This is a genomic window from Saccharopolyspora halophila, from assembly GCF_039531955.1.
In the GTDB taxonomy this organism is placed as follows: Bacteria; Actinomycetota; Actinomycetes; order Mycobacteriales; family Pseudonocardiaceae; genus Saccharopolyspora; species Saccharopolyspora halophila.
This window is the reverse complement of the sequence record NZ_BAAARA010000003.1, coordinates 1-57,671: the sequence shown is the minus strand read 5'-3', so window position 1 is coordinate 57,671 and position 57,671 is coordinate 1. Positions and strand designations below refer to the sequence as shown.

The window sequence follows — 57,671 nt, the reverse complement described above, 5'->3', positions numbered from 1 at the left end:
TTCCGGGTCAGCTGTGGGCGGCCGAGGTGAGCAGGCCGGACCCGGCCGGAGCGCGGCCCGGGTCGGTACCCAGCTCGACCGCCTTGTTGTCGGCGTCCACGAAGATCACGTTCGGCCGGTAGGTGCGGGCCTCGGCGTCGTCCATCACGCCATAGGCGATCAGGATGACGATGTCACCGGGCTCGATCAGGTGCGCGGCGGCACCGTTGATCCCGATCACGCCGGAGCCGCGCTCGCCGGTGATCACGTAGGTCTCCAGCCGGGCGCCGTTGGTGACGTCGACGATCGCCACCTGCTCACCCTCGAGCAGGTCGGCGGCCTCCATCAGGTCGGCGTCGACGGTCACCGAACCCACGTAGTGCAGGTCGGCCTGGGTGACCGTGGCCCGGTGGATCTTGGACTTGAGCATGGTGCGGAACATGGCGGTCCTCCCTTGCGGGCGAGCGGTTCACTCGCCCAACAGCACCTTGGCGTTGTCGATCAGCCGGGTGGTGCCGACCTTGGCCGCCACCAGCAGGCGTGCCTCGCCCTCCTCGGGGGCGGGGCCCAACTCGGGGTCGCGCAGCTCGAGGTAGTCGAGCTCCACCGCGGGTTCGGTGGCCAGCACCTCGCGCGCCGCGTCGAGCACGGCCCGCGGCCCGTGCTTGCCCGCGTGCGCGCCCGCGGTCAGCGCGGCGGACAGGGCCAGCGCGCTGCCGCGCTGCTCCTCGGACAGGTAGGCGTTGCGCGAGGACAGCGCCAGGCCGTCGGCCTCCCGGATCGTCGGGATCCCCTGGATGTCGGCGTCCAGGTTGAACTCGCGCGCCATCTTCCGGATCAGGGTGAGCTGCTGGTAGTCCTTCTCGCCGAAGAACGCCAGGTTCGGGCGCACGATGTTGAGCAGCTTGAGCACCACGGTGAGCATCCCGTCGAAGTGCCCCTTGCGGCTGGCTCCCTCCAGCTCCTCACCGAGCGGGCCCGCCTGCACCGACAGCTGCCGCCCCGGCGGGTACATGTCCTCCACCCCGGGCGCGAAGACGATGCTCACGCCCGCTTCCCGGCAGGCCTCGACGTCGGCCTCGAAGGCGCGCGGGTAGCGGTCGTAGTCCTCGTTCGGCCCGAACTGCAGCGGGTTGACGAAGATCGACACCACGATCACGGCGTTGACGTCGCGGGCGCGGCGGATCATCTCCAGGTGACCGCGGTGCAGCGCACCCATGGTGGGAACCAGGTGGACCGTGCGGCCGGTGGCCTGCAGCGCGCGGGTGACCCTGGCCAGCTCGGCCGGGTCGTTGTGGACGGTCAGCTCGCCACGCCGGAAACCCGGGTTGTCGGCTGCGCTCATGGTGGCTCCATCGTCTCGGTTCATGACGGCTCCTCGTCGAGAGCCGCTGCTACGTCCTCGGCGCCATCGGCGCGCAGCAGACCGCTGCGGGTGGCGCGGTCGGCGGTGCGGCGCGCCAGCTCGCGGTAGCCGTCGACCACGGCCGGATCGGTTTCGGCCAGCACCCGCAGGTGGGTGCGCACGGTATCCGCGTCGCCGCGCATCACGGGCCCGGTGATGGCCCGGTCGCCGAACCGCAGCGCGTTGTCCAGGGAAGCCGACAGCAGCGGCGCCATCACCCGGTCCGGCACCTCCACACCGGCCTCGCGCAACAGCGCGGAGCACTCGTTGACCAGCGTGATCAGGTGATTGGCGCCGTGCGTCAGCGCGGCGTGGTACAGCTGCCGGGACTCCTCCGGAACCTGCACGGGCTCCATGCCCAGCTCGAGGGCCAGCGCCTCACCGACGTGCCAGCCCGCCTCGTTCGCGCCCGCGGTGACCGCCATGCAGGCGTTGGTCAGGCGCTCGACGTCCTCCGCGCGACCGGTGAAGGTCATCGCGGGGTGCATGGCAACCGTGAGCACGCCGAGCTCGGCGGCGGGCGCCAGCACGGCAGAACCGTGCGCACCCGAGGTGTGCAGCAGCATCTGCCCCGCGCGCAGCGATTCGGTGTTGACCAGCCCGCGGACCAGGCCCGCGAGGGCGTCGTCGGGGACCGCCAGCAGCACCAGGTCGGCCTGCCTGGCGACCTCGTCGGGCGGCATCACGGCCGCGTCCGGGAGCAGTTCCTCGGCTCGCCGCTGCGAGGCCTCCGACACCGCGGATGCCGCGATGACCTCGTGCCCCGCGCGTCGCAGAGCCGCGCCCAGCACGGCGCCGACCCGGCCGGCGGAGATCACTCCGACGCGCAACCGAGGGCCCGTGCGACCAGCAGGCATCGCCACGTCGTCCTCCCATACCGTTCCAGTCCCGAATTCCCGGGTACCGGACAGCAGCCGCGAGAGTAGCCCGCCACCACCGCCCCGCGGCATCCCAGGTGGCGAGAACCACGCTCGGCGAGCGCGGTGTCACACTTCCGCGCAAGTCAGTCCCGCGATCGCGGCTGCTGCGGGCGTTGCTGCGGCGGCCGCGACGACTCCGAGGGCTGCCCGCCGCGCTTCGGCTTCGGGACGGCTTGCGTCAGCTCGCCCACCTTGATCTTGGCGGTCTGGATCGCCTCCTGCCTGCCCGCGGCGGAGCGGCGAGCATGCTTGAGGTCCTCGATCAGCTTCTCCCGCCGCGCCCGCCGGGCTGCGCTGGTCGTGCGCCCCTCCTCGGCCCGGTGCTGCAGGAACGCGAGCTCGGTGACCGCGATCTGGTAGTCGCGCACCGACTTCGCGGCCTGGCTGCCGGACTTGTTCCGGACCTTGCGTCGCCAGCCCTGCCGACCGGCGAGACTGGCCAGCATCTGCATCTCGCTGCGCGCGACCAGCCCGGCCCGCTCCAGCTTGGGCAGCTGCTCGACGACGATGCGCTGCTCGCGCTTGCGCTGCCAGTAGATGAGCGCGAACGTCCCGAGGAACACCGGCACCATGATCAGGAAGTACATGTTGATGAACTCGGTGCCGCCGAGGAAGGTGGCGCTGTTCCACACCGCGTGCAGCAGCACCGCGCCGAGGTAGCCGCCGAGCAGGTAGCCGGCCTGGATCGCGCGAGTGCGCGCGCGGGAGGCGGCCAGCCCGACCGCGAGACCGAACATCGCGGTGAACAGCGGGTGCGAGAACGGCGCGAGGACCCCGCGCAGCACGAACACCATCAGCCACGGACCGCCGAGACCACCGTCGGCGAACGCCTTTCCGAAGTACAGGATGTTCTCGGTGAACGCGAAGCCAGCCGCGGTCAGCGCGGCGTAGACGACGCCGTCGACCAGGCCGTTGAACTCCGTGCGCCGACGCCACCAGAGCGCGAACACGAACAGCGCCTTGGCCGCCTCCTCCACGATCGGCCCCATGACCACGGCGAGGAAGAACGTGTTGTCGGCGCCGAACAGCGCGTTGGACACCGAGATCGAGGTGTTGTTCAGCAGCAGCGAGCACGCCGTGGCCCCGCCCGCGCCCCACAGGAACGCGCCGAGCATCAGCATCGGCGGTTCGGGTTCCCAGCGGTCCATCCACACGATCGCGGCCACCACGATGCCGACCGGCAGCAGCGCGATGATCGCACCGAACAGCCCCGCGTTGGTGCCCACTCGGGAGGTGGCGACGCCGAACATCACCAGCCCGACCATGGCCAGCAGGATCAGACCGGCGATCGGCCAACCGACGGCGTGGTGCTTGCGGCTCTGCAACCGCCGCGCGCGGGAGACGTCCCCACCCGGCTCCGGAAGATCATGAAGCGACACGCCCCAGAGCCTATTGGTCGTCCTCCGGGCACGCCCCAAGCGCCACGTCTTCGATCGAGCGGAAGCGGTGTCGCCGCGGCTCCCGGAAACCGGGGTTCAGCCGCGCTCCCCGCACGTGGCGGGGATCAGGAGTGACGGCGGCGCTTGCGCTGCGTCGCGTTGCCGCTGGTGCCGTAAGCGGCGAGCAGATCGTTGACCGAGGTCCCCGCAGCATGAGCCCCGGAGTCCTCCTCGACCGGCTCCGGCTTGGGCGGCTCGGCCCTGCGCGCTGGGCGTTCCGGGCGGGCCGGTGTCGGGCGGGTCGGTGACGCCTGCTGCTTCACCCGCGGCCGCTGACGGGTGGGGGGATCCTCCAGCGGGACCTGGCCGGAGATCTGCGAGATCACCTCGGTCTGCTGGGTCGCGTCCGTCTTCGCCGCGCGCGCCGCCTGAGCTACCGGCTCCGCCTCGGGCGCCGTCGGCTGGGCGGCGGGGGAATTCGGTTTCGCCGGGCGCACATCGGGTTTCACCGGGGACGGCTTCGGCTTCGCGGTGATCGGGCGGCCCGGCGGCTGCGGCGCGGGGGTCTGCTGCGTGCCGGCCTGCTGCTCGACGCCCTGGGGAGGCGCAGCCTGCTGCTGGGTCGGCTGCGGCGCGGAGGTCCGCTGCGTCGCTTGCTGCACCGATACCTGCTGCGTCGATTGCTGCGCGCCCGGTGGCTGCGCGGAGGACTGCCGATTCTGGAGCTGCTGCGCGATGTTCGGCCTCGCGGCCGACTGCAGGTTCGGGGCCTGCTGGACGATCGATCCCTCGCCCTGCTCGCCCAGCGAGCGCACCCGGGTGGACTCGGCGCGCAGCGCGACCCGCTCGAACAGCACGTCACCGCCGACCACCTGCTCCAGCGTCGAGCGCAACCTGGCCAACTCGTCCTGCAGCGAGCGGATTTCGGCGGCCGATTCCTCGCGGGCCTGCCGACGGGCCTCCGCCTGGGCCTGCGCCTCGAACTCGCGCCGAGCGGCGACCTCTCGCTGCAGCTCGAGCTCGTAGATGCGCTGCCGGTCGGCCGCAGCCCGCTCGCCCTCGTTGACCCGGTCGCGCAGCCGGGACACCGCGAACGCACCGATCAGCGCGGACCACAGCGCCGCGACCAGACCGAGGCGCAGCAGCCTCGCGTCATCGCTGAGGACCAGAACCACGGTCGCTGCGGCTGCGAGCACGAGCGCACCGCCCCACAGGGCGGTCGATCGCCCCCAGGTGGATTCGGTTTCGGCGTTGCCCGGGTCCGACATGCCGCCACAGTACCGGTCGGTTATCGGTTCGAGACCTCAAGGTAGCCCGAACCGCATCCACATTGGTCGCGGCGATGGATGCTTCAGGACTCCGAACGGAGCAGTGCCGGCGAAATCACTCCGCGTCGTCCGGCTCGTCCGGGTCATCCGGGTTGCGCAGCACGTACTCCAGCCACAATCCCGCACCGACCAGCGCGGCGGCGCTGACCAGGCCGATGATCGCGGTGACGGTGTCCTGGCGGGCGGCTGCGACCACCTCGAGCATCGGCACCAGGTAGCCGAGCAGGCCCAGCCAGCAGCCGGCCATGATCGCGCCCGCCAGCGAGGACGCCTTCGCCAGCGCCACGGCCCGCGCGGCGGTCAGCGACTCGACGGGCTCGGTACCGGGCTTGCGCAACACGCGAGGGCGCAGCACGAGTGCCAGGACGACTTCGACCACCGCGATGAGGAGCAGCGTCGCCCCGGCGAAGACGGGAAGCGTCGGAAGCTCGCTGTAGCCGACACGGGCCAGCAGGTAGACCACGACGACGCCGACCAATCCGGCGGCGACCAGTTGTCCCGGCTGGGTGAAGCTCATCTGCTCAGTACGTCGCGGTGCCACAGCACAAGCATCCCACGCGGGCGTTCAGCGCAGGTCGAGGTCACCGCGAAAGCGCACGCCCGCGAGATCCGCAGCGGGCAGCGCGCCGAGCAGCTCGGCGATCCTGCCGTGCCCGGGCAGTTCGGCGGCGGGGTCGACGGCCAGCCACGGGATCAGCACCGTCGCCCGCGACGGCGTGCCCGGGTGCGGCAGCAACAGCTCCGGATCGTCGCTGGTCACGCTGTCCACGGCGACCACGTCGACGTCGAGGGTGCGCGGGCCCCAGCGCTGCTCCCGGAGACGTTCGGCCTCCTGCTCCAGCTGCTGCCCGCGGCGAAGCCAGCCCCAGGCGTCCACGCCGTCGTCCTCGGCGATCAGCACGGCGTTCAGGAAATCGGGCTGATCGGTGACTCCCCAGGGCGTCGTCTCGTACACGGGCGACACGGCCACCACAGCATCCCCGAGCCCCTCCGCGGCGAGCCGCAGGTATCCGAGCCGATCCCCCAGATTCGACCCGACGGAAAGAACGGCCCTACTCACAACGCCCTCCCGAGTGGTTCGCAGTTTTGCCTAAAACTGTCCGGACATTTCGGACGCCGAGGCCTGACAGTTCTAGGCAAAACTGTCACCGGCTACGCCGGGACGACCTGGCCGCGACCGCCTCTTCTGGAGCGGCGGATGGTGACCGCCACGTCCGCGAACTCGTGCGAGATCGGGGCGTCCGGCTTGTGGATGGTGACTTCCGCGGCGCTCACCGGTTGCTCGTTCATGATCGCGTCGGCGATCTCGGCGGCCACCGCCTCGATGAGGTCGCGCGACGGGCCCGCGACGATGTCGGCGGCCTGCTGGGCCAGCTCGCCGTAGTGCACGGTCTTGGTGAGGTCATCGCCCGCCGCCGCCTCGCCCAGATCGAGCCAGAGGGTGATGTCGACGAGGAAGTCCTGACCTTCCCGCTTCTCGTACTCGTAGACGCCGTGGTTGCCCCGGACACGGAGCCCGCTCAGCGCGATCCGGTCAGCCAATCGATGCTCCTCCGTCGCGCCAAGCCGCGGTGACCGCCACCGCGTCCAGCGAACCCCGCACGTCGTGCACCCGCACGCCCCACGCGCCGCGGTCGGCCGACAGCGCCGAGACCACCGCGGTCGCGGTCTCCCGGCCATCCGCCGGGCGCGGCGTGCCGCCCTCGGCGAGCAACCCGCCGAGGAACCGCTTGCGGGACGCGCCGACCAGAACCGGGAAGCCCAGGTCGACGAACACGTCCAGGCGGTGCAGCAGCTGCCAATCGTGCTGCGCCGTCTTGGCGAAGCCCAGGCCCGGGTCGAGCACGATCGCGTCCTCGGAGACCCCGGCCTTGACCGCCTGATCGATCTGGCGCAGCAGCTCCTCGCGCACCTCGCCGACCACGTCGTCGTAGACGGCGAGGCTGTTCATCTCGCGGCTGTGCCCGCGCCAGTGCATCAGCACCCACGGCAGTCCGGCCTCGGCCAGCACCGGAGCCATCTCGGGATCGGCCAGGCCGCCGGAGACGTCGTTGATCAGCGAGGCCCCCGCGGCCGCGGTCACCGAGGCGACCTCGGCCCGCGTGGTGTCCACGCTGACCGGCACGCCCTCGGCCACCAGCTCCCGAACCACCGGCAGCACCCGGTCGAGCTCGGTCGCCGAGTCGACCCGCTCCGAACCGGGCCGGGTCGACTCGCCACCGACGTCGATGATGTCGGCGCCCATCCGGCGCATCTCGACACCGTGCTCGATCGCGGCCGCCTGGTCGAGGTACCGCCCGCCATCGGAGAACGAGTTCGGCGTCACGTTGAGGATGCCCATGACCGCGCAGCGCGCGGGTGCGGGCAGTGCTGCGTGCATCAACGACCCCTGATCAAGGACAACGCTTCCGACCGCGACGACGCCGAGCTGCGGAAGATCCCCCGCACGGCCGAGGTAGTGGTCGTCGAACCGGCCTTGCGCACCCCGCGCATGCCCATGCACAGGTGCTCGGCGTCGACCACCACGATCACCCCGCGCGGCTCCAGCCTGCGCACCAGGGCGTCGGCGACCTGCGAGGTCAGCCGCTCCTGGACCTGCGGCCGCTTGGCGTAGAGGTCGACCAGCCGGGCCAGCTTGGACAGCCCGGTCACCCGGCCCTGCTCGTTCGGGATGTAGCCGATGTGGGCGTACCCGTGGAACGGCAGCAGGTGGTGCTCGCACTGCGAGTACACCGGAATATCGCGGACCAGGACGAGTTCCTCGTGCGCCTCGTCGAAGGTCTTGGACAGCACCTCGTCCGGGTCGGTGTACAGGCCCGCGAACAACTCGCGGTAGGCCCTGGCCACCCGCGACGGCGTGTCCTTCAGGCCGTCGCGCTCGGGGTCCTCACCGGCCGCGAGCAGCAGCTCGCGGATGGCGGCCTCGGCGCGGGCCTGGTCGAAATTCGGTGCTTGGAAAGAACCGTCGGGACGGGAGCCATCTCCCGCCCCGATCGGCTCGTCGACCGCGTTGGTCACTCTTGGTCCTCCACTGGCTTTCAGCGCCCGAACGGGCGCCGTGCCCGCCAGCTGTCAGCGGCCGCTGCCGCTGTTGTTGTCCTGGGAGTCGCCGCCCTCGGGCCGCGACTGCTCAGGCTGGGATTCACCCTGCTCCGGTTGCTGCCGCTCCCAAGAAGGCGTCCAGTTGTACTGCTGCTGGCTGCCTGCCTGGTAGTTCGAACCGGACGGATTGGTCGCCGGGGTCCACCCGGGCGGCGCACCGTAGTTCGGAGGCACCGCCGAGGGGGCCTGCTGGCCGGACTGCGGCTGCTGGATCTGCACGGTGCCCTGGTTGACCCCGGCTCCAGCGGGCTGCTGGTCCTGCTGCTGCGGCTCCTGCTGCGCGTCCTCCTGCGGCTGGGTGCCGTTCTGCACCGGTGCCGGAGCCGGCGTCGGGTCCTCCTTGACCGGAGGCCACGGCTCGCCGCGCTCCTTGGCCAGTTCACCAGGCGTCTTCACCGGCGGCTTGTCCGACGGGACGCGGTCGCCGAAGTCGTTGAACGCGGTGATCCGCGGCCGCTTCTCCACCCGGTCGAAGATCCGCTCCAGGTCCTTGCGGTTGAGCGTCTCCTTCTCGATGACCTCGAGCACCAGCTCGTCGAGGACGTCGCGGTAGGTGTTGAGCACCTCCCACGCCTCGGTGTGCGCGGCCTCGATGAGGCGCCGCACCTCCTCGTCGATCTCGTGCGCGACCTCGAGCGAGTAGTTCGCCTGCTGGCCGGCGGTGCGGCCCAGGAAGGGGTCGCCCTCCTCCTTGCCGTACTTCACCGCGCCGAGCCGGGCCGTCATGCCGTACTCGGTGACCATCGCGCGGGCGATCTTGGTCGCCTGCTCGATGTCGCTGGAGGCGCCCGTGGTCGGCTCGTGGAAGACCAGCTCCTCGGCGGAGCGGCCACCCAGCGCGAACACCAGCCGGCCGATCATCTCCGAGCGGGTCATCATGTCCTTGTCGTCCTCGGGGACGACGAGCGCGTGACCACCGGTGCGGCCGCGCGGCAAGATCGTGAGCTTGTAGACCGGCTCCAGGTCGGGCATGGCCCACGCCGCCAGCGCGTGCCCGCCCTCGTGATAAGCGGTGATCTTCTTGTCCCGCTCCGAGACGATCTTGCTCTTGCGGCGCGGACCACCGACCACGCGGTCGACCGCTTCCTCCAGCGCGGCACCGGTGATCAGCTGACCACCCTCGCGCGCCGTGAGCAGCGCGGCCTCGTTGACCACGTTCTCCAGGTCCGCACCCGACATGCCGACCGTGCGCTTGGCCAGGCCCTCCATGTCGACGTCCTGACCGACGGGCTTGCCCTTGGAGTGCACGCCCAGGATCGCGCGGCGACCGCGCAGGTCCGGCGCGGACACGGGGATCTGCCGGTCGAAGCGACCCGGGCGAAGCAGCGCCGGGTCCAGGATGTCCGGGCGGTTGGTGGCCGCGATCAGGATGATGCCACCGCGCGAGTCGAAGCCGTCCATCTCGACCAGCAGCTGGTTGAGGGTCTGCTCGCGCTCGTCGTGACCACCGCCGAGGCCCGCGCCCCGCTGGCGGCCGACCGCGTCGATCTCGTCGACGAAGACGATGCACGGCGCGTTCTGCTTGGCCTGCTCGAACAGGTCGCGAACGCGGGAGGCGCCGACACCGACGAACATCTCGACAAAGTCCGAACCGGAGATCGAGTAGAACGGCACGCCCGCCTCGCCCGCGACCGCGCGGGCCAGCAGCGTCTTACCGGTGCCGGGCGGGCCGTAGAGCAGCACGCCCTTCGGGATCTTGGCGCCGAGGGCCTGGTACCGGCCCGGGCCCTCCAGGAAGTCCTTGATCTCGTGCAGTTCCTCGACGGCCTCGTCGGCACCCGCGACGTCGCCGAACAACGTCTTGGGCATGTCCTTGGTCAACTGCTTGGCCTTGGACTTGCCGAAGTTGAGTACCTTGTTGCCGCCGCCCTGGACGTTGTTCATCATCCACATCAGCAGCAGCACGAGCAGGCCGATGGGGATCAGGTAGAACAGCATCTGCACCCAGACGGAGTCCTGGGTGACCTTGGTGTTCCAGTTCGAGATCTGCGCGTCCCGGATCTCGTTGACCAGCTGATCGGTGGCCCCGGCCGGGTACTGCGCGATGAGTTGGTTGCTGCCCTGGAAGCTCTGTCCGTCGTCGAGGGTCAGCCGGACCCGCTGCTCCTTGTCCTCGATGGTCGCTTCCTTGACCTTGCCCTGGGCGATCTGTTCCAGGGCCTGCGAGGTGGAGACGTCGTGGTAGGCACGAGTCTCGTCGAAGAGCACGCTGAACGCGTAGATCAACAGAAACGCTGTCAGGATCCACAGCAGCGGGTTGCGGAGCAGGCGCTTTCGGTCCATTCACTTGCGGCCGACGGGCGGCCTCGACCCTCCCTGACTGTCACTTTGGGTGACGGTTCTTGCGGGTGGATACCCACCGTCAACCCCTTCAGACCAGCGTACCGGCCGACGCGCGGGCACGACCATGCCGCGCCCGGCACAGGCGTCCAGCCTACTCGGACCATCCCACCCCGAGTGGGCGGGACGCCCGAACCGGACATCTCATCCGCCTCAGCAGCGACCGCCCGCACCGTCGGTGATGGTGTCGAGCTTCATGCCCCGGAGGTGTACACCTTCGGATCCAGGCTTCCGATGTACGGCAGATCACGGTAACGCTCCGCGTAGTCGAGACCGTAACCGACCACGAACTCGTTCGGGATGTCGAAGCCCACGTAGCGCACCGGCACGTCCACCTGCACGGCGTCCGGCTTGCGCAGCAACGTGCACACCTCCAGCGACGCGGGATTGCGGGCCTGCAGGTTCTTCAACAACCAGGACAGCGTCAGACCGGAGTCGATGATGTCCTCGAGGATCAGCACGTGCTTGCCCGCGATATCGCGATCCAGGTCCTTGAGAATGCGCACGACACCCGACGACGAGGTCGAGGAGCCGTAGGAGCTGACCGCCATGAACTCCAGCTGCGCGGGCTGCGGCAGGGCCCGCGCGAAGTCGGTCATGAACATCACCGCGCCCTTGAGCACGCCCACCAGCAGCAGATCGCCGCTGTTCGGGTAGTCCTCCTCGACCTGCTTTGCCAGCTCGGTGACCTTGTCCTTGATCTGCTGCTCGCTGATGAGCACAGAAGCGATATCGCCGTCGTACACGGCCCGGCTTCCCCTCTTGTCGGATCGACTTCTTCCCCAAGCTGGAGACCCGCCCCGGACGCGATGGTTCGGTGCCCCGTCAGCCGTTCGGCGGCTTGCGGCCCGCCGTCTCCACGTGAAGCCTGCCATGCGCCCGGCGGAGCACAAAGTCACCGGGCAGGGCGGGACCTCCCTGCCCGCGCCAGTTCGCCACAAGCGCATCGGCCTCCCGCAGATGCGCGTCGGTGAGCTCGCCGACGCCTTCCGACCGCAGCCAATCGCGCAGCACGCGACGCCGCACCGCGGCCGGAACTTCCTGCAATGCCACGGGATCCAGGCCTTCCGGGGCCCGGACGCGACGCAGCACCTCGGCCCCGATCACGTCCAGCGCGTCGGTGTCGTCCTGGAGCTGCCGGGCGGTCCGAGCGAGGGCTTCGGCGACCCCGTCCTGGAGCACTTCCTCCAGGAGCGGCAGAACTTCTGTGCGCAACCGCACACGGGTGAACTTCGGGTCAACGTTGTGCGGATCGCTCCACGGGACGAGTCCTTGCGCCCGGCAAGCCGCTTCGGTGGTCTCGCGTTGCACGCTCAGCAACGGCCGCACCCACGGCGGGTCGACCGGTCGCATCCCGGCGAGGGAGCGCGCGCCCGATCCCCTGCCGAGGCCGAGCAGCACCGTCTCGGCCTGATCGTCGAGGGTGTGCCCGAGCAGGACCGGCGAGCCCGCGGGCCGCTCCGCGCGCAGCGCCGCGTAGCGCGCCCGGCGCGCGGCGGCCTCCAGCCCGCCGGGTCCGTCGACCTCGACGGTCAGCACCTGGGCCGGGCAGCCGATCTCCGCGAGCTGCTCGACAGCCCGCGCGGCGACCTCGTTCGAGCCCACCTGCAAGCCGTGATCGACCACGAGCGCCTGCACCGCGACGTCGGAGCCCCGCCCCACGTGCACGGCGGCCGCCGCGAGCGCCAGCGAGTCGGCCCCGCCGGAGCAGGCGACCACCAGCGGCTCGCCCCGGTACTGCCGCGCCTCCCCGGACTCCAGAACCCGGCGCAACGCGGTCCGGGTGGCACTCACTGCGGGATCGGGCGGCATCCTCCCATTGTCGCCCGTCCGCCTCCTGCGCCTGCCAGGGCACAGTTCTGCCTAAAACTGTGACCCTCCGGAGCCCGAAATGTCCGGACAGTTTCAGAATGCGGCGGAGCCGCATGCGGTGCGGGACTCAGCTCGCGCCGCGGCGGGTTCTCAGACGCCGTCGGGCGAGGACAGCCGCGACGCCGCGTAGGCCGCTACTCAAGGAGCGGATCCCGCAGCCCGGCGGCGTCTGAGGTTCCGCTCCCGGCACCGCCACGCAAACCCCAAACTGAAATGTCTCCTTAGGCAGAACTGTCAATCAGCCGTGGACCCGGGTGATCCAGGTTTCCGGGTCGGTGATCTCCGGCCTGGTCGGGAGGTTCTCCGGGCGGGCCCAGACCGCGTTGAAGTCCGCCATTCCGACGCGGTCGATGACGTGGCGGGTGAAAGCGGCGCCCTGGGCGTACTGCTGGATCTTGGCGTCCACGCCGAGCAGGCTGCGCAGGATCCGATCCAGCAGGCCACCGCCGTTGCGGCGGTCGGTGAACCGCGAGCGGATGGTCGCCACGTTGGGCACGACCTGCGGCCCGACCGCGTCCATCACGTGGTCGGCGTGGCCCTCCAGCAGCGTGGAGATCGCGATCAGGTGATCGAACGCCGCCCGCTGCTCCGGCGTCTGCAGCAGCTCCAGCACGCCGAGCACACCCGGGCTGGAGTCCGCGCTGTTCGAGCGCGACCGGGCCTCGCGCAGCACGTGCGGCAGCTTGGTGAGCAGTTCTCCGGTACCGCCCTCCAGCTGCGTGAAGAGGCGCCCGAGGCTCTCGGCGAAGTGCTCGCGCAGCCAGGGGACGGCGTTGAACTGCAGCCGGTGGGTCGACTCGTGCAGGCAAACCCACATCAGGAAGTCGTCGACGGGCACGCCCAGCGCGCGCTGAGCGGCCACGATGTTCGGCGCGACCAGCAGCAACCGGCCGCGCTGGCCGGGCGTGCGGGACTGCCCGTAGGGATCGAACTGGCCGAGCACCTTGCCACCGAGGTAGGCCAGCACCACGCCGGCCTGCACGCCCCCGCTGCGGGCGCTGAGCTGTCCCAACAGGTCGTCGCCGTGCAGCCCCTCCGAGTCGGCCGCGGACATCGCCGCGCCGGTGAGCTCGGAAAGGCCGAACGCGGCGCCGCGCACCCAGGCCGGGCGATCCACCACATCGCCCTCGGCGATGGGCAGGTCACGGCCGAGACCGGTGGTCTCCCGGACGTGCGATTCGGCCTCGACGCTGAACCGCCGCAGCGACCGGACGGCGTGCTCGGCTTCCTCCCGCGGCACCTCCGGCCCCGGGCGCATCAGTCGCACGGCCGTCCCGACGGCGACGTTCCAGTCCAGCGCTCGCGGCCCGGCCTCCCCCGCAGGGGACGGCGAAAGGGTGGGTGTCCCGGCGTTCACGCCACCGACGGTACCCGCGACGGATCGTTATCGGCAGCCGCAAGAACGGAGGGTGTCGGCGATTTCGTCGAGGGCCGGACGAGCCTGGCTCGCCGAAGTTCCGTTGGAGATCATGGCGAAGACCAGTTGGCGCCCGTCCCGGGTGACGACCGTGCCGGCCAGGCTGTTGGCGCCGTCGAGCGTGCCGGTCTTGGCTCGCACCCAGCCCTGCCCGTCCGACCCCTGATAGCGGTCCTCCAGGCTGCCGCTGCCGCCCGCGATGGGCAGTGTGGGCAGCAGCGCGCGCAGCTTCGACGCCTGTTCGGAGACCTCGCCGTCGGCGTTCGCGGGCCGGGCGACCTCGTGCATCAGCTCGCCGAGCAGCTTCGGGGTCACCCGGTCCTGCACGGACAGGCCGCTGCCGTCGGACATCGTGCTGGAACCCAGGTCGAAGCCGTTGCGCCGGAGCACCTCGCGAACCGCCCGCACACCGCCCGCGAAGGACGGCTCCTCGCCGGTGGCGATGGCGACCTCGCGGGTCAGCGTCTCGGCGAGCACGTTGTCCGAGTGCTGCATCACCGCGTCCACCAGCCGGTAGACCGGCGCGGAGTGCACCTGCCCGAGCACCTGGGCGTTCGCCGGAGCCGAGGCCTTCGAGACGGGCCCGTCCGCGCCCAGCCGATCGGCGAGTTCCTGCCCCGCCTGCAGCGCCGGGGTCTGCGAGCGCGGGCTGACGTCCTCGCTCGGGTCGGCGCGACCTCCGTCGAGCATCACGGGCTGGATCGGCGAGTAGTACCCGGCCGCCACGTCCTCCGGCAGCCAGCCCGGTGCGGTGGACGGGCCGGAGTACCGATCGGTGTCCACCGAAACCGAGGTCACGTTGCCACCGGTCGCCTTCTTGACCTGCGCGACCAGGTCGTCGAGCCGGGGCGCGCCCGGGTACACCGATTCCTGGTCCCCGGAGAGCTTGGACAGCGTCGGATCGCCCCCGCCGACCAGCACCACGCTGCCCGGCTGACTGCCCCGCACGACCTTGGTGGTCAAGCGCTTGTGGTGGTCCATGGTCAGCAGCACGGCGCTCATCGCCAGCAACTTGCCGGTGGAGGCGGGCATCATCGCGGTGCCGGGAGCGCGACGCCACAGCTCCTCACCAGTGCGGCTGTCCAGCACGACACCGCCGAGCGTGCCCAAGGCCGGGTCGGAGGCCGGGCCGGACAGCGCCTGGCCGATCCCCGACTCGCTCGGCATCGGTGCGTCCCGCCCCAGCGGCTTGATCGCCGGATCGCTCAGCCGCACCGGCGCCGGAGGCGCGGCGATGTCCGCGGTGAAGAACCCGGGACCGAACACGATGCCCGCGCCGAGCAGCACCACCGCCGCGATGGCCACCCCGAGCAGGCCGCGGCGGCGCCTCGGACGCGCCGTGTCCTGCGCCGAAGCCGGTTCCGGCTCCGGAGGGATGTGCGTCGGAGCGGCGCGAGCGTCCGGCTCCGCGGGAGCCGCCATACCGGCGAAGTCAGCCGGATTCGCGACCGGGCGATCCGGCTGCCGCGGCCGGGCCGCCGGGGGCGGCGCGGCGAGCCCGGCGAAGTCGGAGGCCGACGCCGGGCGCGGGCCGTCGAAGTCCGGTCGTCGGAATTGCTGGGTCTGCTCGGAGTCCGGCGGCGTCGCCTCGCGCAGTTCCCTGAGGTCGGAGGCCTCGATCCGGGACGTCTGCTCAGCGGGGGACTCCGCAGGAGCTTCCGCCGCCACGCGCGGGATCCGCTGGGTCTGCTCGCTCGGTCGCTCGGGCTCGGCTCGTTCGGCGGGTGCTTCGACCTTCGGGATCAGCTGGGTCGACTCGGTCGCCGATTCCCGCTGCTCGCTCGGTGCCGGGCCGTCGTCGGTGACCCGGGCGATCCGTTGCGTCCGCTCCGCAGGAGCCTCCGGAGCGATGCCGTCGCTGCTCGGAGCGGCCGCGGCGCCGGAGGACGCGTCCGGTTCGGAATCCTCGGGCGATGCCGGCTCGGCGACGGCCTCCGGAGCGGATTCGGCCTCGGCGCGTTCGGCATCGGCTTCCTCTGCCGACTCGGATTCCCGGGTGCGCTCGGATTCTTCGGCTGGTTCGTCGGAGGTCGCCGCGGCCGCGGAATCGGCCGATTCGTCGGTTGATTCATCCGCGGAATCGGAGGATTCCCCCGCTTTTTCGGGTACCTCCGATTCGCCGGTGGGTTCTTCGACCCGGCCCGCTGCCGATTCGCCTTCGGTTTCCTGCGCCGGTTCCGCTGCCGATCGGTCGGCAGGTTCGCCTGCGGGTTCGGCCGGGGACTCATCACCGGAATCGTCGGTGGAATCCGATTCGGCCACACCGGGACGCTCCTCGCCCGCGCCGGTGGGTTCTTCGGCGTCGTCCGCGCCGGAGCCGGATTCCGCAGCCGTTGATTCGCCGGACGCCGATTCCCCGGATGCCGATTCCCCGGATGCCGATTCCCCGGATGCCGATTCGACGTGTTCGGACGCCTCGGTGGTGCTCTGCTCAGCGCGCTGCGCCGCATCGCCCTCGGTCGGCGCCGGGTCAGCCCTCTCCTCCGATGGAGCCGATTTCGCCTGGCCAACGCCGTTCAGCTCGGCGTTCTCCGGCTCTGCGTTCGCCGGCTCGGCGGGCGCAGCGGTCTCGCCGGTGGAGTCGTCCGCAGCGGGCTCGGCGGACTCGCTCGCGTCCGTCTTCCTCGCTTCCTGCGCCGCGCCCTGGGGCTGCGCGAGGTCCCCGGTGACGATCCTCGCCGTCGCGGCCCCGGATACCGCAGTGCGCGAATCCGCCTCGTCAGCATCGGCTCCCGAAGCATCCGCGGACGTCTCGGCGCCGCGCTCGGCCGACTCGCCGTCCGAATTCGCGGCGCCCTGGTTCGCCGGACTCGACGCGCCGGCATCCGCGTCGCTCGACTCCGCGTCGCTCGACTCCGCAGCGTTCGACTCCGCAGCGTTCGACTCCGAGTCGTCCGACGCGGGGAAATCCGATTCGGCCGTTCCCGCATCGCGCGGCTCAGCTGCGCCCGCATCGCCGGGGTCCGGTTCCGCCCCATCCGATTCGGTCGATCCGGTTTCCGATGCACCGGAAGCTCCGTCAGCGCCGTCCTGCTCGGCGGTCTCCTGCTCAGCGCCGTCCTGCTCGGCGGTCTCCTGCTCAGCGGTCTCCTGCTCAGCGGTCTCCTGCTCAGCGCCGTCCTGCTCAGCGGTCTCCTGCTCAGCGGTCTCCTGCTCAGCGGTCTCCTGCTCAGCGGTCTCCTGCTCAGCGGTCTCCTGCTCAGCGGCCTCCTGCTCAGCGGCCTCCTGCTCGGCGGCCTCCTGCTCGGCGACGTCCTCCTCGGTGCCGCCCTGCTCGGCGACGTCCTCCTCGGTGCCGCCCTGCTCAGCGACCTCCCGCTCGGCGGCCTCTCCCCCGGAGGCGCCCTGCTCGGCGATGGCCTCCTCGGCGGCGCCCTGGCCAGCCGTGGCCTGCTCGCCGACCTCCCGGTCACCAGCGTCCTGATCAGCCGAACCGCTCCCAGCGGAGTCGTCCCCGGCCTGCGCCGCTGATTCGTCCGGTTCCGCGACCTCGCTCGGCTGCTCCGCCGCAGCGGGCGCGGGCTCGTCATCGGGCATCGAGGCTGCGGCGGCAGCGGCGCCACCGCTGCTCACGTTGGGAACGGCATCCGTAAGCTCGCCGAGGCTGCCCGCCACGCGCCGGTTCGCGCCCGGCGCGTCCGCAGGCTCCTCGAGCGTGCCGGCGACGCGTTGGGTGGCCGCCGAGACAGCTGTGTTCTTGCTCTCACTCGAGTCGGATCTCGCCTGCTCACCGGAATCCGGGGAGTCGGCATCGCCGCGATCGGACGAATCGGGCGCGGGCGGGGTGTCCTCCGACGTCGCGGCCGCCGAACTCGCCGAGTCCGCTGCTTCGACGTCGGCTTCGGCCGCCGCATCCCCGCTGTTCTGGGGTTCGGGCACGTGCTCCTCCTCGATGGCAAGTCAGATTGCCAGACTGCGACCTCCCGCACTGCGGTGGGGCCCGACCACCCATCGTGGTCCACACTAGAACGAGGTCGCGCGCGCGAGCGGGCGACTGCATCCGACGCAAGACGAGTGAGGAACCGCGTGGACTTCGACGTCACGATCGAGATCCCCAAGGGGAACCGGAACAAGTACGAGATCGACCACGAGACGGGACGCATCCGCCTCGACCGGACTCTGTTCACCGCCACGCAGTACCCGGCCGACTACGGGTTCATCGAGCACACGCTCGGCGAGGACGGCGACCCGCTGGACGCTCTGGTGCTGGTGCAGGAGCCGACCATTCCGGGCTGCCTGATCAAGTCGCGCGCCATCGGCATGTTCCGCATGCGCGACGAGAAGGGCGGTGACGACAAGGTCCTCTGCGTGCCGTCCGACGACCCGCGCCAGGAGCACCTGCGGGACATCCACCACCTCGCCGAGTTCTACAAGCTGGAGATCCAGCACTTCTTCGAGGTGTACAAGGACCTGGAGCCGGGCAAGAGCGTGGAAGGCGCAACGTGGGTTGGCCGTGCCGAGGCGGAGGCCGAGATTCAGCGCTCCTACGAGCGCCAGAAGGAACAGGGCCACTGAAGGCTTGCAACTCGCCCGCGGGCGAACCCGAGAAGACCCTCCACGCAGCAGCGCGGGGGGTCTTTTCACATCCTGGGCCGAGCAATCCCCAAGCTGTGCACAGTTATCCCCACACCTGTGGATAACTGTGCACAACTCATGTGGACAACCCGCCGCTCCCGGGGCGGCGCAGCGCGTGCCTGCCGTACCCACCACCCGGGGACGGACGCCGATTTTGCTGCTGAAACCAGCGCAGCGCGGTCCGGGTCCTGGCCACTGCGCGCCTGCGCAGCAGGTACCTGCGCACTGCTGGGGCCATCACCCCGACGCACCCCGCCAGCACCGCGGTCATCAACAACCACGTCATGCCACTCCTTCCTCGCACCAGAGGGAGTGCGCAACCCGGGCGGGAATGACGCGACGGAAGCGGGAGACCACACCAACGGCCCAATGCCGTCCGGCACGGCACCGGGCGGCCACGGGCACCTCGCGATGTCCGGTGCCCCGGAGTCGCGTCGCTGCCGAGCGGGCTGCGCCGCGTGCCGCCGACGAACCCCAGGACTCCGCAGAGCCGGGTCGGCTCGCACCGTCGTTGCGCCGACGTCCGATTTCTCCACGCAGGAGCAGGTTCCCGGCATCGCAACAGCGCCGACGCGGACTTTCGTTGCTTCGCAGGAGTTTCCACCGCGACCGAGCTGCCGAGCCCGCTGTCGGCGACCGGTTCCGCGAACCTCAGGCGCGTGGGCACCGCGCGCCGCGCACGTGAAACACGTTGCGCGAACAACGAACCCGCTTCGCAGCGGAACCGCACCGCCAGGAGCGCGCCCGAAAACGCGCTGAAGGGCACCCTCCGAGCGGAGGGTGCCCTTCAGCTGTGGTCGCTCAGGGGATGCCGCGGTCAGCGGCGGCATCGCTAGGGGGTTTCGGCGGGCCTCCGCATGCCCACGGGGTGGCTGCGGAGTGCTGGGGGTTTCCGCCGGTCGAGATCAGTTGCCGAGCTGGGTGGCTCCGCCGAGCGGGCCGTGGCTGACCAGGCCGGTCACCTGGTCGACCGGGGAACCGGACTTGCCGACCGGCAGGTTCTCGGTCACGCCTCCGAGCGCGTCGCCACCGACGGGCAGGCCACCGACCGGGGAACCGGACTTGCCGACCGGCAGGTTCTCGGTCACGCCTCCGAGCGCGTCGCCGCCAACGGGCAGGCCACCGAGCGGGGAACCGCCACCGAGCAGGCCGCTGACGGGGTCGCCGCCGCTGCGGCCCATGGGGACGTGGGTGCCCGCGTTCTCCACGACGCCGCCCACGGTGTCGCCGACGACGTTGGTCGACGGCAGCTGCCCGGGCTTGGACTGCGGAGTGGCCACCGGCTCCAGGTTCTCCAGGCTGCCGACCAGGCTGGTGGGCAGGGCGCCGTCCACCGCGCCGGTCTTGCCGACCGGGAGGTCCCCGGCGACCGGCAGCTGGCCGACGGTGTTGGTGACCGGGCCGGCCACGTCACCCGCACCGGACTTCGACGCGGGCAGCGTCTGACCCGAGGTTGCCTGACCGATGGTCTCGACGACCGGCTTGAGAACGCCTGCCGCCGGGGTGGAGCCCAGCGCATCCGTGACCGGGTCAGCCGACCGACCGGAGAGCTGCTGGTCCAGCGGGACCACGTCGCCGACCGTCTTCTGCGCCGAAGCCAGGGTTCCGGCGGCGTGGAAGGCCGTGTTGGCCACGCCGTTGTCCGTGGGCAGGGAAGCCGGCAGCTCGGGCTCCCCCGCGGCGACGGCGGGGCTGGCCATGCCGACGGCGCCGACGCCACCGGCCGCCAGTACAGCGGCCGCCGTGGTAAAGGTGCGCTTCATCGAAATGCTCCTCTCTGCACAGGCCGTGTCCTGTGCGCCCGCCGGAGATTACGGATCAGACACCCACCACTATTCAGTGATCACCCAGCCGCGAAAATTAGACGGTGAGTATTCAGTTCCCGAGTCCAGTGATTCCACTTTCGAGGGATGCGCTACCCGGTTGATTACTGCGCGAGCCGATCCGCGACTGCGGAAGGCAACCGTCCGATTCGCTCGGCGCGCAACGCCTCCACGGCTTCGGCGAATTCCGCGTAGGCCTCGCGCTCCTCGGAGAATCGGCGGTAGCGCCCCACCCGGAGCTCGACCGACTCGTACTCGCGCTCCAGGGCGTCGGCGATCTGCTGCCACGCGGCACTGCGATCGCGGTAGTTGGCGTACCCGGCCAGCGCGGCAGACAGCGCCACGAGCAGGCTCAGCCCGACAGCGAAGAACGCGACGTCGGCGATCGAGGTGGCCGTGGCGGTCACCGTCGCGGCGATGATCGAGCCACCGATGACCACGGTCTGCAGCACCTGGTCCTTCCAGCGATCCCGGCGGGCCTCGGCGCGGTAGCGCTCGATGAGCTCGGGAAGCTGCGCGCGGTAGCGCTTGTGCGCGTCGAGCAGATCTCCCGTGGCCAGTTCGTCCAGAAGTTGTTCGCGGTGGGCGCTTTCCAGCGCGCGCAGTTCGGTGTCCACCGCGCGGACTCTAAAGTGCTGCCGGTACACGAACGCTGCCGCCACGCCCGCCGAGACGATGGCTATCGCGAACATCACCAGCACGACGGGCAGCGGCACGGGTAAAGCCGCCAGCAGCACTCCCAAGACGACGACGAGCAGGTTGCCCGGGCCGGCCCAGGTCCACAGCAATCGCTGCACGATCCGAGCCCGGTACAGCTCCTCGGACCGCTCCGCGATCCGGCGCTCCCAGTCCCCCTGCTTCCGGTCCTCGGCAGCGAGCACTCCGCCGCCGACGATTCCGGGCGTATCCACTCGCTCCATCACATCCGGTCCTTCCAGCGCGTTAGTGAGATCGAAGTGGCTCCTGGAGTTCTACGACAATCGACCAGCAGGGTGATACTTGACTCGGCCAATCGGCTGGTTATCGGCTGCTCCGAGTGATCGTCGCTGGGTCCCCATGCCCTCGGCGATGGAATACCCGGCAGTGATAACAGCGAGTGGTGCGATGCCGAGCCCGGCGTCCAGGTCGTGCCACTGTGGCAGCGTCGTCGCGACACCGGTCAACCGGGTCGGCGACCGGCGACGCGACAACGCCGCAGTGCGCTGGAATTCGGTTTTTCGATCAGGAATTCGCGGACTCGCGGGGCCAATCGGTCAACGCCTCCGGATCACCGTAGAAACGCACCGGATCAACCGGCTCGCCCTCGATGTCGACCTGGAAGTGCAGGTGCGGACCGGTGGAATTGCCGCGGTTTCCCAACGTCGCGACGAGCTGCCCGGATTCGATCTCCTGGCCCTTCGCGACGAGGGTCTCGTGGACGTGCCCGTACGTCGTGACGGTCCCGTGACCGTGGTCTATTCGGACCCACAGGCCGTAACCGGAGGCGGGCCCGGAATCGACCACGGTGCCGCCGGAAGCCGCGCGGATCGGGGTGCCGACCTCGTTCGCGATGTCGACGCCGTTGTGCATCGCGCCCCACCGCATGCCGAACACGCTGCTGATCTCCCCCCGAGTCGGTGCGACCCAGGGATTCGAGCTCTTCGCCGGTTCCCCGGACTCGGCCGCGGGGACCTTCGCGGCCGTCGCCGGGGCGGGTTCCTCCGCGTCCCGCTGGGCATGCTGCACACCGGAGGCACCGGCGGACGCGGTGCCCGCGAACAGCCCGGCTGCGAGCAACAATCCGAGCACACCGCTGTTTGCTTTTCGTCCTGACAAGGCCATCGCAATTTCACTCCTGCCACCGCCCGGCCTCGGCCGGTGCGGCTCGGATGAATTCCTTGGCGGGCACCGGGAATTTCGGGCCGGTGTCCGGGGCAGCCCGGAATGAGTCCAACCGAGCGCACCGGAGTTCGCATTCGGAGAAATCGATGGCGCGAATATGTTTAGGCGGCGAGAGTTGGTCCAATAGGACCATGCGGACGATCCGCCACACGATGGGCGCCGAGCACGGAGGGTCCGCAGTGGCCACGATTCCGGTGAACGCGGTTGGCTGGACCATTCCCGTCCCGGGGACCGCTAACCCAACGTGCAGGGGCTCGCCGAGCGGCGATGAAGACGACAAACCACCCGCTCGAAGTCACCCGATCAGGTGGATCTTTGGCCGTTGCCGGGTTCCTAGGGTTGTCTCGGCGGCAACGAGAGGAGCGGGACGTGGAGCGGATCGAGACGCGCGCGGTGCACGGCGGCGAGCGGCGACCGGGACCCGAGGGCTCGGTGGTCTACCCGATCTACCAGGGCACGGTCTACTCGGTGCCCGCGGACACCGACTACCACGACATCCGCTACCACCGGCTGAACTCCACCCCGTCGCAGCACTACCTGCACGACAAGCTGGCCGCGCTGGAGGGAGCGGAAGCGGCCCTGGCCACGGCATCCGGGATGGCAGCCATCTCCACCGCGCTGCACAGCGTGCTGCGCGCCGGTGATCACCTGCTGGTCGGCGATTGCCTCTACGGCGGGACGCACGACCTGATCACCCGGCACGCCGCGGACTTCGGCTGGAGCTACACCTTCATCGACCCGAACCGCCCGGACACCTGGGCCGCCGCGCGCCGGCCGGAGACCAGAGCGGTGCTGGTCGAAAGCATCACCAACCCGCTGGTCCGGGTCGGCAGGCTGCCCGAAGTGGCCGAGTTCGCGCGCGCCGAGGGGCTCGTCTCGCTCATCGACAACACCTTCGCGACCCCGGTGAACTTTCGCCCGATCGAGGCCGGTTTCGACTTGGTCCTGCACAGCGCGACGAAGTACCTCAACGGGCATTCGGACCTCGTCGCGGGCGCCATCATCGGCCGGGCCGACCACGTCGAACGCGCGCGCACCACCGCCAACCACCTCGGCGGCAGCCTCGACCCGCACGCCGGTTTCCTGCTGGCCAGGGGATTGAAAACGCTCGCTCTGCGCGTGCGGGCGCAGAACGCGAACGCGCAGGCCCTGGCCGAGCACCTCGCCGCGCACCCGGCAATCGCGCAGACCAACCACCCGGGCCTCGCCTCGCACCCGGACCACGAACGGGCCGCGGAACTGCTCAACGGCTGCGGCGGGATGCTCAGCTTCCGCCCGCGCGGTGGCGAGGTCGCGGCCGCGAAGCTCATCGAGGCGCTGCAGATCCCCTACGACGCGCCCAGCCTCGGCGGCGTCGAATCCCTGATCACCCGCCCCGCGGCGACCTCGCACGCGGGAATGGACCCGGCGGACCGGGAAGCCCTGGGCATCACGGACGACCTGGTCCGGGTCAGCGTAGGGGTGGAGAGCGCGGACGACCTGATCGACGACTTCGATCGAGCGCTGCGCTCCTGCTGACCGTTGGCGAGTTGTCGCATTCGGGGTTGGGTTGGTCGGACCGGTGGGTAGCGTCGACCGCGTGATTCTGGGTGGGCCGTTCGAATCCGCCGGTCAAGCCGACGAGATCGCCGATGTCGACGACGACCACGACGAGATCGTTCCGCGAATCCCGAAGGACGGCTCGTGGGTAGCGCCCACCGACGTCGAGCGCGAGCTGCTCGAGCACCTCCGGGGCGAGAACATCCCGGCCTACCTGCGGTTGATCGCGGCGGTCGGCGGTTACCAGCCGGTACCGCTGGCCCGGACGCACCGCAGCCCGGCGAGACGGCTGCCGCTGACCACCGAGCTCCCCGACGGCCGGACCGTCACCCGCCTCTACACCCAGGACGTGCTGCCGCGCCCGCATCCGCACGTGGTCTACGAGTACGTGACGCTGCGCTCGCTGGCCGACGTGCTCGGCTCCGAGGTCGACGTTCTGGCGATCAACCCGGAAACGCCGTGCGAGCTGTACCTGCCGGTCGACGACGCCGAGCGGGCGCGCTGGCGGAGAGCGCACGACGCGTGCTTCGCCCCGGACTTCACCAACCACCGCCTGATCACCCGGCACGGCGGAACCGAGGACACCGACCTGCTGCACGGGCTGGCCTGCGGCGCGCACCTGTGCTTCACCAACGGCGACGCGTGGAACACCCTGGACTGGCACGGGTCCGGCTACAGCGCCGAGGTCCAGCGGCTGGATCAGTGGTGGGGCGTGCAGCACCGGCAGGACTGGGTCGAGTTGCAGAACCGGTTGCTGCACTGCGACGTCAGCACGTCCGATTGGGATTTCGTGCTGAGCCTCCGAAACTTCCTGGCGGACAGCGACGGACCGCGCGTGGACCCGCAACGCTGGCGGGAGCGCGTGGACACCACGATCCGCGGCAACATCGCCGCGCACATCCCGGGGGCCGACACCGAGCCCGGCGAGAGCCCGGACGTGGACGCGCTTTCCGCGACGTTGCGCGATCTGGTGGGCAAGATTCTGCGCTACGAGGCGCGGTTTCGCGCGGACGAGCTGCTTCCCCCGGACGGGTACGTGCGCACGGTGGCGGCCTGGGACCTGGGCCGCGCGTCGAAGATGGCCCGCTGGGGCCGCGGCGCCCGCTACGCCTCCGCGCAGGAGATGTACTGCGCGCTGGAGCTGACCGCGCGGGAGGCCCGATCGCGCTACGAGTCATGGCAGGAGTTCTCGGCCGGATACGTCCTGGGGCGCTGCCTGCACTTCGACGAGGAGGCTTTCGGCGACTGGTACACCGAGGTGCTGCTGTCCCACCGGGTCCTGCTCACCGAGCGGGACAGCCCCTGGCTGACCGTCCCCTTCCGCTAGGCAACGTGGCAGTTTTGCCTAGAACTGTGAGCCTTCGGCGCCCGAAATGTCCGGACAGTTTTAGGCAAAACTGTCACCACCGCCGCGCTAGGAGGCCGGGGCGAGCCAGAGGCCGGTGAGCGCGTCGACCAGCTGGTCGGCGGTCTGCTGCCAGCTCAACCTCGCGGACCCTTCGGCGATCGCCCGCTCCTGCTCCGCGCACATGTGCACCATCAGGTGCCGGGTCATGTCGTTGCGCGCGACCTTGGCGGGGAGCGGAAGGTCCGGCAGGCAGGCGTTGAGGCCGTCCATGATGCGCTGCAGCGTTGGCTGGGCCAGGGTCTCCTCCACCACCAGCGGCCGCAGCGCGGGATCGGTCATCAGCTGCGTGGTGAATCGCGCGAGCGTGGAATCCCGCGACGACGCGTGGTAGTCGGTCGCCGGCCGCACCAGGCAGCTCACCCAGTCCCGCACGGAATCGGTTCGCACGCTCCCGAGCATCTCGGCCCGCCGACGTTCGACGGGTTCGGCGTGTTTGCGCACGATGGCCACCAGCAGGTCGGCCTTGGTGCCGAAGTGGTAACCGACCGCCGCGTTGTTGCCCTGGCCCGCCGCCTCGCTGATCTGCCTGTTGGACACGGCGAACACGCCCTGCTCGGCGAACAACCGCTCGGCGGCAGCGAGGATCCGCTGCCTGGTCACCTCGGCCCGCTCGGTCCTCGCGTTCGCTGCGTTCATGATCACTACCCCGGCCAACATTAAGTCACTTGACTTACCAAGACTACTCCCGCAGGTCAGCCGAACCAAACCGGAGTGGCACTACACTGCGTGGACCCGATCTAGGAGGATGCCATGTCCGAATCTCCCGAGGAGGTCGTCCTCTACTGGCGCCCGGGTTGCCCGTTCTGCACGAAGCTCCGCCTGAGCCTGTTCGGGTCGAAGCTGCGGGTGCGGCAGGTCAACATCTGGAAGGACCCGGCCGCGGCCGCCTACGTCCGCTCGGTCGCCGACGGCAACGAGACGGTGCCGACCGTGGACGTGGCGGGGAAGGCGCTGGTCAACCCATCCCGGAGGCTCCTGATGCGAACCGTCCGGGAGCGCGCTCCGCACGCGTTGACCGGCTAGGAGCCGCCCGGGAGGAGCCTGACCCCCGAGCGGCTCCACCGCGTTTCTCAAGCGGGCGCCAGCAGCGCCGCGTAGCGCTCCAGGTCTACGTTGCCACCACTGATGATCACGCCGATGCGCTTCCCCCGCAGATCGTCGGGGAGGTCGCGGGCCGCAGCCAGCCCCAGGCACCCGGTCGGCTCCACGACGATCTTCAAGTAGCTCGCGAACAACCGCATCGCCTCGACGAGCTCGTCGTCGGAGGCGGTCAGCACGTCGTCGACGTCCCGCCGGATGACCTCGAAGGTGTGCGCACCGAGCTGCTCGGTCTGCGCCCCGTCGGCGATCGTCCGCGGCGTGTCGATGCGCACGATCTCGCCGCCGCGCAGCGACCGCCGCCCGTCATCGCCCGCCGCGGGTTCGACGCCGTAGACCCGGCACCGCGGGGACAGCGCCCGGGCCGCGAGCGCGGAGCCGGACAGCAGGCCACCCCCGCCGAGCGGGACGAACAGCGCATCGAGCTCGCCGACCTCGTCGAACAGCTCCTTCGCCGCGGTTCCCTGCCCGGCGAGCACGTCGGGGTGGTCGTAGGGCGGGATCAGGGTCAGGCCCTCCTCCTCGGCGAGCGCCCGGCCGATCTCCGCCCGATCCTCGGCGTAGCGGTCGTAGCCGACCACCCGTCCGCCATACCCCTTGGTCGCCGCCACCTTCGCCGCAGGAGCGTCGTGCGGCATCACGATCGTCGCCCGCACGTCGAGCAACCGCGCGGCCAGCGCGATCGCCTGCGAGTGGTTGCCGGACGAATAGGTCACCACCCCGGCCTCCCGCTGCCGGGCGCTCAGCCGGGAGACCGCGTTGAACGCGCCCCGGAACTTGAAAGCCCCCATCCGCTGGAAGTTCTCGCACTTGAACAGCACCCGTGCGCCGACCACCTCGTCGACGATCCGGGAACCGAGCACCGGCGTGCGATGCGCGTACCCCGCGATCCGCCCGGCCGCGTCGACAACATCGGCAAAACTGGAAACCATCGGCCACCTCCGCGATCGAGCACACCGCATCCGCCTCGCCCCCGCCAGGGCCAATGCGCGGAAGCCGGACCTCGTGGGCCCACGAAAAGACCGGTCACCTTCCGAGCGGAAGGTGACCGGTCCTGGGAGAGCCGCCTGGGGGAGTCGAACCCCCGACCTACGCATTACGAGTGCGTCGCTCTGACCGACTGAGCTAAGGCGGCAGCGCACATTCGAGTGTAGCGGGCCATTCCGGACGACTTCCGCAGGGGCCTCTCCGGGCAGGGGTCTTCCTCACCTGCGATTCCTCCCGGGCCGAACACTTCGAGTTCGTCACCCGTCACCGGCGGGCAGTGTGATCGTTGCTACTTTCAGCAGAAGTAGTGATGCACACCACGCGATTCGAGGGGATCGACCGATGCGCGCGTTCCGCCGCTTCAGCGCCTGCGCCGCAGTGACGCTGGCCATCGCCGGCTTGTCGGCGCCGGCTGCGCTGGCGCAGTCCGACTCCGAGATGCCCACGACGCCGCGTCCGCATCCGGCCGATCCCGACCAACCACCGGGCCGCGTCTTCCCGGACGTGCCCGGGCCCGTCCGGGCGCAGGCCGGGACGATGCTCGGCATCGTGCGGTTGCTGCCGCGCAGCGTGCCCGGGGAGTCGATCTACAACGTCCCGGAGTTCGAGAAGACGCTGCCGAAGCACTCCGCGGTCGAAGCGGGCATGGGACGGGCCGTGGCGCAGGTCGACTCGGAGTCCTACTTCGCGCACGAGCACGCCACGGCCGATGCATCACCGGTCGGAGTGTCGATCACCGGTCAAACCCCGCAGCCGCCGGGCGGGCTGTCCCAGACGGCGCTGCCGGACCACGCCCGGCCCACCACCTCCGCGTTGTCGCCGCCGGACAACCCCGCCGACCGGGCCCTGCAGCTCAGCGGGCTGAACGGCAGCGTGCACGCGCGATGGGGCGAGGAGACCGGTCCGTGCGTCTCCGATCAGCTCTCCGACGCGCGCTACTCGCTGGGCAGCGGATCGGCGATCAACAGCCTGCCCGGCGGGCTCGGCGATTCGCTGCTGCAGATCCCCTCGATCGCCGAGGCGCACTCGAACATCTCGCTGACGCAGGTCGACGGGCAGTCCACCAAGGCCGTGCGGTCCACATCGGAGCTGAATCTCTCGCAGGTCACGCTGTTCGCGGGCTCGCCAGGGGAAGTCACCGTCGAGGTGATCGGCACGCCGAAGCTGACCGCCACCTCCACCGGCAGCGAGAACACCTCCAGCGTGCAGTACACCGCGCCGGTGCTGCGGATCTCGCAGGGCGGCGAGGAGATCGGCACGATCGACGCGGCGAACCCGTCGATGGACATCCCAGTGCCGGGACCGCAGTCGCAGGTGCTCGACGCCGGGGTCGTCAAGCTCAGCATCGGCGCGATGGAGAAGTCCAAGGACGGCAACGAGACCAGGGCCTCGGCGCGGCTGTTCAACCTGGAGCTGCTCAGCGGCGAGGCGCTAGGCCTGCCCACCTCGCTGGCCCAGATCTCCTTCGGCGAGCAGGTCGTTCGCGCCATCGCGCCGGAGGGCGGCGTGGACTGCGAGGCCACTCCCCCGCCCGCCGCGGGTTCCGGGGGTGGCGACAACACCGCACCAGCGGCCTGGAGCCCCGGCAGCCGGGACCTGGCGGTGACCGGTGGCTACCACGTCGTTCCGCTGTTCTGGGCCGGAACGGCGATGCTGCTCATCGGTTCGATCCTGGTCGCCGCGCTGCCGCGCCGGAACAGGGGCTGACTCCCGACCCGGTACGGGCCCGCAGGAGGACCGCGCGGCCCGTCAGCCGGTGTGCAGGGTCGCGAGCATCGATTCGACGGCGATCAGCGGTTTGACGTTCTGGTTCAGGGCCGTGCGGCAGGCCAGCACCGCCTCCAGGCGGCGCAGGGCGGACTCCGAGGTCCACTCCCCGGCCGCCTTCGCCGACGCCCTGGCGAAGTCCGGGTGGTTGAGCACCGCACCGGACCCGGTCTTGGTGATCAGCACGTCCCGGTAGAAGCCGGCCAGGTCGACCAGCGCCAGATCGAGAGCGTCCCGCTGGGAGCGGGTGGCCCGCGACTTCTGGCGCTTCTCGAGCTCCTTGAGCGCCGCGTTGGCGCCCTTGCTCGCCTGGGCCGTGCCCTTGCCGGTGCCGCCCGCGCCCATCGCGGTCTTGAGCTCCTCGCGCTCGGCCTCGTTGCGCTCCTCGTTGGCGGTGACCGACTCGGTCTCGGCCAGCTTGACCAGTCCACCCGCCGCGGTGAACACGTCCCCGAACCGGGCGACGCCCAGCGGGATGCGCAACACCGACTCGCGCCGCTCGCGCGCCTGCTCGTCGGTGGCCAGGCGGCGAGCCCTGCCGATGTGCCCGCCGCAGACCGAGGCCGCCCACTCGGCGAGCTGCGGCTCCACGCCGTCCCGCTCGCGCAGCACCTCGGCGATCGCGCCCGGCAGCGGCGTGCGCAACTGCATCACGCGGCAGCGGGAGCGGATCGTGACTGAGACGTCCTCCGGATGGTCCGACGGGGCGCACAGCAGGAAGACCGTGCGCGGGGGTGGCTCCTCCACCGCCTTGAGCAGGGCGTTCGCCGCGCCCTCGGTGAGCCGGTCGGCGTCCTCGATGAGCACGACGCGCCACTGCCCGGTGCTCGGCCGCCGCGCGGCCGCCTGCACCAGCGAGCGCATCTCCGCCACCGAGATCGACAGGCCCTCCGGCACCACGACCTTCACATCGGCGTGCGTGCCGTGCAGGACCGTGCGGCACGCCGAGCAGTGCCCGCAGCCGATTTGCTCCGCGTCGTCGCACTCCAACGCGGCGGCGAACGCGCGTGCGGCGATCGAGCGGCCGGAGCCGGGTGGGCCGGTGAACAGCCACGCGTGCGTCATCGCGCCCGCGGGCACGTCCTCGCCGCGGGCCTGCTCGCGCGCGGCCGTGGCCGCGGAGAACAGAACGCGCTTGGCATCCGGTTGACCGACGACCTCAGCCCACACGCCGGTACCGGGGACTTCCGGTGCGTCGGTGGGCATCCGCTCCTCGCCTCCCGCATCATCCGCTGGTCGCGGCCAGCTTAGGAGCCGGCCACGACACCGCCCCCGCCAGGGTGCGGCGCACCGCGCGGCCGGGAACGGGCTCCGAGGGGTCGTTTCAGCATGCGGCAGCAGCCGCCGCCCCAGGTGCGGGACTCAACCGGCACCGCCGCGGGTTCTCCGACGTCGCCCGGGCAAGACCGGCCGCGGCGCCGCGCAGGTGGCTGCGCAGGCCGCGGAGCCCGGCGGCGTCGGAGATTCAGCTCCCCGCACCGCCACACACCCCGAAACTGAAAGATCTCACTCGGAGCCGCTCGACGAGTTCGACGCGGCCGACCGGGCCTTGCTCGTCGTGCCCTTCGAACCCGTGCTCTTCGAGCCGTTGCTCTTGGACGCCGTCGACTTCGACGCGGTGCTCTTCGTCGACTTCGAAGCCGTGCTCTTGGTCGCGGTCGTCTTCTTCGCCGTGCTCTTCGTGCCCGTGCTCTTCGTGGCCGTGCTCTTGGTCGCCGTGCTCTTGGTACCGGTGCTCTTGGACGCCGTGCTCTTCGCGCCGGTGCTCTTGGTGGCGGACCCGGTGCTCTTGGTCGAGGTCGAAGTGCTCTTCTTCGCGGGCGCCTTCTTCTTCGCGGGCGCCTTGGCGCGCCGCTCCGCGAGCAGCTCGACCGCGCGGTCCATCGCCAGTTCCTCGACCGAATCGCCCTTGCGCAGCGACGCGTTCGTCTCGCCGTCGGTGACGTACGGACCGAACCGGCCGTCCTTGATCACCAGCTCCTTGCCGGTGTCCGGTTCGGTTCCCAGCTCGCGCAGCGGCGGGGTCGCGGCGCGGCGCCCCCGCTGCTTGGGCTGGGCGTAGATCTTGAGCGCCTCCTCGAGGGTGATCGAGAAGATCTGCTCCTCGGTCTCCAGCGAGCGCGAATCGGTGCCCTTCTTCAGGTACGGGCCGTAGCGGCCGTTCTGCGCGGTGATCTCGTTGCCCGACTCCGGGTCGGTACCGACCACGCGCGGCAGCGACAGCAGCTTCAGCGCGTCCTCGAGGGTGATGGTGTCCAGCGACATCGACTTGAGCAGGCTGCCGGTGCGCGGCTTGGACTTGTCGCCCTCGGGAAGGATCTCGGTGACGTACGGGCCGAACCGGCCCTCCTTGGCCACCACCTCGTGCCCGGTCTCCGGGTCGGTGCCCAGGCTGCGGCCCTCCATCGGAGTGGCGAACAGCTTCTCGGCGATCTGCAGCGTCAGCTCGTCCGGCGGCAGGTCCTCGGGCAGGTTGGCCCGCTGCGACGACTCGTCCTCCAGCGTGCGCTCCAGGTAGGGCCCGTAGCGGCCGACGCGGACGTAGACGGTCCGGCCCTCCTCGTCGTCGAACATCGGGATCGAGTTGATCGCCCGCGGGTCGATCTCCTCCACCGACGAACCGACCAGGTTCTTCAGCCCGCCAGCGCGGCCGATCGAGCCCTCCGGGCCCACGTTGCCGCCGAAGTAGAAGCCCTTGAGCCAGCCGGTGCGCTCCTCGCGGCCTTCGGCGATGCGGTCCAGCTCGTCCTCGAGGGCAGCGGTGAAGTGGTAGTCCACCAGCCTGCCGAAGTGCTGCTCCATCAACCCGACCACGGCGAAGGCGATCCACGAGGGGACCAGGGCCGAGCCCTTCCGCCACACGTAGCCGCGCTCCTGCACCGTCGAGATGATCGAAGCGTAGGTCGACGGCCTGCCGATGCCCAGCTCTTCGAGGTTCTTGACCAGGCTGGCCTCGGTGAACCTCGGCGGCGGGTTGGTGGTGTGGCCGTCGGGCTCGAGCTCCGGCGCGGTGACCGCCTGGTCCTGCACCAGGTTCGGCAGCCGCGACTCGGCGTCGTCGGCCTCGCCGCCCGCCTCGGCGTCCACCGACTCCACGTAGGCCTTCAGGAAGCCCTGGAAGGTGATGGTGCGGCCGGACGCGGCGAAGGTGCACTCCTCGCCCGAGCTCGCGTTGCCGGTGATGCGCACGGACATCGTGGTGCCCTTGGCGTCGGCCATCTGGGAGGCGATGGTGCGCTGCCAGATCAGCTCGTAGAGCTTGAAGCCGTCGACGTCGTTGCCCAGCTCGGCGGCGACCTCGCCTGGGGTGCGGAAGCTCTCGCCCGCCGGGCGGATCGCCTCGTGCGCCTCCTGGGCGTTCTTGACCTTGCGGTTGTACTGCCGCGCCTGCGGCGAGACGTACTGCTCGCCGTAGAGGTCGCGAGCCTGGTTGCGCGAGGCCGACAGCGCCGTCTCGGACAGCGTCGTCGAGTCGGTGCGCATGTAGGTGATGTAGCCGTTCTCGTAGAGCCGCTGCGCGGTGCGCATCGTGCGGTCCGCCGAGAAGCGGAGCTTGCGGCTGGCCTCCTGCTGCAACGTGGAGGTCATGAACGGCGGGTACGGCCTGCGGGTGTAGGGCTTCTCCTCGACGCTGGAGACGTTCAGCTGCGCGTCCTCCAGGGAGGTGGCCAGCGCGCGAGCCTCCGACTCGGTGAGCACCCGGGTCTCGCCGTTCTTCAGCTGCCCGTCCTGGCCGAAGTCGCGCCCGGTGGCCAGCTTGGCCCCGTCCACCGAGACCAGCCGGGCCCCGAAGCGGCGCGGGGACGCGTCGGCGCCTGCGTCCATGGTCGCGCCGATGTCCCAGTACTCGGCGGGGACGAACTTGATCCGCTCGCGCTCGCGCTCGACGACCACGCGGGTGGCCACCGACTGCACGCGGCCCGCCGAGAGCTTCGGCATGACCTTCTTCCACAGCACCGGGCTGACCTCGTAGCCGTAGAGGCGGTCCACGATGCGGCGGGTCTCCTGGGCGTCCACCAGGTTCTGGTCGAGATCGCGCGGGTTCTCGGCGGCTGCCTGGATGGCGGATTCGGTGATCTCGTGGAACACCATCCGGCGCACCGGAACCTTGGGCTTGAGCGTCTCCAGCAGGTGCCAGGCGATCGCCTCGCCCTCGCGGTCACCATCCGTGGCGAGGTAGACCTCGTCGACCTGCTTGAGGGCCTCCTTGAGCTCGGTGACCGTGGCCTTCTTGTCCGAGCTGACGAGGTACAGCGGCTCGAAGTCGTTCTCCACGTTCACCCCGAGCCGCGCCCAGGACTGGCCCTTGTACTTCTCCGGCACGTCCTTGGCGTTGCGGGGCAGATCGCGGATGTGCCCTCGCGAGGACTCCACGATGAAGTTGGAACCGAGGAAGGCGGCGATCTTCTTGACCTTCGTCGGCGACTCCACGATCACCAGGCGCCGGGCGGCGGAGCCAGCAGACCCCGAAGCCCGACCGGCATCGCCGCCGGCCTTCTTCGTCCGTGTCGACCCAGCCACGCGTACCTGCTCTCTTCTTCCGGAGGCATTCCTTGCACCCCCGGCACGGTTCGGACAAGTGCCTCAGTGTGCCTGCTGCACGCTGTCACGCCGCACCGGGAAGGCACAGGGTTGCATATAACACGTCGATATTCCCCGACGTCCTGTTTTACGAACGTATCGGGTCGCTGACGGGTTCCGTCCGGTGACCTGGCGTGACGTGCATCAAGTCGTCAGGAAACCTGGGGAATCATTCCCTCGATCGCACCATCGGGCAGCGGCCCGACCAGTTCGGCGAGTCTTGCGAGCCTGCGCCTACCGGTAATTTTCAGCGCGGGCCCACCAGCTCGAACACCGACCCGCTTGACCGGTATTCCGCACCGGCTCAACGATTCGGCCAGCGGCTCGTGCGTGTCCGGGGCGTGCGGGTCGAGCCCCAGCAGGTAACCGTTCTGCTCGCCGGTGCCCGAGGTCAGCGCCCAGATCCGCAGCGCCCAGCCGTCCGGGGTGAAACCGGCGGGCACCGATTTGACCGCGCCGCGCAGCCAGTGCGCGGACAGCCCGGTGAGGTCCGCGCGGAACGCGGTGCGCACCAGCGGCCTGCCCTCGTCGGAGCGGGCGAGCTCGGCCTGCACGCCGCGTTCCGCGCAGGCCGCGGCCAGGCAGCGGGCTCGCCATTCGGCGTCGACGACGACCGATAGCCGGGCGGCGGTGCCCCGGCCGAAGCCGACCGCCTGACCCGGTCCGCACAGCATGCCCGCGAGGTCGGCCACCGCGGGCAACCGAGCCTCAGCCGAGTAGAAGGACAGCTGGTCCACGATCCCGCATGCTAGAACAGCAGTTCGAGATTATCCACCACATTGCCCGCATCGATTGACTTCCACTCCCGCAAGGCCCGCGATTCCCGGTAATCGGACCCCGAAAACCAGGGAAATCCGGGGCCCGATTTCCAGGGAAATCTGAAAATCACTCGTTCGGTGGACTAGCCGGGTTTGTTGGCCGGGGGTTGCTGCTCCGGGGCCGGCTGCTGGGGAGCGGGCTGCTGTTGCTGCTGCGGCTTCTGCTGGAAGAAGGGCTTGCACTCCGGCGCCCGCTCGGCGGAGCGCTTGAGCTCGGGGTTCTGCTCGAGCTTGCCGAACTTGCTGCCCAGGTCGATCTGGTTGCTCTTCTTCAGCTGGTCCTGCAGGGCGCCGATGCCCTCGTTGAACTTCTGCTTGTCGTTGACGTCGATCTGCTTGGCCACCGCGCGGGCCTGCTCGAGTACGTCGCGGACCTCGCCGAAGCCCTGCTGGAAGCTCTGGTTGACCTGATCGGCGCCCTGGATCGGAGCCGGGCCCAGGCCCTTGAGGCCGTTCACGGTGTCGTCGGCCGCCCCGCTCGCGGTGTCCAGCCGATGGATCACCGAGTCCTTCACGGTCTGGGTGTTGGTCTTGTCCACCTTCGGGAGCTGCTTCTGCTGCTCCGAGAAGCCCGTGACCAGGCCGCACATCTTGCCCGCCCACTGGACCTGCTCCGCGGTGGGAGCCTTCGGTTCCGGAGCGCCCGCCTGCGGAGTGCCGCAGGCCGACAGCGCCAGTGGAATCGCGGCGAGCACCGCCACCGACGTCGTACGGATGTTCATGCGCACTCCTAGGAGTTGCCTTCGCCCTGCAGTCCGGACTGTCGCACGTCGGCCCGCCCCGACAGCACCGGGTCCGGCCCCGCTCGCGAACCGGCTGCGCACGACGACGGGCGTCACCCCGCGAACGAGGTGACGCCCGTCCACCTGCGATTTTCTACGTCGCGGCGCCGTTGGGAGCCTTGTCCTCGGTGTCCGTTTCGGCGATCGCGGTCGAACGCCGCTTGGAGATCACCACGGCGGCCACGATCACCGCCACCGAGACCACCGCGATGGCGACGCGGACGGTCTGGTGCATCGCGGAATCGCTGACCACGAAGTAGACGACGGCCGGAGCGATCAGCACCGACACCAGGTTCATCACCTTCAGCAGCGGGTTGATCGCCGGGCCGGCGGTGTCCTTGAACGGGTCACCGACGGTGTCCCCGATGACCGTGGCCGAGTGCGCCTCGGACCCCTTGCCGCCGTGGTAGCCGTCCTCCACCAGCTTCTTGGAGTTGTCCCAGGCGCCACCGGAGTTGGCCAGGAAGATCGCCATCAGGGTGCCCACGGCGATGGCACCGCCCAGGTAGCCGGCCAGGGCGCCCACGCCGAGCCCGAAGCCGACCGAGATCGGCGCCAGCACCGCCAGCAGACCGGGCGTGGCCAGCTCGCGCAGCGAGTCGCGGGTGCAGATGTCCACGACCCTGCCGTACTCGGGGCGCTCCGAACCGTCCATGATCCCGGGCTTGTCCCGGAACTGCCTGCGCACCTCGTAGACCACCGCACCCGCGGCGCGCGAGACCGCGTTGATCGCCAGCCCGGAGAACAGGAACACCACCGAAGCACCGATGATCACGCCGACCAGCACGTTCGGCGCGTAGACGAAGAACTCCTCGGTGGAGAGCTTGCCCGCCAGGTCGGCCAGCGCCGTGCCGATGGCATCGGTGTAGGACCCGAACAGGGCGGTGGCCGCCAGCACCGCGGTGGCGATGGCGATGCCCTTGGTGATCGCCTTGGTGGTGTTGCCCACCGCGTCCAGCTCGGTGAGGATCGACGCCCCATCGCCCTCGACGTCGCCGGACATCTCGGCGATGCCCTGCGCGTTGTCGCTGACCGGGCCGAAGGTGTCCATCGCGACGATCACGCCGACGGTGGTCAGCAGACCGCAACCGGCCAGCGCCACCGCGAACAGCGCGACCGCCAGCGAGCCGGACAGCAGGAACGCGCCCAGCACCGCGGCGGCGATCACCAGTGCGGTGTAGACGGCGGACTCGAAACCGACCGAGAGACCGGTCAGGATCACGGTCGCCGGACCGGTCAGCGCGGACTTGCCAACGTCCTGCACCGGACGGTGCTCGGTGGCGGTGAAGTACCCGGTCAGCTTCAGGATGACCACCGCGAGCAGGATGCCGATGATCACCGCGACCAGCGCGATCAGCGCCGGGCTGCCCTCGGTGCCGCGGACGTTCGCCGAGACCCCCTCGAGCGCGGCGAAGGTGCTCGGCAGGTACAGCATGGCCGCCACGGCGCACAGCACCGCCGAGATCCCGGCCGAGATGTAGAACGAGCGGTTGATCGCGGTCAGCGCGCCCTCGCCGCTGCGGGCCTTGGTGATGTAGACGCCGATGACCGCCGTGAGCACGCCGATCGCGGGCACGATCAGCGGGAACAGCAGACCGTGCAGCCCGAACGCGGCGGTGCCCAGGATCAGCGAGGCCACCAGCGTCACCGCGTAGGACTCGAACAGGTCCGCGGCCATGCCCGCGCAGTCACCCACGTTGTCGCCGACGTTGTCCGCGATCGTGGCGGCGTTGCGCGGGTCGTCCTCGGGGATGTTGTGCTCGACCTTGCCGACCAGGTCGGCGCCCACGTCCGCGGCCTTGGTGAAGATGCCGCCGCCGACGCGCATGAACATGGCCAGCAGAGCGGCACCGAAGCCGAAGCCCTCCAGCACCCGCGGCGCACCGCCCGCGTAGACCAGCACCACCAGCGAGGCCCCGAACAGGCCGAGGCCGACGGTCATCATGCCGACCACGCCGCCGGTGCGGAAGGCCACGCGCATCGCCTTCTCCCGGCCCGTTCCGGACTCCCGCGCCGCGGCGGCGACCCGGACGTTCGCGCGGGTGGACAGCCACATGCCGAGATAGCCGATGCTCGCCGAGAAGGCCGCGCCGAGCAGGAAGAAGATCGATCGGCCGATGCTCTCGCCGATGGTCTCGGCCGGCAGCGCGAACAGGACGAGGAACACCGCCACGGCGAAGATCGTCAAGGTGCGGAACTGCCGGTTCAAGTACGCCGAGGCGCCTTCCTGCACGGCTCTGGCGATCTCCTGCATTTTCGCCGTGCCTTGCCCGGCGGCCAGCACCTCCTTGATCAGGACGTAGCCGAAGGCCAGCGCTGCCAGCGCGATCACCATGACGACACCGACGACGGCGTAGTCGCCGCCGCCGAGCTGGATCGCTCCGGAGTGTCCTTGGGCGAGGTCCATCCGGGGCGACGAACTCGGTGGTGCAGCGCCCTGGGCCCAGCCTTGCTGGACCGGGGTGAGCAGGGACATCCGTCCTCCTGGGTTGTGCTCGGTTCAGCACCGGATCGCCCGCACGCACTTACCGGGCTCCGATGCGCGGTAGGCGGCCCCGCCCGGTACGACCGGTAATCATCCGATGGCCGTCCGTGGCGACGTCGTGGCTCGGCAGTCTATTCAGACATCAAGTGGCTTACTTCACGGTGTGATGTGCGACTCTCCTCGACGTGCGGATTCGTTACCAAATGATCGATCAAGATCGGAACTTGATGCCCCGAACGGACACATCTGGATTTGGCCCGATCAGGGGACATGAGGTAGGGGGCGCCATAACCGCGCCCGCAAGGGGCGTTCCGCCCGCTGAAAGCCCGTTCGACGCCATCGGCCCGGGAGCACCCGAACGGAGGCCCTCGGGGCCGCCGGGGGACCTGACGACCTCGTGTCCCCCGGCTGTGTAAAGCTCCTGGGGTGGGTTCCGAGCAGAAGGGCAGTCGTCTCCTCCGCCGCGCCCTCGCGGGCGTCCCGGTCGAGAAGTCGCCGGTGACGCACGTCGCCGACCACCCGGCTCGCCCGGCGCGAACCACGCCGTGGCCGGACTGGGTTCCGCGGCAGGTCGTCGAGGCGTTCCAGAAGCGCGGCGCCGAACAGCCCTGGACGCACCAGATCGAGGGTGCCCAGGCGGTGCACGACGGGCAGCACGCCGTGGTCGCCACCGGCACCGCGTCCGGCAAGTCGCTGGTCTACCAACTGCCCGTGCTGACCGGCCTGCTCGAGGACCCGAAGTCGACGGCGCTCTACGTCTCCCCCACCAAGGCACTCGCCGCCGACCAGCTGCGCGCACTGGTCGAGCTGGGCATACCCGATGTTCGCCCGGCCAAGTACGACGGTGACACTCCCCGGGTGGAGCGGGACTGGATCCGCGAGCACAGTCGCTGGATCTACACCAACCCGGACATGCTGCACTTCAGCCTGCTGCCCGGCCACGAGCGCTGGGCGCACTTCTTCCGCAGGCTGACCCACGTGGTGATCGACGAGTGCCACACCTACCGGGGCGTCTTCGGTTCGCACGTCGCGCTGCTGCTGCGCCGCCTGCGCAGGATCGCCCGGCGCTACGGCGCCGACCCGGTCTTCGTGCTGGCCTCGGCCACCGTCGCGGACCCCGCCGACCTGGCGGAGCGGCTCACCGGCGTGCCCTGCCGGGCGATCACCGACGACGGCTCCCCTCGGGGCGCCCGCACCATCGCCTTCTGGGAGCCCCCGCTGCTGGAGGAGGTCACCGGCGAGAACGGCGCTCCGGTGCGCCGGGCAGCCGGTTCGGAAGCCGCGCGGGTGCTCACCGAGCTCGTCATCGAGGACGCGCGGACGCTGGCGTTCATCCGCTCGCGACGCGGCGTCGAGATCGCCGCCCTGCAAACCCAGCGCGCGCTGTCCGAAGTGGACGAGTCGCTGCCGGAGAAGGTTGCCGCCTACCGGGGCGGCTACCTCCCGGAGGACCGGCGCGAGCTCGAACGGTCGCTGCTCTCCGGGGAGCTGCGCGCGGTGGCCACCACCAACGCGCTGGAGCTCGGCGTGGACATCTCCGGCCTGGACGCGGTGGTGGTCGCCGGGTACCCGGGCACGCTCGCGTCGTTCTGGCAGCAGGCCGGCCGGGCGGGCCGCGACGGCGAGGGGGCGCTCGTGCTGTTCGTCGCCCGCGACGACCCGCTGGACACCTTCCTGGTGCACAACCCGGACTCGATCCTGGAGCGCCCGGTCGAGACGACCGTGCTCGACCCCACCAACCCGTACGTCCTCGAGCCCCACCTGGCCTGCGCGTCGGCCGAACTACCGCTGGACGAGGGATCTTTCGAGATCTTCGGCGGCGACGCGGCGCGCCGCGCCGTCGAGTCCCTGGCGAGCGAAGGCGTGCTGCGCAAGCGGCCGCGCGGCTGGTTCTGGACCTCGCGGGAACGCCCGCACGCGGGCGTCGAGCTGCGCGGGTCCGGAGGGCCGCCGATCGCGGTGGTGGAAGGCGACTCCGGGCGGATGCTCGGGACTGTGGACCAGGACTCCGCTCCGTCCACAGTGCACCCGGGCGCGGTCTACCTGCATCGGGGCGAGTCGTTCGTGGTCGACGAACTAGACCTGGATTCGGCGATCGCCCTGGTGCACGCCGAGGACCCGGACTGGACGACCTCGCCGCGCAACACCATCGACATCGCGGTCCTGGACACCGCGGAGCGGTACGACACGGGAGCGGGGGTCGCGGTGTGCCTCGGGGAGGTCGAAGTGACCTCCCAGGTCATCGGTTATCTGCGCAAGCGCCCCTCGGGGGAGGTGCTGGACCAGGTTCCGCTGGACCTGCCCGCGCAGACGTTGCGCACTCGCGCGGTCTGGTACACCGTCGACGACGAACTGCTGGTGAGCAGCGCGCCGGGGAGCGCCGGTCTGGAACCGGCACGCATCCCCGGCGCGCTGCATGCTGCCGAGCACGCGGCGATCGGCCTGCTACCGCTGTTCGCGACCTGTGATCGATGGGACATCGGCGGGGTTTCCACCGCGCTGCATGCCGACACCGGGGAGGCAACGGTGTTCGTGCATGACGGTCATCCGGGAGGGGCCGGATTCGCCGATCGCGGGTTTGCCGCATTGGTCCCATGGCTGGCCGCTACGCGGGAGGCGATCGCGTCCTGCGATTGCCCGGCGGGGTGCCCGTCCTGCGTTCAGTCGCCCAAGTGCGGGAATGGCAACGAACCGCTGGACAAGGCAGGGGCGGTGGCTGTTCTCGATGCGGTGTCGGGCGTGCTCGGGGATGGCATCGCCAGTTCGGCCGGGCTACCCGGCCGGACGCAGCGCTAAGCGGAGCGTTCGGCCGGGTCGGGGTAGCCCGTGGGGCGCGGTCCACCGAAATCCGGCGATGCCAGCACGACCGGCAGGCTGGTCGTCACCTGCCCGCAGCGAGAGGTTCCGCCACGTTCTCGGGATCGAGGGCTTCGAGCAGCGCGTCCTGCACGAAGTCCGAAGTGGGCAGTTTCCAGGCGCACACCTCGGGCTTGACCCGCCAGTGCACCGCGCCGCCGGGGTAGCTCGACGGCGGGAGCGGCACCCAACTCCCGTTGCCGTGCAACCGAACTCCGCCGCGCTCGGCGAGTTCGCTCGAGAGCGTGCCGCCCGCGGACATCAGGAAGTACCAGTCGCCCGTCGGGGTGGACACGATCGGCACCGGAAAACCACTGGCGCGCAGCACCTTTGCCGCGTGGAACCCGAGGTGCGCATCGACCTCGATCGCGTCCAGCACGGCCCCGGTGGTCACCAGCAGGTTGTAGGGCTGCTCGTCCCACCAGGACATGATGTCGTCGAGGTTCGCGCCCCGCTTGGCCTGCCAGTCGCGCTGGACCGGGGCCGGCCCGTGCTTGCGCCGACCGACGTGGCCGACCCATTCCTGTCCGTCGGGGTAGGTACCGGGCAGTACCGGCCAACCGCGCGACGCGAAGTCGATTGCCTGCACGCGCAGGTCGATCCGGCTGCTGGTCAACCCGGCCGGGTGGGCCGGGACGCCGCGGAAGGCGCTGGGCCACCTCTCCGCAGACCGTTGCATTTGCTCCGCCTCCTTGCTTCCTTGCGTGACCGCGGGCCCGGCGGCAAGGGGAGACCGCCCGGCCCGGGACTCCGTTGTCCTTCGGGCCTCGGTTCGCGGTGAACCTGGGCTCGCCGCGCTCACACATTCCAATCAACGGCATGCGCCCCCACGCCGTACAGAGGCCGTCGACGACCGGTCGGTTGGTGGCGGTGAGCGTCCGTCCGCCGACACCCGGACCGAAAGATCAACTGCGCCAAAGGGATCGTCCGAGGTGTTCCGGAGGACCCGCCCGGGGTGTTCGGTGCCGCTTATCGACCGCTCGTCGTTAGGTCCGGGGTACCCGGCGCAATGGGCCCCGCATGCGCTCGTGCGCTGGGTCTTCGGCCGAATCCGAGGATTTCCGGTGGTGCTGCGGAGACTCTGGTGCGAGCCCGTCGACCGCTCGTCCGGCACTCGTCGAGAGCGGTGTTCATCGCCTCGGCGACCTGCCGCGCCCGCGCGCAAGCGCGCTCCTGCCCCATCGACGCGCGGGCGGCCGCGGCCAGTGCGGCCAGATCGGCGGCGCCCTCGGCCCGGTGCCGAGCGGCGGTCGCCGCACCGAGCGCGAGCGCGAACCACAGCAGGACGGGCAACGCGAGCGAGAGCACGGCCGCGAGGGCGGTCGCCGCGCCCCGGTCCCCGATCACGGTCGCCACCCGGGCTCGAGGACGGCGGTGGCCCGCGCCCGGAGCGACCGGCCGGGCACCAACCGCAGCGGGGCGGTGATCGCGACGTCCACCCGATCACCGGTGACCTCGGTGCTCAGCCGCGCCTCATCGGGGGCGATCGCGCGCACGGCCCGTTCGGCGCGCTCCCGATCACCGCGTGCGAACAGCCGGGCGGCCTCCACCGCCGCGTCCTGACAGCGCAGCTGGTCGAACACCGCCCCGGCGCCGTGCAGCAGCAGGGCGAACACCACGACCAGCGAGCAGATGCCCAGGGCGGCTTCGACGGTCACCGCGCCCCGGTCCGCTCCGGCGCCGGGCGGCACCGGAGGGCGCCGGGCGCGCATCAGAGGTCACCGCCCTGCAGTCCGCGTTCGACGAGCTCGGTCAGCGAGTCCTTGACGGAATCGCCGGTGACGACCCCGTAGAGCGTGGTCGCGAACGCCACCGCGGCGAGCGTGCCAACGGCGTACTCGGCCGTGGACATGGCCTCGTCGCCGCGCACGGCCAGCGCGATCCGGTTGATCAGGTTGCGCATTTCTCCTCCTTCGACGGGGTTTCGAGGTATTGCGAGCGACGCGCCGAGGAACGGGCGCCGTCGAGGTACGCGGCGCTGCTCAGAGGACCGGGGTATCGCGCAGCATCCCGAGCACGACGGGAAGCACGCCGAGGCACAGGAAGGCGGGCAGGAAGCACAGCCCGAGCGGAGCCGAGATCCACACCGCGCCGCGTTGAGCGCGGGCCTCGGCGAGTTCGCCCGCCCGGCCGCGGCAGCGTTCGGCCAGGTCGGTGGCTACCTCGGCCAGTGCGCTGCCGGTCCGCGCCGTTCGTCGTGCGGCGCGGGCGAGTTCTGCGGTGTCCGGGTGTTCGAGCGCGGGTTCCCAACCGGCGACCGGGTCCGAGCCCAGCGCGAGATGGTCGGCAACCTCGTGCAGCACCCGGTGCGTACCACCACCCAGTTCGGCGGCGACGCCGCGCAACACCACCGGGACCGGGAGCCCGGCCCGCATTCCGGCAGCCAGCAGATCCCAACCGGCAGCGAGCATCAGCGGATCGGCGCGCAGTTCGGCGCGGGCGATCAGCCGCCGCCTGCGGTGCAGGAACACTGCGGCGAGCGGACCGGCGAGCAGGCCGGCCGGGCCGATCAGTTGGAACGCCAGCAGTCCCGCGGTGATCGGTGGTAACCAGCGGCCGGGGCGGCGTACCGACGGCCGTTCCGGCTGCGGACGCAACGCCCGCAGCCGCCATCGAGTGGTGCCGGACGGGAGCAGCAGCAATGCCACCGCCGTCAAAGCGCACGCCGCGATCATGACCGCACCACCGCCCCGATCAGCCGCTCGCTCCACAGCACTCCGGCGATCAGCAGCGCGGTGCCGGTCAGCAGCGCCAGTTGACCGAGCAAACCATCGGCGAGCACCTCCAGCGGCCGGGTTCCCGCGAGCTCGCCGAAGACCAGCCCCAACAGCGGGAGCCCGGTGAGCACCGCTGCCGTCGAGCGGGGCCCGGCCAGCTTGGCCTCGACCTCGCGGCGGAAGGCGGTGCGCCGCTCCAGGTCCCGGCGGACGGCATCGAGCAGGTCAGCCAGCGCCACTCCGTGGCGTTCGGCCAGCGCCCAGGCCCGGGTGAGCCGCCCCAGCGACGCGCGCAGGCCGGGCGAGGCGGCAACGAGCGGGAGCGCCGTGACGTCGCCACCGAGGCGCGCGGTGGCGGCCAGATCCCCGAACAACCCGGCCACGGCAGGCCCGGACTCGGCCGACGCGTCCTCGGCCGCGATCGCCGGATGGGCGCCCGCGCGCAATTGGGCAACCAGCAGTCGCAGGCCCTCGGCGAACTCGTCGGACAGCCGCAGATCTCGTTCGCCCGCGCGCCGCGCGCGCCACTGCCTGCCCGCCACCAGCGACCCGGCCACCGCCGCGCAGCAACCGGCTGGCCCCGCGAGAGCAAGGCCGAGCGCGCCCGCACCTGCCGGAGCGACCCAGCTCGCGAACCGCAAGCCCCTGCTGCTCGCGGGAAGCCGGAGCCGGTCGCGAACCGACGGCTGCGGCCAGCACAGCAGGGCCGCTGCGATCGCCACCAGGCTCAGCACGTCGACTCACCGCCCCGTGCGGTCAGCAGCTCGGCCAGGTCGGCCCGGCCCTCGGTCCAGCCGGTGTCGCGCTGCCAAGCGGGCACCACGCGCACCCGCTCGTCGTCCCGGCGCAGGACGCCGATGCCCGCGAGATGCCTGCCGCTCGCGGTGCGGCGCACGTGCAGGACCACTTGGACGGCCGCCGCGAGCTGCCCGTGCAACGCCTCGCGGGACAGTCCGGCCAGCGCCGCGAGAGCTTCCATCCGAGCGGGGACCTCGCGCGGCGAGTTCGCGTGCAGCGTGCCGCAACCGCCGTCGTGGCCAGTGTTCATGGCGGCCAGGAGCTCGCGCACTTCCCCGCCCCGGACCTCGCCCACCACCAGGCGGTCCGGGCGCATCCGCAACGCCTGGCGGACCAGGTCGCGGACGCCGATCTCACCCGCGCCCTCGACGTTGGCGGGCCGGGTCAGCAACCGAACCACGTGCGGATGCCGGGGCCGCAGTTCGGCCGCCTCCTCCACGCACACGACGCGCTCGGCGTCGGCGACCTCGCCGAGCATCGCCGCCAGCAAGGTGGTCTTGCCGCTGGCCGTGCCGCCGACGACCAGGAAGGCCAGTCTGGTGGCCACGATGTCGCGCAGCACCGCGCCGAGCTCGTCGTCGAAGACGCCGGATTCGCGCAGCGCGGAGAGGTCGTGCGCGGCGGGGCGCAAGACCCGCAACGAGATGCAGGTGCCGTCCCCGGCCACCGGTGGCAGCACGGCGTGCAGCCGCACGGCACCCGACGCGCCGCTCTGCGGCAGCCAGGCGTCGACCCACGGCTGGGCATCGTCCAGCCGGCGCCCGGTGGACATCGCCAGCCGCTGCGCGAGCCTGCGCACCGAATCCTCGTCCGGCAACCGCACGGCGGCCCGCCGCAGCCCGTCACCGCGGTCTACCCACACCCGGTCCGGGGCCGTCACAAGCACGTCGCACACCTCGGGGTCCTCCAGCAGTGGTTCGAGCACCCCGGCACCGGAGAACTCCTGCTGCACCGCGCGCAGCGTGGCGAGCACATCGGCGTCCGCGGCCAGCCCGTCGGATTCGGCCCGCACCGCGGCCGCCACCGCGGCCGGGGTCACCGGCGCGCCGCCTCCTACGAGGCGGTTGCGCACCCGCGCCAGCAACCGCCCGTCCACGGCCGACGAGTTGGACATGGCTTTCCTCCCTTTCGAGATCCGGCATGCCGACGGCACCGATCCACCGGATCGATCCGCGGCATCGGGAAGTTCGGGCCAGTACTCGCGCTCCCCGGCCGGGACCGGGCGCGAGGGGAACGAGCAACGGCCCGGCGGTGGCGCATCCACCACCCGCCGGCCGAGGGCGTCAGACCGGTGCGGACTCGCGCACCAGCGCCGCTTCGGCGAGCACGTCCCGCGCGGCGCGCGAGAGCGGGCCGCGCGGGCGAAGCGCGCCGAGCACGCCGCCCCGGTCGGTGGCGAGCGGTAAGCCCGGTTGTGGTCGCATCCCGGTCAGGACCGGAGCGTCCACCGCCTCGGCCACGTCCGCGTTCCGCAGGCCGCCGGGTGCCGGCCCGCGCACCACCAACCGGACCGGTACGCCGGAGCGTTCGCGCACCTCGGCGACGACTCGCGCGGCCGCTGCGCACGCCCGCACCTGAGCAGTGACCACGACGAACGCCATGTCGGCCTCCCGCAGCACCGCCTCGGCCGTTGCCCCCAGATCGCCCGGCAGATCGCAGACCGCAGTCGTCCCGGCTCGCCGCCCCGCGTCGAGCACCGCGCGAACGCCGTCCGGGGACAGTCCGGTCGGCGGCACGTCGCGATCGCAGGACAGCAACGCCAGTTCCCCGTCGCCGACCCGCTGCTTGGGCAGTGCCGACAGCAGCGCGCCGCTGCCCAACCGCCCGGTGTCCACGGCCAGCCCGGACCAGCGGAGCCCGTCGACGCCTTCCAGCCCGAGCACGAGGTCGAGCCCACCGCCGAGCGGATCGCAGTCCAGCAGCAGTGCTCGCCGCCCGCTTCGCGCCTCGGCCGCCGCCACCGCCGTGGACAGCGCGGAAGCCCCTGCCCCGCCGTTCCCGCCGACGACGGCCAGCGTCGTGCCGTCGCTGGCGGGCTCGCCGGGATCCGCCAGCAGCTCGATCAGCTCGGCCTCGGCGGCGGGCAGTTCCAGCACCCGCTCGACCCCCAGCTCGAAGGCGACCCGCCACAACCGCTCGGCCGGTTCCCGGGACAGCAACACCACCCCGCGCCTGCGCGGGAGTCCCTGCGCAACGCAGGATTCCGCGGTCGGCACATCGATCAGCACCAGCGGCGCCTCCCGCCAGGCCGCGGGAGGCAACCGCGGTTCCCTTCGCAACTCGCTGCCGGACGCCGCGGCCAACCGGGAGACCTCTTCGGCCAATTCCGGTTCGCGCATCACCAGCACGGGCTCGACGACACCGCTGCTGCGGTCGACCATGACAGCCCTCCCCGGGTTAGAAGATCTCAGCAAGAAGCCACCTCTCGGTTGCACCGAAAGAAGCAGCGCACCACCGCGAATGGCGGCGCGAGAGCCAAAATGCGGCAGTCGCGCCACGAAAACCAAGCGATTCTCGAAATCTGTGGACAACCCAGGTCGATGTGGATAACTCGCGAGCAAAACCACCACCTGATCGGGTGGGGACGCCGAAGCGCGCAATCCGGAACCGGTCTCGGCGAGGGGTGAGCTCACGCGCCCCGGCACGTCGGCGAGGCCGGGCGCGACGCGCGGAGGCCGCCGCAGCGAGCGGGAAGGATGGCCGAACGCGCGATGGCTGCCACTGCTGCCGGACGCGCGAGTTCGGCGGAGTGAAGACAGGACGACCCCCGCCAGGGGGGAGGGGGCGGGGGCCGTCGGCAGTTCAGCTCCGGGGGGTCGAGCTGAACTGATCCGGCATCGCCGGACCGCCCCACACTGTATCCCTCAGATCCCCTCGAATGCCCCCCGTCCATTTGAGGGAACATCCCTGCGCGCAGTGCCAATAGATCACATTCGAACCATTCCATCGAGTTATCAAAACAACCCAACGAGATAAGATCGGCTTCACGTACGCACGGTGTGTGAAAATTTCCCGGACGCCACACGGCGCCGCAGCGAACAACCGCGAAGCGACTCGTATGCTGTGCGGCGTGACTGAGCCCGCGACTCCAGCCGAGGCCACCGGACCCCGGGTGGCCGCGTTCTTCGACCTGGACAAGACGATCATCGCCAAGTCGAGCACGCTGGCCTTCAGCCGACCGTTCTTCCAAGAAGGTCTGATCAACCGGCGCGCGGTGCTCAAGAGCGCCTACGCGCAGTTCGTGTTCATGCTCGCCGGAGCCGACGCCGACCAGATGGACCGGATGCGCGCGCACATCACCTCGCTGTGCACCGGCTGGGACGTCGAGCAGGTCAACGCGATCGTGGAGGAGACCCTGCACGACATCGTCGATCCGCTGGTCTACAAGGAAGCCACCCAGCTGATCAGCGATCACCAGGAGCAGGGCCACGACATCGTGGTGCTGTCCGCCTCCGGGCAGGAGGTCGTCGCACCGATCGCCAAGCTGCTCGGCGCCGATCACTGGGCCGGCACCCGCATGGTGGTCGGCAACGGCCGCTACACCGGCGAGGTCGAGTTCTACTGCTCGCACGAGAACAAGGCGATCGCCGCCCGCGAGCTCGCCGAGGAGCACGGCTACGACCTCGCGCAGAGCTTCGCCTACTCGGACTCGGTCACCGACCTCCCGCTGCTGGAGGCGGTCGGCCATCCCACGGTGGTCAATCCGGACCGCGGTCTGCGCAAGGAGGCCGTGCAGCGCGAGTGGCCGTCGCTGGCCTTCGAGCACCCGGTCTCGCTGCGCGCCCGCATCCCCACCCCGTCGCGCGCCGCCGTCACGGCCGCGGGCGTCGGTCTCGGGGCGGTGGCCGCCGCAGGCGCGGCGACCTGGTGGGGCGTGCGCGCGTGGAAGCGCCGCCAGTAGGTCGCGGGCGCTGTCCGGCGGGACGGCCGGGGAGGTCGTCGCGGCCCGCAGCGACCGCGGCCGGCAGCGGCGACGAGGGCCTGCGCCAGTAGCGCACCGACCCCTTGCAGTGACCGCCATCACGGACTACAAAGGAAGCACGGACCCTGGTTGGCCAGGGACGTTACGGAGGAGAAGTAACGTCCACCCCGACACAGGCTCCGTGCGCGAGGCTCGGAGCACCCACGCGTCGCCGCAGATAAGGCTGAGCGTAAACAGGGTTGCGTACCGGGACGCCGGACGCCTAGCCCGGAAGTTACGAGCACAGAGCACGCTTGGTAACCCGAGCACTCGCGCGAGGAGGCGGGGCCGCCGATCGATTCGGTGGTCCCGCCGTCATTGTGCGGTCTTCCCGCACGCGCCCTCCCCGCGAAGGAGCGCAGCCGCGAGGGCTGGATTCGCCGGAATGGATCAGCGTGAAATCGTGGTCACGTCGTTGACCTGGGAATGCGGTGTGAGTAACTTCCGAACTACATCGCGTTCCCGGTGAACTATTTCCGCCCGGCGGAGTCCCCACCCCGCTCACTCCGCCCCCGCTGGAGGCCGACGTGCCCCTGAAGTCCCGTACCCGACGCGCGGTGATCGCGCTGAGCGCGCTGGTCGTCGGTGCTGCCACGCTGACCACCACCGGAAGCGCCGTGTCGCCGCGGCCGCAGACCGCCGACGAGCTGCTCCGCGAGATGTCCCTGGAGGAGAAGGTCGGGCAGCTGTTCGTCACCTACGCCTACGGCCGCACGGCCAACACGGCGGACCCGGCCAATCGCGAGGAGTTCGGCGTCGACACCCCCGCCGAGGTCGTCCGCAAGTACCACCTGGGCGGCATCGTGCACTTCAGCTGGACGAACAGCCTCTACGGGCCGGAGCAGATCGCGCGGCTGTCCAACGGGATGCAGGACGCGGCGATCAACTCGGGCGGTCGCGTCCCGCTGCTGATCTCCACCGACCAGGAGCAGGGCAAGATCACCCGGATCGGGGAGCCCGCGACGCAGTTCCCGGGCAACATGGCGCTGGGCGCCACCCGCAGTCCCGAGGACGCCCGCCGAGCTGCCGAGATCACCGGCCGGGAGCTGCGCGCGATGGGCCTGAACATGAACTTCGCCCCCGACGGCGACGTGAACGTCAACCCGCAGAACCCGGTGATCGGCGTGCGGTCGTTCTCCTCCGACCCGGCGCTGGCCGCCGAGCTCACCGCCGCGCAGGTGCGCGGGTACCAGGGCGCGGGCGAGGACGGTGTTTCCGGTTCGGTGAAGCACTTCCCGGGCCACGGTGACACCGCCACCGACAGCCACACCGGCCTGCCGGTCATCGAGCACGACCGGCAGCAGTGGGAGCGCCTGGACAAGCCGCCGTTCGCCGCGGCCATCGAAGCGGGCACCGACTCCGTGATGAGCGCGCACATCGTCGTTCCGAAGCTGGACGACTCCGGGAACCCGGCCACGCTCTCGCGCACCGTGCTGGGCGGCATGTTGCGTGCGGAGCTGGGCTACCGGGGCGTGGTCGTCACCGACTCGCTGCAGATGCAGGGCGTGCGCGAGCAGCACCCGGACGGCGAGATCCCGGTGCTGGCGCTGCAGGCGGGCGCGGACATGCTGCTGATGCCGCAAAACCTCCAAGTTGCCATCGACGGGGTCCTCGCCGCGGTGCGAGATGGGCGGCTCACCGAGCAGCGCATCGACGAAAGCGTCCGCCGGATCCTCGAGCTCAAGCAGAAGCGCGGCGTGCTGGCCGACCCGTTCACCGACGTCTCGCAGGTGGGCTCGAAGGTCGGTTCGCCGGAGCACCGCGCCATCGCCGAGGAGATCACCGACCGGAGCACCACGGTGCTGCGCAACGAGAACGTGCTCCCGCTGGAGGATCCGGCCGAGGTGCTGGTCACCGGCGCGGGCGAGGACGCGACCGCGGCGCTCGCGGAGGACATCGGCGCACGCGGCCCGCGCAGCACCGCGCTGCCGACCGGCGAGCAGCCGACGCCGCAGCAGATCGACCGGGCCGTCGCGCAGGCCGCGGACAACGACGTCACCGTGGTGCTCACCAACGCCGCGTGGGATTCCGACAACGCCGCGCAGCTGGACCTGGTGAACCGGCTGAAGCAGGCGGGCAAGCCGGTCGTCGCGGTCGCCGTGCGCGATCCCTACGACGCCGGGCACGTCGACGCCCCCGCCTGGGTGGCGACCTACTCGGACAAGGCGGTGGCGATGGAGTCGCTGACCAAGGTGCTCTTCGGCGAGACCTCCCCGACCGGCAAGCTGCCGGTCGCGGTCCCGGACGCCGACCGGCCCGGCAGCGAGAAGTACCCGTTCGGCTTCGGCCTGACCTGGTGAGCGACATGGGAATCAATCGTCGGCGGTTCCTGACCGCCTCCGCGGCGGCATCGGCCGCCGGACTCGCAGCGACCTCGGCCTGCGCCGCCGAGCCCGGCCCCGGGGAGGTGCGCACCGGCGCGGACGTGCTCGCCGGGCGGGACTTCTCGGACGTGCGGGGGCGCCGGATCGGTGTGGTCACCAACCCGACCGGCATCCTGGGCTCGCTGCAGCACGTGGTGGACGCGATGCAGGACAGCGGCGCGGTGGACATCGTCGGTGTCTTCGGCCCGGAGCACGGCTTCCGCGGCACCTCGCAGGCAGGCGGTTCGGAGGGCGACTACCGGGACCCGCGCACCGGGCTGCCGGTCTACGACGCCTACGGCGCCGACGCCGCGCAGCTGGCCGAGATGTTCCGCAAGGCCGGCGTCGAGCAGGTCGTGTTCGACATCGCCGACGTCGGCGCCCGGTTCTACACCTACATCTGGACCATGTTCACCGCGATGCAGGCCGCGCAGCGGCTCGGTCTCGGCTTCGCCGTGCTGGACCGGCCGAACCCGATCGGCGGGCTGGTGGCAGGTCCGCGGCTGGATCCGGCGTTCGCCTCCGGGGTCGGCAGGCTGCCGATCGTGCAGCAGCACGGCATGACCGTCGGCGAGCTCTCCAGGCTCTTCGACCGGGAGTACCTCCCCGAGCGGCTGCCGCAGCTGCACGTGATCCGCGCCGAGGGCTGGCGCGGCCGCGGTGCTGACACGGGGTTGCCGTGGGTACCGCCGAGCCCGAACATGCCCACGCCGGACACCGCCGCGGTCTACCCGGGAACCGGCCTGTTCGAAGGCACCGTGCTCTCCGAAGGACGCGGCACCACCCGGCCGTTCGAGATCATCGGCGCACCGGGCATCGATTGGCGGTGGGCCGACGAGCTCAACGCCCTGAAGCTGGACGGCGTGCGGTTCCGCGAGACCTACTTCGTGCCGACCTTCTCCAAGCACGCCGAGCAGACCTGCGGCGGGGTGCAGATCCACCGCAGCGGTTCCGTCGATCCAATCCGCGTCGCAGTTGCGATGCTGGTCACAGCCCGCCGCCTGTACCCGCAGGTGTTCGCTTGGCGGGGTGACGGGATGGTGGATAAGTTGTCCGGCTCCGACCGGCTGCGCAAGAAGATCGACGCCGGTGCGGACATCTCCGAGATCGTCGATCCGTGGCACGAGGACGTCGTGGGTTTCCGCCGCCAACGCGATCCTTATCTGCTGTACCGCTAGGGGGCACGCATGGGCAGGACGGTTCTGATCGCGGTGGCGCTGCTTTCGGTCACCGCGCTGGCCGGGTCGGCCTCGGCCGCGCCCGGGGGCGCCGCCGGGCACTTCGACCGGCCGAAGTCCGGCTTCGCACCGCCCGGCACCAGGCTGCTGGAAGGCACTCCTGCCGGGGCGGGCCTGGACCCGGCCCCCATCGAGGCCGCGCAGCGGCAGCTGGACGCGTGGGCGGGCAAGACACCGGGCCGCGAGCACCCGATGTACGGCGGTGCGGTCAGCCTGCTGACGCACGACGGGATCGTGGTGCACCGCGAGGCGGTCGGCAAGCAGCTGCGCTACGCCGACGGCGAGGGCGCGGAACTGCCCGCGGGCGAGCAAGAACCGATGCGGCCCGACACGATCTTCGACGTCGCCTCGATCACCAAGCTGTTCACCTCGGTGGCCGCGCTGCAGCTCGCCGACGACGGAGATCTGCGGCTCGACGAACCGGTCGCGCGGTACCTGCCGGAGTTCGGCAACCACGGCAAGGAAGCCATCACGGTGCGGCAGCTGCTGACCCACACCTCGGGTCTGCCGTCCATCGTCCAGCTGTGGAAGCTCCCGCCGGAGCAGCGGATTCCGCACGTCATGAACCTGGCCCCGGAGCACCGCCCGGGCACGCACTACGAGTACTCCGACCCGAACATGATCACCCTCGGCGTGCTGGTCTCCCGGCTCGCGGGCGAGCCGCTGGACCGGGTGGTGCAGCAGCGTATCGCCGAACCGCTGGGCATGTCGGACACCGGCTACCACCCGCCGGAGTCGAAGCTGCACCGCATCGCGGCCACCGAGTTCCAGGCCGACCCGCCGCGCGGCATGGTCCGCGGCGAGGTGCACGACGAGAACGCCTGGGCGCTGGGCGGCGTCGCGGGCCAGGCAGGCATCTTCTCGACCGCCGACGACCTCGCGGTGCTCGGTCAGGCGCTGCTCAACGGTGGCGCCTACGGCGGGGAGCGCATCCTCTCCGCGCACCGGACCGACCAGCTGATGACCAACTTCAACGGCGAGTTCCCCGGCCACTCGCACGGCCTCGGCTTCGAGCTCGACCAGCGCTGGTACATGGCCGGGCTGTCCGGTCCGCGCTCGGCGGGCCACACCGGCTACACCGGAACGTCCCTGGTGATCGACCCGGCTTCCCGGTCGATCGCGGTGCTGCTGACCAACCGAGTGCACCCGTCCCGGAGCTGGGGCTCCAACAACCCGTCCCGGCAGGCGCTCGCCCAGGGCATGGCCCGCGCGCTGGCGGTCCCGCCCAGGAAGGGCACGGCGTCCTGGTACGCCCCGGCCGCCGCCACGATGACCACCGAACCGCTCGGACCGGCGGCGGGCCCGATCCAGCTCTCCTTCGACGCCTTCGTGGACACCCAGCAGGACGGTGACGGCGTGGACGCGCTCACCGTCGAATCCAGCGCGAACGGCGAGGACTGGCGGCCGGTGCCGCTGACCGCCTCCGGCAGGGGCGCGCCGGAAGGACCGCAGGAGAAGCTGGCGGGCGCGGGCCACCGCGCCTGGTGGAAGGTCCGCGCCGAGGTCCCGGCCGAGCCCGGCGAGCGGGTGCGGCTCCGGATGCGCTACTCGCTGGACGAGAACTACGAGGGCCGCGGGGTCAATCTCGACGCCATCCGCGCCGCCGACAGGCAGCGAACACTGCTCGACGGCGAGGTGGAAGCGGACCGCCTGCACCCGGACGGCTGGCACGAGGCCACCCGCTGATCAGCCGGGCAGCACGTGCGCACCGGTCTTGTCGGTGGTCCCGCACGACGAGCAGATGACGCCGCCCGTGCCCGCGACGAGCACGTCCGGGCGCCCGAACTCCTGCTCGCACTCGCAGCAGGAGTAGGCGGTGGCCTCCGGGGTGCGTCGGCTCGAAGCGCGGTTCGGCGCAGGTAGCAGCGCCCGTCGTCCAGCGTCTCGCGGACCGCCTGGCCCTGGTCCCGTTCGGTGTTGCGACGACCATCCACTGCCGCCCAGCGCGGGACGAGCACGTGCGGCGATGGTGGTGGTTCGCGCGTTTCCGCCGATCTCGCGTGGTGCTGCGATCAGATGAACCTCGTCGATCCGGACCATCGCGGGGTGGTTCTGCCAGGATGCAACCTCGCCACGGGTTTGCCCCGTCCATCGGGCGGGCATCCGGGGGATACGCATTGACCTGCACAACAGGCGGTTAGTAAGTTTCCCACATGGTCACCGGCGACACACCAGAATCGAACGAGTCCAGTCCGCTCGTGCAGATTCGTTCCCTGCTGCCCGGTCTCGCCCGGGCCGAGCAACGGGTGGCCAACATCGTGCTCGCCGATCCGGCCTCGATCTCGCGCCGCAGCATCACCGAGGTCGCCGAGGCGGCGGGCACCAGCGAGACCACGGTGACCCGGTTCTGCAAGGCCATCGGCGTCGGCGGCTATCCGGACCTGCGGATCGCGCTGGCCGCGGACACCGCGCGCACGTCCACCCGCGACCGCGAACTCGGCAGCGACATCGCGCCGGACGACGACATCACGCAGATCATCTCCAAGATCGGCTACACCGACGCCAAGGCCGTCGAGGAGACCGCCCAGCAGCTCGACCCGGATTCCCTGGAAGCGCTCGTCGACGCGGTGGCCGCAGCCCGGCGCATCGACATCTACGGCGTCGGGGCCAGCTCCTTCGTCGCCCAGGACCTGCAGCAGAAGCTGCACCGCATCGGGCTGACCGGATTCGCGTGGTCGGACACCCACACGGCGCTGACCTCGGCGGCCGTGCTCGGCCCCGACGACGTCGCGATCGGCATCTCGCACACCGGCGCCACCGCCGAAACCGTCGAGGCGCTGCGCGAAGCCCGGCACCGGGGCGCCACCACGGCAGCGCTGACCAACTTCGCGCGCTCCCCGATTACCGAGGTCGCCGATCACGTGCTGACCACCGCGGTTCGCGAAACCACCTACCGCTCCGGTGCGATGTCCAGCAGGATCGGGCAGTTGACCGTCATCGACTGCTTGTTCATCGGGGTCGCCCAGCGCCACCTGGACCAGACCAAGGCTGCGCTGGAAGCCACGTACGAAGCGGTCGCCGGGCATCGCCTCGGCAGCCGCCCCGATCGGCGCAGGCACAAGGAGATGCCGGCCGCGAAACCGGAGGAGGCGTGATGAGCCGGGACGACGCGATCCGCGTGGCTTCCCCGACCGAACGGGTCAATCCCGACACCCGCGACATCGATCTGCTGCCCACGCAGGAGATCCTGCGGCTGTTCAACGTCGAGGACCGGACCGTTCCGGAAGCCGTCGGCAGGGTGCTGCCGGAACTGGCCGAGGCCGTCGACCTCGCGGTGGCCGCGTTGCGCGCGGGCGGCAAGGTGCACTACGTGGGCGCCGGGACCTCCGGCAGACTGGCCGTGCTCGACGCCGCGGAGCTGGTCCCGACGTTCAACGCCCCGCCGGACTGGTTCGTCGCGCACCAGGCCGGTGGGCAGGACGCCTACCAGCAGGCCGTCGAGAACGCCGAGGACGACGGGGAGTCCGGCGCGCGGGAGATCCGGGAGGCCGCCACGAGCAAGGACTTCGTGGTCGGCCTGGCCGCCTCCGGCCGCACTCCCTACGTGATCTCCGCGCTGCGGGCGGCCCGCGAGCTCGGCGCGGGCACTGCGCTGGTGACCTCGAACCCGGATCCGGGCGAGGTGCCCGCCGACGTGGTGATCCCGGTCGACACCGGGCCGGAACCGATCAGCGGCTCGACCAGGATGAAGGCGGGCACCGCGCAGAAGCTGGTGCTGACGTCGTTCTCCACCGCGGTGATGATCCGGCTCGGGCGGGTGTACTCGAACTTCATGGTCAGCATGCTGGCCACCAACGCCAAGCTGCGCGGCCGGACGATCAACATCCTGCAGGAGGCGACCGGCGCTCCCGAGGCCGCCTGCGCGGAAGCGCTGACCGCAGCGGGCGGCGATCTGAAGACCGCCCTGGTCCACCTGCTCTCCGGCGCGGACGTCGAGCGCTCAGCCGCAGCTCTCACCCTGGCAGACGGCCACGTTCGGGAAGCCCTGCAGAACCTCCGGGGCTAGCACCCTCCCGACGGCGGCACCCGAGCAGCGGACGCGACAGTTTTGCCTAAAACTGTGAGGCGCCGGCGCCCGAAATGTCCGGACAGTTATAGGCAAAACTGTCACCACCACGTACGCGAGGTGAGACCGACCAGCAGCCGGGGACCCTCAGGCCGGCAGTTGGGCTTCGGCGTTTTGGAAGGCTGCTGCGAGGGTGGTCCAGAACCGTTCCACGTCCAGTTCGGTGGCGACCAGGGCGTTGAGGTCGTTCGAGCCGAAGTCGGTGACCGTCATGCCGGTGGTGAAGCGGCCCTGGGTCTCCACGTCGACGCGAGCCGGGACGGTGGTCATCAAGCTGGGGTCGATGAGGTGGGCCACCGCGCACGCGTCGTGGATGGCCGGCCCGAGTTCCCGGTAGCTGGGGTGCTTGCCGTAGAAGTCCAGGCACGGGTTGAGCAGTTCGGTCTCCAGCCTGCCGAGCCCCGCGAAGCGCTCGCGGACGGCGGCGGTGGCGCGGGCCTGGTGGGTGAGGTCCAGCCCGACCATCGTCGTGGTCCAGTCGGCGTCGAACACCACCGCGGCGGCGTGCGGGTCGGCGAGGACGTTGAACTCGGCCGCGGGAGTGCGGTTGCCGCGGGTGTAGGCGCCGCCCATGATCGTGAACTCGGCGACCCACTCGGTGATGCGCGGTTCGGTGCGCAGCGCGAGCGCGATGTTGGTCAGCGGGCCGGTGGCCACCAGGCCGATCTCGCCCGGTGCGGCCGCGAGCGCGTCGATGATCAGCTGCACCGCGTGCCGCCGGTCGAGCTCGGTGCGCGCGGCGGGCAGCTGCGCCTCGCCGAGGCCCGCGACACCGTGCACGGCCGGGGCGTTGACCGGCTCGGCCACCAGCGGCTGCCCGGAACCGCGCGCGACCGGCGCGCTCATGCCGAGGAAGTCGCGCAGCCGCAGCGCGTTGTCGGTGGTGTGCGCCAGCTCGACGTTGCCGCCGACGGTCGTCACGCCGACGACGTCCAGCTCCGGCGATCCGTGCGCCAGGGTCAGCGCCAGCGCGTCGTCGATCCCCGGGTCGCAGTCGATGAGGACCTTCTTCACCGGGGTCATCCCTCCTGGGTGGCGTCGGCGATGGACACGGCCTCGCGCGCACCCGTCTCCAGGGCACCGCAGCAGTAGACGATCCAGGAGGCCACCGAGTCCGGGTCCCCGGTCGCGAAGCCCAGCGCGCGCTCCGCGTAGTCCTCCTGCCGCCGGAAGTAGGCGACCTCCGGAACCACGAGCCCCTTGGGGTCCAGTCCGCTGCCGATCACGCTCAGCCGTGCGGCCGCGCGCGCGATCACACCGTTGACCTGGCCGAACGGCGCCAGCGCGAGCAGCTCGCCGTGCACCACGGCCGCCAGCACCGGACCCGCGCCGTGGGCCTGCGGCTCGGCGACGATCTGGGAGAGCAGGTCGAGGCGCTCGGAGATGACCGGGTCCGGGTGCGGACGACCGAGCTCGTCGGGATCGTCGACCAGATCGGCGGCGGCAAGCACGTGCATCCTGGCCAGGGCCTGCAGGGGCGCGCGCTGCCAGGTCGGCAGCAGCGTGCCCATGGCCTCGGCCACGCGCAGCGAACCGGCCAGCAGCGGGTCGCTGACCTCGCCGGACTCCGGGATCTCGGCAGCGCCGCCCGCCACGGCGGCCGACGCGCGGGCAGCGCGCACCGAGGCCTCGGCCGCGGTGGTCGGCCAGCCGCGGCGGTTGGCCGGGTGTCGGTGCACCTCGTCGATGGCCGCGCGGGCGGTGGTCACGGCGTCGGAGACCCCGTCGAGCTCCAGCAGCGGCGCCAGCGATGGCTTGTCAGTCACGCCGCCGAACGCTACCTGGGAACGCCCGCCGCTCCCGCGCGCGGGAGCGAGAACCCGCGCGCGTGGGCGAGTGCGAGTTGTGCCACAGTGACCTGGAGGTCGCCTCCCGTGACGACGTCATTACTGCAGGCCACCGATCGAATGATCGATTAACCGCGAATCCGGCGCGCACGGGTCGAGTCCGTTCTGCCCAATTGGTCTGAACCAATTGAGCGAAGCCTCTGTCGCGGTGAGCGAGATCGCATTACGGTTCGTTCAGCACTGCGTACACCTACAAAGGGAGGTTCTCGGCAATGAGCCAGCCCGACGGGCAGAGCAACACGCTCGACAACCTGCTGACCGAGAGCAGGACTTTCCCGCCGTCCGAGGAGTTCGCGGCGCAGGCCAACGCCACGTCGGCGCTGTACGCCGCAGCGGACG

At 70.9% G+C, this 57,671-nt stretch carries 49 protein-coding genes and 1 tRNA gene; 12 read left to right on the top strand and 38 right to left on the bottom strand.

The window, feature by feature from the left end:
* Window positions 1–7: 7 nt before the first annotated feature.
* From panD to dacB, 15 genes are all read right to left on the bottom strand, one after another.
* Entirely contained in the window at window positions 8–421 is a 414-nt protein-coding gene (gene panD, locus ABD289_RS05550; RefSeq protein WP_344127271.1) for an aspartate 1-decarboxylase, read from the bottom strand.
* A 27-nt stretch (window positions 422–448) separates the two neighbouring features.
* Window positions 449–1,324, bottom strand: a complete 876-nt coding sequence (gene panC / locus ABD289_RS05545; protein ID WP_344128063.1) for a pantoate--beta-alanine ligase — start codon at window positions 1,322–1,324, stop codon at window positions 449–451.
* A 20-nt stretch (window positions 1,325–1,344) separates the two neighbouring features.
* Window positions 1,345–2,241, bottom strand: a complete 897-nt coding sequence (locus ABD289_RS05540; RefSeq protein WP_344128060.1) for a Rossmann-like and DUF2520 domain-containing protein — start codon at window positions 2,239–2,241, stop codon at window positions 1,345–1,347.
* Between the two features lie 146 nt (window positions 2,242–2,387).
* Window positions 2,388–3,683 (bottom strand): PrsW family intramembrane metalloprotease, encoded by a 1,296-nt coding sequence (locus ABD289_RS05535; protein ID WP_344127269.1) that lies wholly within the window; start codon window positions 3,681–3,683, stop codon window positions 2,388–2,390.
* 125 nt (window positions 3,684–3,808) lie between these two features.
* Window positions 3,809–4,951 carry a DUF6779 domain-containing protein gene (locus tag ABD289_RS05530; RefSeq protein WP_344127267.1) on the bottom strand — a complete coding sequence of 381 codons (1,143 nt, stop codon included), beginning with the start codon at window positions 4,949–4,951 and terminating at the stop codon, window positions 3,809–3,811.
* A gap of 115 nt (window positions 4,952–5,066) precedes the next feature.
* A complete protein-coding gene (locus ABD289_RS05525; protein ID WP_425564574.1) occupies window positions 5,067–5,552 on the bottom strand; it encodes a DUF3180 domain-containing protein in 486 nt (161 codons plus the stop codon).
* 24 nt (window positions 5,553–5,576) lie between these two features.
* Window positions 5,577–6,071: a 2-amino-4-hydroxy-6-hydroxymethyldihydropteridine diphosphokinase gene (gene folK / locus ABD289_RS05520; protein ID WP_344127264.1), complete on the bottom strand. Its 495-nt coding sequence runs from the start codon at window positions 6,069–6,071 to the stop codon at window positions 5,577–5,579.
* Between the two features lie 92 nt (window positions 6,072–6,163).
* On the bottom strand, window positions 6,164–6,553 hold the full coding sequence (folB, locus tag ABD289_RS05515) for a dihydroneopterin aldolase (RefSeq protein ID WP_344127262.1): 390 nt from the start codon (window positions 6,551–6,553) through the stop codon (window positions 6,164–6,166).
* On the bottom strand, window positions 6,546–7,391 hold the full coding sequence (gene folP, locus ABD289_RS05510; protein WP_344127260.1) for a dihydropteroate synthase: 846 nt from the start codon (window positions 7,389–7,391) through the stop codon (window positions 6,546–6,548). The genes folB and folP overlap by 8 nt, the downstream gene beginning before the upstream one ends.
* Window positions 7,391–8,005, bottom strand: coding sequence for a GTP cyclohydrolase I FolE (gene folE, locus ABD289_RS05505; protein WP_344128055.1), 615 nt, complete (start codon window positions 8,003–8,005; stop codon window positions 7,391–7,393). Before folE ends, folP begins: the two co-directional genes overlap by 1 nt.
* Before the next feature lie 78 nt (window positions 8,006–8,083).
* Window positions 8,084–10,396, bottom strand: a complete 2,313-nt coding sequence (gene ftsH / locus ABD289_RS05500; protein ID WP_344127258.1) for an ATP-dependent zinc metalloprotease FtsH — start codon at window positions 10,394–10,396, stop codon at window positions 8,084–8,086.
* A 251-nt stretch (window positions 10,397–10,647) separates the two neighbouring features.
* The gene (gene hpt, locus ABD289_RS05495; protein WP_344127256.1) at window positions 10,648–11,199 is read right to left on the bottom strand and encodes a hypoxanthine phosphoribosyltransferase; all 552 of its coding nucleotides are present in this window, start codon (window positions 11,197–11,199) and stop codon (window positions 10,648–10,650) included.
* 79 nt (window positions 11,200–11,278) lie between these two features.
* On the bottom strand, window positions 11,279–12,265 hold the full coding sequence (gene tilS / locus ABD289_RS05490) for a tRNA lysidine(34) synthetase TilS (RefSeq protein ID WP_344127254.1): 987 nt from the start codon (window positions 12,263–12,265) through the stop codon (window positions 11,279–11,281).
* A 298-nt stretch (window positions 12,266–12,563) separates the two neighbouring features.
* The gene (locus ABD289_RS05485) at window positions 12,564–13,682 is read right to left on the bottom strand and encodes a zinc-dependent metalloprotease (RefSeq protein ID WP_344127252.1); all 1,119 of its coding nucleotides are present in this window, start codon (window positions 13,680–13,682) and stop codon (window positions 12,564–12,566) included.
* Between the two features lie 27 nt (window positions 13,683–13,709).
* A complete protein-coding gene (gene dacB, locus ABD289_RS05480; RefSeq protein WP_344127250.1) occupies window positions 13,710–17,621 on the bottom strand; it encodes a D-alanyl-D-alanine carboxypeptidase/D-alanyl-D-alanine endopeptidase in 3,912 nt (1,303 codons plus the stop codon).
* 147 nt (window positions 17,622–17,768) lie between these two features.
* Here dacB and ABD289_RS05475 point away from each other — a divergent pair, with 147 nt between their 5' ends.
* Complete coding sequence (locus ABD289_RS05475) at window positions 17,769–18,257, top strand: inorganic diphosphatase (RefSeq protein WP_344127248.1); 489 nt, start codon at window positions 17,769–17,771, stop codon at window positions 18,255–18,257.
* A 136-nt stretch (window positions 18,258–18,393) separates the two neighbouring features.
* Here ABD289_RS05475 and ABD289_RS05470 read toward each other — a convergent pair whose 3' ends face one another.
* From ABD289_RS05470 to ABD289_RS05455, 4 genes are all read right to left on the bottom strand, one after another.
* Complete coding sequence (locus ABD289_RS05470; protein ID WP_344127246.1) at window positions 18,394–18,603, bottom strand: hypothetical protein; 210 nt, start codon at window positions 18,601–18,603, stop codon at window positions 18,394–18,396.
* A 619-nt stretch (window positions 18,604–19,222) separates the two neighbouring features.
* Window positions 19,223–20,080, bottom strand: a complete 858-nt coding sequence (locus ABD289_RS05465; RefSeq protein WP_344127244.1) for a hypothetical protein — start codon at window positions 20,078–20,080, stop codon at window positions 19,223–19,225.
* 164 nt (window positions 20,081–20,244) lie between these two features.
* The gene (locus tag ABD289_RS05460) at window positions 20,245–21,060 is read right to left on the bottom strand and encodes an SLATT domain-containing protein (RefSeq protein WP_344127242.1); all 816 of its coding nucleotides are present in this window, start codon (window positions 21,058–21,060) and stop codon (window positions 20,245–20,247) included.
* Window positions 21,061–21,361: 301 nt separating this feature from the next.
* A complete protein-coding gene (locus ABD289_RS05455; protein WP_344127240.1) occupies window positions 21,362–21,928 on the bottom strand; it encodes a M23 family metallopeptidase in 567 nt (188 codons plus the stop codon).
* A gap of 462 nt (window positions 21,929–22,390) precedes the next feature.
* Here ABD289_RS05455 and ABD289_RS05450 point away from each other — a divergent pair, with 462 nt between their 5' ends.
* Complete coding sequence (locus ABD289_RS05450) at window positions 22,391–23,539, top strand: trans-sulfuration enzyme family protein (RefSeq protein ID WP_344127238.1); 1,149 nt, start codon at window positions 22,391–22,393, stop codon at window positions 23,537–23,539.
* Between the two features lie 61 nt (window positions 23,540–23,600).
* The gene (locus ABD289_RS05445; protein ID WP_344127236.1) at window positions 23,601–24,887 is read left to right on the top strand and encodes a DUF1266 domain-containing protein; all 1,287 of its coding nucleotides are present in this window, start codon (window positions 23,601–23,603) and stop codon (window positions 24,885–24,887) included.
* A gap of 87 nt (window positions 24,888–24,974) precedes the next feature.
* Here the strand turns inward: ABD289_RS05445 and ABD289_RS05440 are convergent, their stop codons facing one another.
* Complete coding sequence (locus ABD289_RS05440) at window positions 24,975–25,604, bottom strand: TetR/AcrR family transcriptional regulator (protein ID WP_344127234.1); 630 nt, start codon at window positions 25,602–25,604, stop codon at window positions 24,975–24,977.
* Between the two features lie 114 nt (window positions 25,605–25,718).
* Between ABD289_RS05440 and ABD289_RS05435 the strand changes: the two genes are divergently transcribed.
* Window positions 25,719–25,991 (top strand): glutaredoxin domain-containing protein, encoded by a 273-nt coding sequence (locus ABD289_RS05435; RefSeq protein WP_344127232.1) that lies wholly within the window; start codon window positions 25,719–25,721, stop codon window positions 25,989–25,991.
* A 47-nt stretch (window positions 25,992–26,038) separates the two neighbouring features.
* On the opposite strand, the gene ABD289_RS05430 is transcribed toward ABD289_RS05435, so the two are convergent.
* Together ABD289_RS05430 and ABD289_RS05425 are read right to left on the bottom strand one after the other, a co-directional pair.
* Window positions 26,039–26,998 (bottom strand): threo-3-hydroxy-L-aspartate ammonia-lyase, encoded by a 960-nt coding sequence (locus tag ABD289_RS05430; RefSeq protein WP_344127230.1) that lies wholly within the window; start codon window positions 26,996–26,998, stop codon window positions 26,039–26,041.
* Between the two features lie 129 nt (window positions 26,999–27,127).
* Window positions 27,128–27,201, bottom strand: a tRNA-Thr gene (locus ABD289_RS05425).
* Window positions 27,202–27,395: 194 nt separating this feature from the next.
* Here ABD289_RS05425 and ABD289_RS05420 point away from each other — a divergent pair.
* On the top strand, window positions 27,396–28,760 hold the full coding sequence (locus ABD289_RS05420; RefSeq protein ID WP_344127228.1) for a hypothetical protein: 1,365 nt from the start codon (window positions 27,396–27,398) through the stop codon (window positions 28,758–28,760).
* A gap of 42 nt (window positions 28,761–28,802) precedes the next feature.
* On the opposite strand, the gene ABD289_RS05415 is transcribed toward ABD289_RS05420, so the two are convergent.
* From ABD289_RS05415 to ABD289_RS05395, 5 genes are all read right to left on the bottom strand, one after another.
* Window positions 28,803–30,026 (bottom strand): DNA polymerase III subunit delta', encoded by a 1,224-nt coding sequence (locus ABD289_RS05415; protein ID WP_344127226.1) that lies wholly within the window; start codon window positions 30,024–30,026, stop codon window positions 28,803–28,805.
* A gap of 300 nt (window positions 30,027–30,326) precedes the next feature.
* Window positions 30,327–33,341, bottom strand: coding sequence for a type I DNA topoisomerase (topA, locus tag ABD289_RS05410; RefSeq protein ID WP_344127224.1), 3,015 nt, complete (start codon window positions 33,339–33,341; stop codon window positions 30,327–30,329).
* Between the two features lie 212 nt (window positions 33,342–33,553).
* Window positions 33,554–34,138, bottom strand: a complete 585-nt coding sequence (locus ABD289_RS05405) for a hypothetical protein (RefSeq protein WP_344127222.1) — start codon at window positions 34,136–34,138, stop codon at window positions 33,554–33,556.
* A 164-nt stretch (window positions 34,139–34,302) separates the two neighbouring features.
* Entirely contained in the window at window positions 34,303–34,941 is a 639-nt protein-coding gene (locus ABD289_RS05400) for a hypothetical protein (RefSeq protein WP_344127220.1), read from the bottom strand.
* 154 nt (window positions 34,942–35,095) lie between these two features.
* Window positions 35,096–37,408 (bottom strand): sodium-translocating pyrophosphatase, encoded by a 2,313-nt coding sequence (locus ABD289_RS05395; RefSeq protein WP_344128052.1) that lies wholly within the window; start codon window positions 37,406–37,408, stop codon window positions 35,096–35,098.
* Window positions 37,409–37,912: 504 nt separating this feature from the next.
* On the opposite strand from ABD289_RS05395, the gene ABD289_RS05390 reads away from it, so the two are divergent.
* Window positions 37,913–40,282, top strand: a complete 2,370-nt coding sequence (locus ABD289_RS05390) for a DEAD/DEAH box helicase (protein WP_344127218.1) — start codon at window positions 37,913–37,915, stop codon at window positions 40,280–40,282.
* 85 nt (window positions 40,283–40,367) lie between these two features.
* Here ABD289_RS05390 and ABD289_RS05385 read toward each other — a convergent pair whose 3' ends face one another.
* The 8 genes from ABD289_RS05385 to ssd all read right to left on the bottom strand — a co-directional run bounded on the left by ABD289_RS05385 (window position 40,368) and on the right by ssd (window position 46,238).
* Window positions 40,368–41,021 carry a bifunctional DNA primase/polymerase gene (locus ABD289_RS05385; RefSeq protein ID WP_344127216.1) on the bottom strand — a complete coding sequence of 218 codons (654 nt, stop codon included), beginning with the start codon at window positions 41,019–41,021 and terminating at the stop codon, window positions 40,368–40,370.
* A gap of 290 nt (window positions 41,022–41,311) precedes the next feature.
* A complete protein-coding gene (locus ABD289_RS05380) occupies window positions 41,312–41,689 on the bottom strand; it encodes an Rv3654c family TadE-like protein (RefSeq protein WP_344127214.1) in 378 nt (125 codons plus the stop codon).
* A complete protein-coding gene (locus ABD289_RS05375; RefSeq protein ID WP_344127212.1) occupies window positions 41,686–42,054 on the bottom strand; it encodes a TadE family type IV pilus minor pilin in 369 nt (122 codons plus the stop codon). The genes ABD289_RS05380 and ABD289_RS05375 overlap by 4 nt, the downstream gene beginning before the upstream one ends.
* Window positions 42,054–42,245: a DUF4244 domain-containing protein gene (locus tag ABD289_RS05370; protein ID WP_344127210.1), complete on the bottom strand. Its 192-nt coding sequence runs from the start codon at window positions 42,243–42,245 to the stop codon at window positions 42,054–42,056. The genes ABD289_RS05375 and ABD289_RS05370 overlap by 1 nt, the downstream gene beginning before the upstream one ends.
* Window positions 42,246–42,324: 79 nt before the next feature.
* Complete coding sequence (locus ABD289_RS05365; RefSeq protein WP_344127208.1) at window positions 42,325–43,017, bottom strand: type II secretion system F family protein; 693 nt, start codon at window positions 43,015–43,017, stop codon at window positions 42,325–42,327.
* The gene (locus ABD289_RS05360; protein WP_344127206.1) at window positions 43,014–43,793 is read right to left on the bottom strand and encodes a type II secretion system F family protein; all 780 of its coding nucleotides are present in this window, start codon (window positions 43,791–43,793) and stop codon (window positions 43,014–43,016) included. The genes ABD289_RS05365 and ABD289_RS05360 overlap by 4 nt, the downstream gene beginning before the upstream one ends.
* Window positions 43,787–44,971, bottom strand: a complete 1,185-nt coding sequence (locus ABD289_RS05355; protein ID WP_425564573.1) for a TadA family conjugal transfer-associated ATPase — start codon at window positions 44,969–44,971, stop codon at window positions 43,787–43,789. Before ABD289_RS05355 ends, ABD289_RS05360 begins: the two co-directional genes overlap by 7 nt.
* A gap of 169 nt (window positions 44,972–45,140) precedes the next feature.
* Window positions 45,141–46,238: a septum site-determining protein Ssd gene (gene ssd / locus ABD289_RS05350; RefSeq protein ID WP_344127204.1), complete on the bottom strand. Its 1,098-nt coding sequence runs from the start codon at window positions 46,236–46,238 to the stop codon at window positions 45,141–45,143.
* Between the two features lie 677 nt (window positions 46,239–46,915).
* Here ssd and ABD289_RS05345 point away from each other — a divergent pair.
* From ABD289_RS05345 to ABD289_RS05330, 4 genes are all read left to right on the top strand, one after another.
* Complete coding sequence (locus ABD289_RS05345) at window positions 46,916–47,758, top strand: HAD family hydrolase (protein WP_425564572.1); 843 nt, start codon at window positions 46,916–46,918, stop codon at window positions 47,756–47,758.
* A gap of 587 nt (window positions 47,759–48,345) precedes the next feature.
* Entirely contained in the window at window positions 48,346–50,118 is a 1,773-nt protein-coding gene (locus ABD289_RS05340) for a glycoside hydrolase family 3 protein (RefSeq protein WP_344127200.1), read from the top strand.
* A gap of 5 nt (window positions 50,119–50,123) precedes the next feature.
* On the top strand, window positions 50,124–51,359 hold the full coding sequence (locus ABD289_RS05335) for an exo-beta-N-acetylmuramidase NamZ family protein (protein WP_344127198.1): 1,236 nt from the start codon (window positions 50,124–50,126) through the stop codon (window positions 51,357–51,359).
* A 9-nt stretch (window positions 51,360–51,368) separates the two neighbouring features.
* Entirely contained in the window at window positions 51,369–53,105 is a 1,737-nt protein-coding gene (locus tag ABD289_RS05330; protein ID WP_344127196.1) for a serine hydrolase domain-containing protein, read from the top strand.
* On the opposite strand, the gene ABD289_RS05325 is transcribed toward ABD289_RS05330, so the two are convergent.
* On the bottom strand, window positions 53,106–53,459 hold the full coding sequence (locus ABD289_RS05325; RefSeq protein WP_344127194.1) for a hypothetical protein: 354 nt from the start codon (window positions 53,457–53,459) through the stop codon (window positions 53,106–53,108).
* A 113-nt stretch (window positions 53,460–53,572) separates the two neighbouring features.
* Here ABD289_RS05325 and ABD289_RS05320 point away from each other — a divergent pair, with 113 nt between their 5' ends.
* Both ABD289_RS05320 and ABD289_RS05315 read left to right on the top strand, forming a co-directional pair.
* Window positions 53,573–54,514 (top strand): MurR/RpiR family transcriptional regulator, encoded by a 942-nt coding sequence (locus tag ABD289_RS05320; protein WP_344127192.1) that lies wholly within the window; start codon window positions 53,573–53,575, stop codon window positions 54,512–54,514.
* Entirely contained in the window at window positions 54,514–55,425 is a 912-nt protein-coding gene (locus tag ABD289_RS05315; RefSeq protein ID WP_344127190.1) for an N-acetylmuramic acid 6-phosphate etherase, read from the top strand. Before ABD289_RS05320 ends, ABD289_RS05315 begins: the two co-directional genes overlap by 1 nt.
* Before the next feature lie 147 nt (window positions 55,426–55,572).
* Here the strand turns inward: ABD289_RS05315 and ABD289_RS05310 are convergent, their stop codons facing one another.
* Both ABD289_RS05310 and ABD289_RS05305 read right to left on the bottom strand, forming a co-directional pair.
* Window positions 55,573–56,508 carry a nucleoside hydrolase gene (locus ABD289_RS05310; RefSeq protein WP_344127188.1) on the bottom strand — a complete coding sequence of 312 codons (936 nt, stop codon included), beginning with the start codon at window positions 56,506–56,508 and terminating at the stop codon, window positions 55,573–55,575.
* Entirely contained in the window at window positions 56,505–57,251 is a 747-nt protein-coding gene (locus tag ABD289_RS05305; protein WP_344127186.1) for a Fic family protein, read from the bottom strand. Before ABD289_RS05305 ends, ABD289_RS05310 begins: the two co-directional genes overlap by 4 nt.
* Between the last annotated feature and the right edge of the window lie 420 nt (window positions 57,252–57,671).

Coding starts and splice junctions, on each gene's coding strand:
- ABD289_RS05470 (WP_344127246.1), bottom strand. CDS start 18,603: ATGACGTGGTTGTTGATGACCGCGGTGCTGGCGGGGTGCGTCGGGGTG.
- ABD289_RS05530 (WP_344127267.1), bottom strand. CDS start 4,951: ATGTCGGACCCGGGCAACGCCGAAACCGAATCCACCTGGGGGCGATCG.
- ABD289_RS05400 (WP_344127220.1), bottom strand. CDS start 34,941: ATGAACATCCGTACGACGTCGGTGGCGGTGCTCGCCGCGATTCCACTG.
- folP (WP_344127260.1), bottom strand. CDS start 7,391: ATGCACGCAGCACTGCCCGCACCCGCGCGCTGCGCGGTCATGGGCATC.
- ABD289_RS05330 (WP_344127196.1), top strand. CDS start 51,369: ATGGGCAGGACGGTTCTGATCGCGGTGGCGCTGCTTTCGGTCACCGCG.
- ABD289_RS05460 (WP_344127242.1), bottom strand. CDS start 21,060: ATGGAGCGAGTGGATACGCCCGGAATCGTCGGCGGCGGAGTGCTCGCT.
- ABD289_RS05320 (WP_344127192.1), top strand. CDS start 53,573: ATGGTCACCGGCGACACACCAGAATCGAACGAGTCCAGTCCGCTCGTG.
- ABD289_RS05335 (WP_344127198.1), top strand. CDS start 50,124: ATGGGAATCAATCGTCGGCGGTTCCTGACCGCCTCCGCGGCGGCATCG.
- ftsH (WP_344127258.1), bottom strand. CDS start 10,396: ATGGACCGAAAGCGCCTGCTCCGCAACCCGCTGCTGTGGATCCTGACA.
- ABD289_RS05375 (WP_344127212.1), bottom strand. CDS start 42,054: ATGCGCGCCCGGCGCCCTCCGGTGCCGCCCGGCGCCGGAGCGGACCGG.
- ABD289_RS05440 (WP_344127234.1), bottom strand. CDS start 25,604: ATGAACGCAGCGAACGCGAGGACCGAGCGGGCCGAGGTGACCAGGCAG.
- ABD289_RS05465 (WP_344127244.1), bottom strand. CDS start 20,080: ATGAAGCGCACCTTTACCACGGCGGCCGCTGTACTGGCGGCCGGTGGC.
- ABD289_RS05540 (WP_344128060.1), bottom strand. CDS start 2,241: ATGCCTGCTGGTCGCACGGGCCCTCGGTTGCGCGTCGGAGTGATCTCC.
- tilS (WP_344127254.1), bottom strand. CDS start 12,265: ATGCCGCCCGATCCCGCAGTGAGTGCCACCCGGACCGCGTTGCGCCGG.
- ssd (WP_344127204.1), bottom strand. CDS start 46,238: ATGGTCGACCGCAGCAGCGGTGTCGTCGAGCCCGTGCTGGTGATGCGC.
- ABD289_RS05435 (WP_344127232.1), top strand. CDS start 25,719: ATGTCCGAATCTCCCGAGGAGGTCGTCCTCTACTGGCGCCCGGGTTGC.
- ABD289_RS05415 (WP_344127226.1), bottom strand. CDS start 30,026: ATGCCCACCGACGCACCGGAAGTCCCCGGTACCGGCGTGTGGGCTGAG.
- ABD289_RS05355 (WP_425564573.1), bottom strand. CDS start 44,971: ATGTCCAACTCGTCGGCCGTGGACGGGCGGTTGCTGGCGCGGGTGCGC.
- ABD289_RS05315 (WP_344127190.1), top strand. CDS start 54,514: ATGAGCCGGGACGACGCGATCCGCGTGGCTTCCCCGACCGAACGGGTC.
- ABD289_RS05385 (WP_344127216.1), bottom strand. CDS start 41,021: ATGCAACGGTCTGCGGAGAGGTGGCCCAGCGCCTTCCGCGGCGTCCCG.
- ABD289_RS05395 (WP_344128052.1), bottom strand. CDS start 37,408: ATGGACCTCGCCCAAGGACACTCCGGAGCGATCCAGCTCGGCGGCGGC.
- panD (WP_344127271.1), bottom strand. CDS start 421: ATGTTCCGCACCATGCTCAAGTCCAAGATCCACCGGGCCACGGTCACC.
- ABD289_RS05310 (WP_344127188.1), bottom strand. CDS start 56,508: ATGACCCCGGTGAAGAAGGTCCTCATCGACTGCGACCCGGGGATCGAC.
- ABD289_RS05420 (WP_344127228.1), top strand. CDS start 27,396: ATGCGCGCGTTCCGCCGCTTCAGCGCCTGCGCCGCAGTGACGCTGGCC.
- ABD289_RS05370 (WP_344127210.1), bottom strand. CDS start 42,245: ATGCGCAACCTGATCAACCGGATCGCGCTGGCCGTGCGCGGCGACGAG.
- ABD289_RS05345 (WP_425564572.1), top strand. CDS start 46,916: ATGCTGTGCGGCGTGACTGAGCCCGCGACTCCAGCCGAGGCCACCGGA.
- ABD289_RS05430 (WP_344127230.1), bottom strand. CDS start 26,998: ATGGTTTCCAGTTTTGCCGATGTTGTCGACGCGGCCGGGCGGATCGCG.
- panC (WP_344128063.1), bottom strand. CDS start 1,324: ATGAGCGCAGCCGACAACCCGGGTTTCCGGCGTGGCGAGCTGACCGTC.
- ABD289_RS05365 (WP_344127208.1), bottom strand. CDS start 43,017: ATGATCGCGGCGTGCGCTTTGACGGCGGTGGCATTGCTGCTGCTCCCG.
- ABD289_RS05325 (WP_344127194.1), bottom strand. CDS start 53,459: ATGGTCCGGATCGACGAGGTTCATCTGATCGCAGCACCACGCGAGATC.